Raw genomic sequence first — 57,671 nt, 5'->3', positions numbered from 1 at the left:
AGAAGCATTACAAGGTTTTGAATTTGCTTTATATGACATAGATGAGCAACGATTGCATGATTCAGAAATGATGTTAAATAATTTAAAGAAAACTTTACATTCAAACGTTTCTGTGAGAGCATACCATAATCGTAAAGAGGCATTATCAGGAGCAAAATATATCATAAATGCAATACAAGTGGGCGGATATGATCCTGCTACGATTACTGATTTTGAAATACCAAAAAAATATGGATTAAGACAAACTATTGCTGATACATTAGGTATTGGTGGTATTTTCCGTAATTTAAGAACAATACCAGTAATGCAAGCCTTTGCCAATGATATAAAAGAAGTATGCCCAAATGCTTGGTTTTTAAATTATACAAATCCAATGGCAGTTTTAACTAATATAATGCTAAAAGAAGGTATTAAAACGGTTGGCCTTTGCCATAGTGTACAAGTATGTACAAATGACTTATTAGATTCATTAGATTTGTCGCAAGATAACATACAATCTAAGATTGCTGGAATTAATCATATGGCTTGGTTGCTTGAAATCAAACAAAATGGCAAAGACTTATATCCAGAAATCAAAAAACGTGCCAAAGCAAAACAAAAATCAAAACATGACGATATGGTTCGTTTTGAAATTTTAGATAAATTTGGATTTTATGTTACAGAGTCATCTGAACATAACGCAGAATACCATCCTTACTTCATTAAAAATCTATACCCAGAATTAATCGATGATTATAATATTCCATTAGATGAATACCCTCGTCGTTGCATAAAACAAATAGAAGAATGGTCCCAAATGCGTGATGATATAGTCAATGATCAAAACCTGAATCATCAACGTTCCAACGAATATGGTTCTTATATTATTGAAGCAATGGAAACAAATATACCATTTAAAATTGGCGGCAATGTATTGAACACAGGTGGCTTAATAAGCAATCTACCTGAAAATGCAGTTGTTGAAGTTCCATGTTTAGTTGATGCAAGTGGTGTAGCTCCTACTTATATAGGGGATTTACCAGAACAGCTAGCAGCCTTGAACAGAACAAATATAAACACTCAATTATTAACAATAGAGGCTGCATTAACTAACGATAAATCAAAAATTTATCAAGCTGCTATGTTAGATCCACATACAGCTTCTGAACTATCTATCAACGATATTATCTCACTTTGTGATGATTTAATTGAAGCCCACGGTGATTGGCTGCCACCATATAAATAAACTCATACCAGACCTGTGATTATTCAATTAGATGAGCAGTGTCTGGTTTTTTAAAAATATTTTACTACTAAAATTAAAAAGTTATATATCTAAAAACTTAGGTACTTTGTTCATATAACGACTTAAGTTTTCCTATGAGGTGATTTATTTGGAGCGACAAATAACACGTAAAGAAAAGTATTCATTTGGCATTGGTGCTTTTGGTAAGGATTTAGTTGTTAATCTAATTGGCATATATCTTATGTATTATTTAACAGACATCTTAGGCATTACAGCTGGTTTTGTAGGGACATTATATTTTGCAGCTCGAATTTGGGACGCTATCAATGATCCTATTATGGGTATGATTGTAGATAAAACAAAAACAAAGTGGGGAAAATTTAGACCATGGTTAGTTATTGGTACTATTATCAATTCTTTTGTAACCATTATCTTATTCACAAATTTTGATTTATCTGGCACTAGTCTATATGTATTTGTCACAATAATGTATATTCTTTGGGGCATGACTTACACTATGATGGATGTTCCTTATTGGTCATGGTTACCAAATTTAACTAATAACCCAACCGAACGCGAAGAGGTGTCAGTGATTCCAAGAATCTTTGCGAGCCTAGCTAATTTAATTCTGGGTGCTATCGGTTTAAGCATTGTACTATTCTTGGACAATTTATTTGGAAATGGTGATCAGTCCATTGGCTTTTTAATAGTCACAATCATTATAATTATCTTCTTTATCACAACAATGGGAATTACTGTTCGCAATGTAAAAGAAGCCCCTACAAATATAGACACAGGTATTACATTACGTTTCAAAGACATATGGAGAATATTATTTGCCAACAAAGAACTCTTGAATTATATTGGTATCTTAATCACCTTTTTCTTATGTACACAAATCATTGGAAATGTTCTCATTTATTATTTTAGCTATGTAGCTGAATCCAAGTTCTTATTTGCACTCTATAACGGTATGGGGTTTGTTGAAATTCTTGCTTTGATTATTTTCCCAAGAATTGCAAAATGGATTACAAGGGAACGCATATTTCCTATTGCAACCTGCAGTGTAATATTCGGACTATTGATTTTGCTAGCTGCAAGTTACATTTCACCACAAGCCATATTACCTGTTGTATTAGGTACTACCTTTATCAAAATTGGTACTGGATTCATTATGGGAATAATAACCGTTTCAATAGCAGACGTCATTGATTATAGTGAAATGAAGTTCGGGCAAAGAAATGAAAGTGTTATCACTTCTACTCAGACATTCTTAATGAAAACAGCTATGGCCATTTCCGGTTTAATTACTGGATGGAGTTTAACGCTTTTAGGTTATCAACCGGGCGTTCAACAAAGCGAATTCACAAAAAATGGATTACGTTTCATTATGGTCATACTCCCAATAATTTGTATAATAGCTAGTTTTATCATTTATAAATGGAGTTATAAATTAAAAGGCGCATATATAAAAGATGTGGTAAATGTATTAAACCTGAGAAAAAGTAAAAAAGGATAATCTAATTATCCACTGCGAAATTGATAAACAAAAATTACTGGTCTATAGTACTATATTTAGTGCTTTAGCCACTAATATTCAAAAATCCCCCTTACTATTCAAAATAGTAAGGGGGTTGTGTTGCTAATAATACAATTAACTCGCTACAACTGTAACATTAAATTTGTTGAAAATTTTAAATAACTACACTTTATTATAAAATTTATTTGATCCCTTTAAATCTATACTTATTAAACAACAATATCTAAAATCAAAATAAATCCTAATCCTAATACGGATAATACTGATTCCAGCAACGTCCAGGTTAAAAATGTTTCTTTCATAGTTAAGCCAAAGTATTCTTTAAACATCCAAAATCCTGCGTCATTAACATGTGAAAAGAAGACACTCCCAGCTCCAATTGCAAGTACAATAAGAGAAATATTCACATCCATAGATTGTATTAATGGCAATACAATACCTACTGATGATAGCGCGGAAACGGTCGATGATCCTAAAGCTAATCTCAAAATTGCTGTCGCCAACCATGCCAATATAATTGGAGACATCTCAGTACCGTGGAAAATTTTAGATATGGTGTCACCTACGCCACCATCTATAATAACTTGTTTGAAAACACCGCCTCCACCAATGATCAGCAATAACATAGCAATCGGTGTAATAGCATTTGAAATAGTCGCCATAATTTGGTCAGTAGATTTTTTTCTTCTTATTCCCATCGTATAAACCGCTATAAGAACAGCAATTAACATCGCAGTTGTTGATGAACCAATGAAATAAATAAAGCCTTCAAAACCACCGGCTTTAGCATCCTCATGGCCTGTAATTAATTGAATAATTGTCGCCAACAACATTAAAATAATAGGACTGAGTGCCGTTAATAAACTCAAACCAAAACTAGGTCTATCTTTTACTGCTACTGGTTTCTCTTCGTCAACGCTCATCTGTTTACCTTCCCTAGCAAAAGCTGATGGCACGACTTTATATACAAGTTTGGTAAAAAAAGCGCCCACAATCAATGCCAAAGGTAAACCTATGATAATACCATACATTAATACATGCCCAATATTAGCATTCAATGCTTGTGCTACCGCTACTGGTCCAGGGTGCGGTGGTAAAAAACCATGTGTAATGGCTATCGAAATAGTCATTGGGAGACCAACTTTAAGATTAGAAATATTCATTCGTTTGGCTAATGTAAACACAAGAGGAATAAGTAACACAAACGCTACTTCTAAAAATAGTGAAATGCCTATAATAAATGATGCAATTAACATCGCCCAATTCACATACTTTTCGCCAAAAGTTTCAATTAATTTATCAGCTATTCGAGTTGCGCCACCACCATCTGATAGTAACTTACCTAAAATCGAACCCAAACCAAAAATGATTGCAATACTACCAAGAGTATCCCCCATGCCTTTTTCTACTGTTTCAACGATGTTATCAATTGGAATACCTAAGATGACCCCCGTAAACATAGAAGTCACTATGAGTGATATAAAAGTATTCAATTTGAACCCAATAATTAATATAAGTAAAACTATAACGCCTATAACCACACCAATAAGTGGCCAAATTTCTCCAAACATCCTTATCCCCCACTCTCTTTCACTAAATTTATATTTTATGCTGTAAAACGGCGCCCTAAAGTAAGCGCTTACATATATAGGTGTGATTTTAATATAGTTATTTTATATTTTCAATTAATTTCATTTATTTATTTTTATTTTCGTTTGTTTTCACATTATTATTGACAAAAGTATTATAAATGATAGGGTTGAAATATATTGTTAGCGTTTTCAAAAATTATTTTATTTAACAAAAAACATATTTATATTCAATATACAGTGACTTGTTAGGAGGAAAATAATGACGGTTAATTTTGGATGCCAAGGCTCTACTTGGGTTTTAGACTACGATGAAAAAGCAGATAAAATGGATCAGGTGATACACGATATAGCAAATGCAGGACTTACTGGGGTAGACGTACAAATCAATTTGTTAGGAAAATATGAGAAATCACCACAACTTTTAAAAGAAGCTCTCGACAAAAATAATTTAAAGTTAGCAGCATTAACGGTACCACATGCTTTTGTAGGCGGTCATGCATCTGATAGTGAAAAAGAGATAGATGATTACTTTTTCAATTATCTCAAGCATTTTCCTGGAGCAATTATGAATGTCCCATCAAGAAGTGGAAAAAATAGGGATAATTTATTGCAAAGACAAAAAGAAATTATTACAGGTGCAAATGAACTCGCTAAACATGCTTACGAAGAATATGGTATTACAACTTCATTACACCCAATATCATATGAAACATCTTATTGGAAATTTGAAGAAGATTATAAAGTACTATTTGACGGTCTAGACGGCGGTTATATGGGTTATACACCTGATGCCGGACATATTGCTATGGGTGGTATGAACCCAACAAAAGTATTTGAAGATGCAATTTCACTTATTAAGCATGTGCATTATAAAGATGTTGCAAATCAATCAGAATGGAAAAACATGGGCGCAGGAGATATAAATTTTTCAAAATGTACACAAATTTTGAAAGATAATGACTACAACGGCTGGATAATACTCGAAGATGAAATAGGAGAAGCACATGCAAACACTACCCAAGTGATTAAAGATCTTGGTAACTATGTTCAGAACCATCTTCAACCTATAATCGACGATAAATAGTAGAAGAAATTTTTAATAATGATAATGTTCAGCACGCTATTATCAGTTAGATTAATTGCTAAAATTTATGTATATGGAGGTAATACTTATGAAAGTTGGATTTATTGGCTTAGGTATTATGGGAAAACCTATGGCACTTCACGTTATTAAAAGTGGCTATGAAACATATATTTTTGATTTAAATACAAATGCAGTTGATGAGTTAAAAGCATTAGGTGGCAATCCCTGTAGCTCAAATAGTGAAGTAGCTAAAAATTGCGATGTTATTATAACGATGCTTCCTACATCTAAACATGTTACACAAGTTTTATTTTCTGAGGAAGGCCTTGCGAATAATTGTAAACCAGGAACAATTGTGATAGACATGAGTTCTGTATCAACTGAAGATTCCAGAGCATTCTCAGCTAAGTTGAAACCATTTAATATTCAATTTATGGATGCTCCTGTTAGTGGTGGAGAACCAATGGCACTTGAAGGAAGACTGTCCATTATGGTTGGTGGAGAAGAACATGATTTCGAAAAAGTTCTTCCTTTATTTCAAACAATGGGAGAAAATATAGTTCATTTTGGAGAAAGCGGTACTGGTTCAGCAGCTAAATTGGCAAATCAAATTATTGTCAGTATTAATTTAGCAGGTTTATCAGAAGCTTGTGTTTATGCTAGTAAATCAGGAATAGATTTAAACAAACTCTTTGAAGCAATTAGTGGTGGATTAGCTGGCAGTGCTGTAATGGATGCTAAGATGCCATCTATTATAGAAAGAAATTTTGAACCTGGTGGAAAAATTGAAACAAATTTTAAAGACTTAGGTAATATTCAGCACTCTGCCAATGCTTTAGGAGTGCCACTTCCTGTTACAAATATTGTTAAAGAAATTTTCAGTTCAGAAGTAGCTAATGGTAATAGCAAAAAAGACCACTCTTATATTATTGATTTTTTCGAAAAAATGGCCAACCATCGCGTATAGAATAGCATAACCTAAATTTTTGGAAAGAGGCTTTAAATTTCAATCAAGTCAACTACTCCCCATATAATGATTAATGTTGAGACAATTAATTTGTCTCAACGTTTTTTTATCACTACTTTATATAACTACAAATATTCAACCGTATCAACGTATAATTTATACTTTACTTTTTAGATTATTACTTCAACACAGTGTCCACACATTAATGCACCATCTTAACTAAAAAACCCTACAAAGTTCTCAATGTAAACTGACTACTTTGTAGGGACATATCCATAATTCAAGTTAGGTTTCTTAGCAAATCAATTGTTCTTTATTGATTTTAAGTATAAATACCCACTCTTAAAAATTACTATTTAAGAGAAAATAAATAATCTAAGATCTTTTCCAATAAGTCTGATGCAGTATCTGTATCTGGCATGAAAATCACTCCCAACTATTGTAACGTTATGTTAGCGTTTACTTAAACGCTTATAAGTTAGTATAATAGTAAATTTTAACTTATACAAATTTTTTATATAAAAATTACTTAATACTTATAATTATATAAGCAATTCGACATATTATATAATTATAATTTTCATGCAATCTATAACTTATATGTATAATAATAGCCACCTATTTCAGAACTCTGTCTAAAACAAGCAGCTACTATAATATACTTTTAAATTACTTAAAGTACGTTAGATATCCATTAATTGCAAGTTAATTACATTGTGCTTGTATCGATAACAAAGCGATATTTAACATCAGATGCTAAAACTCTTTCATAAGCTTCATCTATTTGATCAGCTGAAATCATTTCAATTTGAGGTTTGATATTATGTTCAGAGCAGAAGTCTAACATCTCTTGTGTTTCGCGTATACCTCCTATAGCTGATCCAGCAAATGATCTACGGTGACCAATTAAATTTGCAACTCTTAATGAGATTGGTTCCGCTGGTGCCCCAACGTTAACAATTGTACCGTCTAATGTAAGCAATTTAAGATAATCATCTAATTGCAAGTTTGCACTTACTGTATTGATAATTAAGTCAAAAGTTTTTGGCAGTTGCTCAAATGTAGATTCATCACTTGTTGCATAGTAATGTGTTGCACCTAATTTTAAACCATCTTCTTTTTTATTTAACGTTTGTGATAATACAGTAACTTCTGCCCCCATAGCATTTGCAATTTGAACAGCCATGTGTCCTAAACCGCCCATACCGATGATTGCTACTTTTTTACCTTCACTTGCTTTCCAATGATTTAAAGGTGAATAAGTAGTAATACCCGCACAAAGTAATGGAGCTGCAGCATCTAAACCGATATTATCAGGAATACGTAATACAAAATCTTCATGTACTACAATATGTGTTGAATAACCGCCTTGTGTCGGTTCACCATATCTATCCGTACCTGCGTACGTGCCAACCATTCCTTTTAGACAATATTGTTCTTCGCCGTTTTGACAATTTTCGCATTCGCCACAAGAATCAACCATGCAACCAACACCGACACGATCATCTACTTCGTACTTACTCACTTCTGACCCAACTTCTTTAACAATACCTGCAATTTCATGACCTGGCACTAGTGGATAGTAAACTGGCCCCCACTCACCATGTGCAGTATGAATATCAGAATGACATATACCTGCGTATTTAATCTCAATTAATACATCATGTGTATCAAGATCACGTCTTTTAATTTCTGTAGCATGAAAATTCGAATCCGGCCCGTTAACCGCTCTAGCTTTAGCATTAACCATAAAATAATTCCTCCAGTACTTATCCTATTTGAAGACTTTCCACCAACTTCTTCACCTAATATCATAGCGCTTAGAGTTAACTCTAGTCTAAAAAACAGCCTATACATTAAGAAGTAATCATTCACACTATATAACTAGGAATTTCAACTTATTTGCATATGTACTTAAATTCAAAAGCTTTTAAAAATTATTAAAGTTTATCAACCTATATTTATCACTATACATCTATACCAAAAAACACATTAAAAAGAGTAGAATGAGAATCATATTACTCAAATACGATTCTCATTCTACTCAATAAAACAATCAAATAATTAATCTACACTTACTAAATAACGAAAATAATTTCAGTTTAGATTCATAGTTTTAACCCATCTATTTCCAAATTATATTTTTAATTTTGCTTTTTTAAATCCTTTTATAATCAGTGGATAGAACAATGCTAAAATTGTCATTAATAATAATACAATACTTATCGGTGACCCTATAAATATATCTAATATATTATTATTACTTACTATTAAACTTTTACGAAAGTTTTGTTCCATATCTGACCCAATTATGGAAGATAAGATTAAAGGCGCGATTGGTAAATCTAATAATTTCCTTACTAAGCCAATAACACCCAAGATAATTAAAATATAAAAATCAATTACGCTGTAACCTAATGTATATGTACTGATAAATGCAAGTACTAAAATAATTGGATATAGAACTTTAGGTGGTGTACGTAAAATGTTTAATATAACTAAAAAATATTACCGATAAACATACTATTAACAAGGGTCCATATCATTTCAGGTTCATTTTCAAATAATAATGGTCCTGGCTGTAAGCCTAACATCACCACAGCTCCTAATATAACAGCTGTGGTTCCAGATCCTGGTACCCCCCATTGTTAATAAGGGAATCAAAGCACCGACTGATGCAGAGTTATTGTTATTTTTACAATGTATTACTACACTGTGTTATAATAGAAATAAGCAAAATAAATGAAATGCGTACTAATGAAATAAATTAAAAAGATAATGAGAAATTAATTGACTTATTAATACTAAACGCTCGGGAAAATACCAACTCAAAAGGTAATCATGCTTTGATTATTATAAAAAAGAAATGTTAAGCCGAATTAAATAAAAAAATGAGACACCTAAATCATTAGGTGTCTTTGCTATTCTAATAATAAGGAGCAAAAATTTATGAAAGCAAAAAACCAACAACCCTATATCTTAGGTGATGATCTAGAATCAAGAGAAGAAGTCGAAGTACACGAGCAAAGAATTAAAGAATTAGAAGAATATAATGGACAAGAGGATAAAAGTTATAATAGTAAAATCATTATTTTCACAAGTATATTGCTATTTACATTAACAATCATTTTCTATGTTGTTAGACAGGCAAATAAAAATAATACTTTAAGATAAACAACGATTAAAAACAAACTAATTTTATTTTTAAAAGAATTTGGATCTTATTGTAGTCATAACACAAAATTTTATGTACCAAACAATTGTAATAATCAAAGAATTTGTTGCTGAAATTATTAAGGGACTTCTTATTGAATAGGAAGTCTCTTTTAATATATTTTCTTTACTATTAAAAGAAGTCACTAATATTCCTTGTTTATTTCCTACTCTTAAAGGGAAAAATAATTAAAATTGTTAAGTGAAGTTTTGAAAGATGGATTTTTGCTATATTAGCACTTAATAATTTTTCTAGAAAGGTAAATATAACAAGGATAAATAACAAAGTTGAAAATATATTGATAACAAACCATTCTTAACTTTAACAGTAAAGCATACAATAGATTAATCGCGTTGTACTTATCGCAAGTAAATAAGAGAAAGGAAAGGAATTTATGGAAAAAGAAAAAAAGAATTTATTAAAAACAGTAAAGCCTTTTGCAGGCTCAAATTCCCAAAAAAGCACAATTCAAATTATAGGCACTTTGCCTCCGCTATTTGTTCTTCTTACTATAGCCGTGTTTTTATTTTACGTTCATTGGTCTTTAGCAATATTATGCAGCGTCGTTGCTTCTTGCTTTTTGATTAGGACATTTATTATATTTCATGATTGTTGTCACGGGTCTTATTTGAAAAAGAAAAAGCATAACGATTTGCTTGGAAATATTACCGGACTAATGACATTTTTCCCGTATACAAAATGGCGCCGTGAACATATGGCGCATCACGCTGGGAGTGGCAATTTAGAAAAACGTGGTATCGGAGATATTTGGGTGATGACAGTTGAAGAATATCGAGAGTCTTCACGTATAGACCGTTTAGCATATCGTGTTTATCGGAATCCTTTTGTTATGTTCGTTTTAGGTCCTTTTTTCTTAGTCTTCATTTCAAATCGTTTTAACTCAAAAAAGGCTAAACAGAAAGAACGTCTTAACACTTGGGCGCATAATATACTATTAGTTGTATTACATGGATCGTTAATCTATCTCTTGGGCCCGGCTGCATATTTTGCCGTGTTTGTACCTATGGTTTTTATTTCAGGTATGGCAGGGATATGGCTATTTTATATCCAGCACACTTTTGAAGATTCTTATTTCGAGGAACCCTCAGAATGGGATTTTGTCAAAGCGTCTATCGATGGTAGCTCATTTTATAAGTTACCTAAGATCTTGCAATGGGTTACAGGCAACATTGGTTATCACCATGTACACCATTTAAATCCAGGAATCCCAAATTATTCTTTAGAAACAACACATAATAATGTTACTCCTTTACACCATGCGACTTCAATAACATTTAAAGAGAGTTTGGCATCGCTAAAATATAAACTATATGATGAAAAACGTAAGCGTTTTATTACGTTTAGAGAATTTTCCCAAAAGTATAATTTTTCGGGATAAATATTGGTATTATAAAAAAGCGTTGGAGAATAGCGATGAGAATTTTGCAAAGCAAATTCCGTCAATATTATTGAGTGATATTGACGGAAGCCATTTAAAAACACATTATTAAAAAGTAACATTATTAAGACGAAATTTGATTTTAAAATGATTAAGACACTTACAAACGTTTGTAAGTGTCTTAATTATAGTCGTAGTTAAAAAAACTAATTGTAAAATATAATGAAAAACTACAGGGAAGTGAATTGAGTAATTACACATCATTAATTAATGACTATTTAAAAATAAAATGGAAAAATTAAAGCGAGAAAATTATACAATAAAAATGTGTTATAAAAAGTGTAAAAACAACCCTTTTCCTTCTAAATTCTTATAAATTACTATTATGTTAACTTTTTAATCTCTTTCTTTTACATGAGAAAATATATAAAACACTTCACAAATAAATGTGAAGTGTTTTTCTTAATCTTTTTAACTTTTTAAAGAAAAAATAAAAAACTAACTGTATTGAATAGCTTATACTAAAATATAATTATTTTGTAGTATAACTTTTGCTTGTAATTTGGCCACCGCCAACAATAACATCTTTATCTTGAAATGCTTCATTATTAAAGAATCGAGATAAAATATCTTTCACTCCTTCTTCGATACGCTCTTGTGCTTCTAATATTTTAATGTCTAAAAATTAATTGGCTCATCTAAAATTAACATATTCGCTTTAGTTGAAAATGATACCGCTAACGATAATTTCGTTCTTTCGCCGCCGCTCAAAACTTTACAAGAAGGCTCAAGAGCTTCATTTAAACCCAAGTAAACCCAAGTTATTTAATATAGCTCTACCGAATGATTCGGATGAATCAGTTTCGTCCATTAAATATTGTAATAAAGTAACATCACGCATTTCTTCATAAGCAAGCTGACGATAATAAGCCATTTGTACTTTAGGAGAACAATCAATACCTCTATTTGGTGGTAAATCGTTTCCAATAAAGTTGTCTTACCTACTCCATTAGCACCTACTAGTGCTATATTTTTTCCATATGCTTAGCTTGTTTTTGGGCGGCTTTTCAACCAATCCTTTTTGTTTTGATGATACTTGTGCCATCTGTTGTGCCTGATTTCGTTTAGCTTTACTAGCTTGGGACAACCTTTATTTTTCATTTATATAGTATAGAAAAGTAGTCCTTAATAAATGAAAAAGGTAAGCACAATTTAATTATTGTGCTTCTCTTTTTGTTTCTCATAAATTATTTAGTTTAATCGACGAATATTATAATAGTGAATCATATTTTTTACTGGTTCGAGATTTTGATTATCTGTTGCCACTGAAATGTAACCATCTGGACGAATTAAAAAAACTGAATTAGATTTAATCCCTTTCGCTTGTATTGAACGAGACCAAGCCACGTTATATAAAGGGATACCTGTTTTAAACGCTAAAGTTTCAACCTTGTGATTAGCTTCACCATACACATGAATTTGCCAATCTAACGACTTTAAGGGGGCAAAATTATCAAACTTATCAGTGTGAACCCATGGTAAACGATCACCACCTTTTATCTTCCTACACGTCCCGTCACTTAAATTGCTTTCGTGGTAATTAATTCTAATTTGAGAAACCGTTTTAAATAATAAATTTTTGAAGGTTCTAAAATGTAACAAGCGTGGTGCAAAGAAAGGAATTACTAAATTTTTAACATAACGATTATTGGTCATTAGTTGAAAAGCTTTGTCTGTAGTATGCACTAAAGTTTGAGCAAATTTTATGCGCTCAGGCTCATACGTGTCTAATAATGTTGACGAGGCTTTGTTTTTCATAACTGCGGCTATTTTCCAAGATAAATTTAAAGCATCACTGATTCCTGTATTCATACCTTGTCCCCCAGCTGGACTATGGATATGTGCAGCATCTCCACATATAAAAACACGACCTTCTCTAAATTTATCAGCAACACGATGATGTACACGATATAAAGAGTACCAATTTACTTTATTTATTTTCACTGATAATATACTTTGTGCATATGGGATAAGCGGAGTGAAATTTTTGGGGCTATGACCGTCAATTTTATATTGCTCAGGCACTACACCAATAAGTCTGACTTGTCCTGTTGTTCTGACCGGAAATCCTACACAAAAATAATCATCATGAAAACCGATAGCGCCGCCTTTAAAGGGAACATCATTCTCTACGTCAGCAACAAAGAATGTTTGTGGGTATGTCCCGCCTGGGAAACTAATACCTAAAGATTCCCTAACTATACTACTTGCGCCATCACATCCACAAACGTATGCAAACGTTTCAGTTAATTTGCCATCTAATGTATTAATAGTGGATTCTACAACATCTTCACCATCACTGAAGTCTACTAATTCTTGCCCCCAATAAACTTTATGACCTAACTTATTGAGTTCCTCAACTAAGATTTTCTCGTGGACATCCTGAGGTAACGTCAATATATATGGAAACGGACTCATACCCTTACCAATTTCACCAACGGGTGCTTCAGCCACGTTGCGTTTATTTTTATATATATTAAAAGTATTGACTGTTATACCTTTTTCAGTAACTTTATCTGCAAAACCAAACTGTTGATAGAACTCTAGTACCCTTGCTTGAATAACCATTGCTCTTGACTCAGTACCAGGGCCGTCGTTTTTATCTATAATTCTAAATGGGATTCTTTGGTTACTTAATGAAATAGCTAAAGCTAAACCACTAGGACCAGCGCCAACTATTAATACTTCATTATTCATAACTATCACTCCTATAATAAAATATATATTCTCTAACACCATTTCTTTAATTTCTTAAATGATTTCATAACGGCCGTCTAGGTTAGCGGGGTTCACAGCTACAGCTTAAATTTTAATAAAGTTTTCATTTTCTTTTTAGGTATTGGTTTTTAGCCTGAGCTAATTGTAGCTCTCACTCCTAATTTTAATTACATAACTAATTTCATTAAGACATGTATCCACCAAATATGTTTAATTAACCTATGATAGTATACTGGTTGATAAATAATTTTAAATGGGCATGTTGGTATTTGGTTTATCAATGTGCTTGAGACCCCATTTTGATAACTCTAATAAAACAGGTTCTAATGTTCTACCATAATTGGTCAATGAATAAACAACCTTAGGTGGGACCTGGTTATATACTTTTCGATCTATTATACCTTCGGCTAATAATTCATGAAGTTGGTTAGTCAACATTTGTCTATTTATAGAAGGTATATTTTTTAAAAACTCATTAAACCTTCTATCATTTTCCAACAATTCTAATATAATAATTGTTTTCCATTTCCCTACAATAAGGTTAATAGTTGTTAGTGCTTGGCATGTATAACCTGGATTATCTTCATCTGTTATTATTTTATGTTTATTAGGCGATATATGTTTTTTTCCCCAACTATTCATATGATCTAAAACAGGTCCCAATAAAGCCCCATACTCAGTTATCGAGTATTCAACCTTAGGTGGAATTTGTTCATAAACTTTCCGATTAATAATACCATCTTCTTCAAGTTCTCTTAAACGTAACGTCAACATTCTTTTATTAATATCTGGTATGAGCTTTTGCAATTCACTGTATCTTAAAGTTCCTTTATCTAATAATTGATAAATGATAATAGGCTTCCATTTTGCTACAAAGATTTCTAAAGTTTTTTGCAATTCCTTATATTCCATATTGTCACCATCCTATTAAACCTTTGTATATATAATAGTCTAATAATTGTTCCTATGTAAAATAATTATCCCTACTTACATTATTTCAATGTTTGATTAATAATATGGTTAGTTAAACAAAGTAGGAGGTACAGTAATATGAATAATTTATGGAATAGTATACAAATCGGTGAAATGACTTTAAATCATCGTTTAGCTTTATCACCGATGACTAGAAGTAGAGCTTATAATGATGGTGTACCAAATAAATCTGCAGCTAAATATTATAGTCAACGTGCTTCGTTAGGTTTATTAATTACAGAAGGGACACAACCTTCTGATGATGGTCAAGGATACATGAACTCACCAGGAATTTATAATCAAGCACATATAGATGGTTGGAAAAAAGTTACAGATGCTGTGCATAAAGAAAATGCTTATTTATTTATACAGTTGATGCATACTGGACGTATTGCACATCCAGATAATTCAATACACCATCGCCAACCTGTAGCACCTTCAGCTGTGAAACCTGATGTTGAAATGCATACCGCAGAAGGTAAAAAACCGATTCCAACTCCAAGAGAACTTAGTAATTCAGAAATTAAGGCAATTGTTGATGAATTTAGACATGCAGCAGCCTCTGCTATAGCAGCTGGAGCTGATGGTATCGAGATACATGGTGCTAACGGTTATCTTGTTCATCAATTTCTTGGTGATAATACAAATTTGAGAAAAGACGAATATGGTGGTTCTATTGAAAATCGGGCTCGTTTTGCGATTGAAGTAACAAAAGCGATTGTTGATGAGATTGGAGCTTCTAAAACGGGATTTCGTATATCACCTAATGTTCCATTAGGCGATATTGATGAAGGTGATAATGGAGAAGATCTATATCGTTATTTTGTTAAAGAACTAGATAAAATGGGATTGGCATACCTGCATGTGATGCATACAGGTAATGAAAGTCTATTAAAAGATATTAGAAAAATATGGTCAAATCCATTACTTGTAAATCGAGGTGGTAGATCAGTAAATGAAATTAGTAGAGATATTGATGAAGGGTTAGCGGATGTTGCTCCTTTAGGTACTTTTGCACTTGCAAATCCAGATATTGTTAAACGCTTGCAAAAAGGTTTACCTTTAAATGATCCAAACCCACAAAAATTTTATGGTGGTAATGAAGAAGGTTACACTGATTATCCTTTTATTGAAGAATAACTTTTGAAAGGTTGGTTTAATATGAATATATTAAAAAAAGAACAAGTTTTCCCTCAAGGCAATCAAATGTTTTCTATAAAACTTATTAGACCGGCGTTAATATGGCAAAACCCAGAATTGGATGACTTTGCCTTTGGTCCTTTGAGTAGAATTGATCATGCAAATTTAGCAGAAGGCGCACTGGTTCGTATGCACGAACACGTTAATGATGAAATATTAAGCTATATATGGAAAGGAAATATGTTGCATGAAGATTCAACAGGAGAAAAAGTGATAATTTCACCTGCCAAACATATGATGATGGGCGCAGGTAAAAGTTTTTTTCATGAAGAATCAACACCAAAAGGTTCAATAGAGATGCTTCAAATATTCATTAGACCGAGAGAAAAAGACCTAGAACCAGAAGTTCAATTTTCAAATGTTGAAATAAATAGTAATAACGATTGGAATTTAGTTGCTGGTCCAGAAAAAATTAATCCCCCTTTAATAATTAGACAAAATGTAATTGTAATGGATTATCATGGTAAAAAAATGATGTTATTGAAGTGCCTCAATATGAAGGTATGACACCATGATTGTATGTGATGGATGGTAATATTGATATTTCTAATAATATTCTCGAAAAAGGAGAAGCTATTACAACTGAAAATAATAATTTTTCAGAGATTAAGTTATTAAAAGACACGTCATTGGTATTATTCTTAGTAGATTTAAATGCACCTATGACACTTGCTGGGAATTTTAGTGGTGTAACAAGATAAAGAAGAATCGATATTAATAAATTACAATAATAGAAAAATTGGTTATATGAGTCTTCATTAGTGGATGTAAACTGGGCGTTCCAAAATGAATTGATTTAAAACAATTTACCAGCACACTGGAGGAATAATAAATGTTTGAGATTGTACGCTTAGTTAATGTAACTTTGAATACAAATGATATTGAAAAGATGCAGGATTATTATACTCGTGTTATCGGTATGTATCATATAGAAACTGATAAAGATATGAATCGTTATCTTAGTTTTGGAGTAGATCATCACAATTTAACTTTGAAACCCACTAAAAGTAATTTTGGGTTCCAAAGCTTATCTTTTGAAATAGCAACGGATAATAGCTTTAAAACTATTATTCAATATTTTCATGATAACAATATTGCAGCACATATTAAATATAATGAAGAATACAATGTACCTGAACTTATAGAATTATCAGACCTTGATGGTCATTTAATTCATCTTTTTTTAGAAAGTCCTAAAACAAACATTGATTATAAAAATGAAGGTATTAGCCCTGATAAACTAGGTCATATCGCATTTACTGTCGATGACGTTGAACAAACGGTTGAATTTTATGAAACGTTTTTAGGGTTTAAAGTCTCAGATTGGATGGATGATTTCTTTTGTTTCATGAGATGTAATCAAGACCATCATACAGTGAATTTTATTGAATCTAAAAAAACACAAAAAATGCATCATTTGGCATTTGAACTTAAAGATGCAGCACATATTATTACTAGTAATGATTTACTTTATAAAAATAATAAATCTTTAATTTGGGGTCCAGTAAGACATGGTATAGGGCATAATATATCTACTTACCATAATGATCCAGAAGGAAATAAAATCGAACTATTTACAGAATTAGATATTATTAATGAAAAACAAGGCGCTTTTGAGCCACGTTTAGTGCATGACAGCAACCCACAAAAACCCAAAGTTTGGAAAAATACGGATGATGCAGCAAATTTATGGGGCACACCGCCACCAGAAGGATTTATGGATTAATATTTTAAAATGAAAAATTTGTGGAAAGAAGTCTTTTATAAGGCTTCTTTCTAATTTTTAGAGAAAAACATCCTATTGATGGATATAATACCAAAAATTTTTTTGATAACATTGTTTTTAAGGTTTAATTTGAAAATTTCACCTCAAAAAAGAAAGGATGATTCAATATGAAAAAATTTTTTCTAGGGTTAGAAGATGAATTATTAATGGTAACAGAAACAAGAAATGACCATGATTCAACTAGCCATTTAAAAGGTACACAACCCACTGATCTAGTCGTGAATCATCAAAATAGAAACCAAATTTTTTGTGGAACATATGGAAATGGTTTATGGAAAAGTGAAGACGGCGGGGAAAGCTGGTTTGCTATAGGTCAAGTTAATAATTATCATGAACCAAATAAAGGAAAGGGAATCAAATCTGCATATATCACATCACTAGCCATTGACGATACAGATGGAACTCTATACGTTGGTACAGAACCAAGTGAACTTTATTATTCTCAAGATGGCGGACTTACGTTTACAGAATTTAAAGCGATTCAAAACTTACCGTCTAAACCATTTTGGCAATTTCCACCACGTCCATACACTAATCACGTTCAAAGTATTGCTCCTAGTTATTCAAATAACAAGGGGTTAAATGTAGCTATTGAATTTGGCGCCTTTATCTATACTACAGATTTTGGTCAAACATGGAATGACAGACCATTTTTAAGCCCTAAAGACACACACACGTTACTTGCTCATTCACTTGCACCCGGAAGATTATATGCAGCATGTGGTGATGGCTTTTTGGATTCTAGTAGTGCGTATGCAGAAAGTGAAAATGATGGCAAAGTATGGAAATATATGAGTAAAGGATTAGAAGCTCATCCCTACCTTTATAGCATGGCTATTGATCCCGAAAATCCTGATGATCGGTTTGTTTCAGCTTCAGAAAGTCCTATGAAGGCACACTTTAAAGATGACGAAAAGCACAAGCGTTATTCCACAATCTATAGAAAAATTGATGAAGAACCATGGAAAGAAATATCAGAAAATCTTCCAGTAAATGGGAGTTTTATCTATGAACTTGCAACAGACATAACAGAAAGTGGTGTTGTTTACGCTTTTAATAATCATGGTTTATTCAGGTTAAAGATTGAAAATTATAAATGGGAACGTATAGAAATTGAATGGAAAGAAAAATATATGACACAACATCCATCCTTTTTAGTAGTAACTTCTGTGTGATTATTAGATTATTTAAAACAATAGTTATTAAGACGATATTAGATTTGAAACGATTAAGAGACTTCTTTCTTAAAGAAGTCTCTTTTATTGTATCTTCTGATAACCACTACATAGTATCCATCAAAATGTAAAAAATTTTCAGAGTTTTCTTTATCTTTTTAATTTATAAGAGAGAATTTGTTACGCATTGAGGTAAGTACATTTTTATCGCAATAATTTACTATATATTTCTATTCATTTGTATTATTCTTTCTAATTATGAATCATAAAAGAAAGGTTGTATAACAATGAATATTTTGTCCTTTTTGTTTTATACGTTTCTAGTCACTGCAACGCCAGGACCAACAAATATTGATATATTAAATACAATAAAAAGTAAAGGGAGACCTGCAAGTGTAAAATATACGTATGGAGCTATAATAGCTTTTATAGTTTTACTGATTATTTCTACAATTTTAAACACTCTATTATCTCAAATTATGCCTAGTATATTATTTATTATGAAATTTATTGGTAGCCTATACATGTTATATTTAGTCTACACATTATTCAAAATCCATAATAATAATGAATCAAATAAAAACATAGGGTCATTCAAATCAGGGTTTACCTTACAGTTTTTAAACCCCAAAGTTATTACTTTTACAATGACTGTTATACCTACTTTTGTCTTAAAAAATTATAATTCTATCTTTACTATCTCTATTTTTGTAATTATCATTTCAATCATAGCACTATTTTCATTTAGTCTTTGGGTCTTATTTGGATTACTATTACAAAGTTTTTTACAGAGATATGAATTACTCGTTAATATGATTATGGCTATATTCTTAATATACGCAGCAGTTATGGTATGGATTTAAAATATTTGATTTGGAGGTGCGTTTTGATGAACGAATTTACATTTAAAAATGCTATTAATATTACTGCACTACATGCAAAAATGGACGATTTTATTTACCAAAAACATTCACATCAAGAGTACGCGATAGGCGTAACGCTAAAAGGTTATCAATCCTACCACTTAAATGGGCAAAAACAATTATCTCGTCCTAGTGGCATTATGTTTTTTAATCCAGAAGAAGAGCATGATGGTATGTCATATAATGACCAAACCTTAGAATATGTCATGCTCTACATTAAGCCAGATCAACTACTAGAAGCCACGACTTTAAAACAATTAGTCCACTTCCAAGATTCTATTATTTATAATAAAAAGATTGAACAAAATGTGCTTCATTTAACTCATGCTATTTTCAACGGACAAACAGATAATATATGCTATGAATACTTTCAAAATTTAACTGATAGCATATATGTAGATACAAATTATCAGCATTTAAAAAATGATAATAGTAAATTAAAAATAGCTAAACAAGTCATCAAAAGTAGTCTAGTTCAAAATTTTAATTTAGAAAAAATTAGCAAAGAATTAAACATGTCTAAATATCAATTTATACGCTTTTTTAAAAAATATATGAGAATCACACCTTATCAGTACTATATGAATTATAAGGTGGAATTAGCCAAGCATATTATTGAATCACATAAAGATATATATTGGGCGGTCTCAGAATGTGGCTTTGTAGATTTAACGCATCTAAATAAGTGCTTTAAACACCGTTATGGAGTGACTGCATATCAGTTTATGTCCAAATTAAAATAAATTACTAAAAATGACCTTATTCAAAGGTCTTAAATAGAACAGAATTTTAATTTAGAATAATTAAGAGATTCCGTATTAAATTTGATAGTACTTTACAATTTCATGTTGCCGTTTAGACGGCTTTCTTTGTGTTAGAACCACGATAAATTCATCAAGAGAGGATGGCAATTATTGAATAACCCATGGCAAGATATAAATTTTGAAACATATGAAAAGCATATAAAGTCTGACAATGTACATCAGTTGCAAACTTTAAATCAAATAACAAAAGAGCAATTAGATCTTTATAACAGTGATGTAGTGGGTATCCTTGGAATCGCTGGAGGTAATGGCCTAGAACAAATAGATTTATCAACAACAACAAAAGTATATGGGTTTGATATTAATAAAAACTACTTAGAAATTTGTGCAAATAGGTTTTCGTATATGAAAGAGAAACTAACTTTGATTGAAAGCGACTTTAATGATAAATCTTTCGATTTACCTAAGATTAATTTACTAATCTCAAACCTAATCATTGAATATGTTGGAGTTAACCAATTTGTTAACTTAATCGATAGAAATGAAAATGCTCTAGATGTAATTACTTGTACGATACAAGGCAAAGAAGCAGATGATTTTGTAAGCGAATCAGAGTACACTTCAGATTTTGATTCTTTAGAGCTAATTTTACATAAGATAGAACCTAATGAATTACTTGAAGCATTCTCAAATATAAATTATGAATTTATTGATCAAAAAGAATATAATTTGCCTAATGGTAAAAAATTCTTAAGACTAGATTTCGCTAAACAAGAAATATATAAGAAAATATCGATAAATAATAAAGTATAAGATTGAAAAGGAAAGTCGTGCAATGCTACCGCCTACTATATATATTGTAGGCTATTCCAATCATTTAAAACGATCGAATATTTTTAATACGTTTTTTCTTATTATCAAATTTTTAATTACTTAAATAAATATTTACTAATCCGATAAAATCAGTCGCGAAAACAAATAGATATATATCGATTTTCAGTATTGTTAGAAGGAAAATAATTATAATTTTTCACTAAAATAATAATTATTGTTAATATTGGATTTTATATTCATCTAAGTAATGTAAATATAAAATCTTGTATTCTGTTTATGCATTCTCAGTAATATCTTGTTGGGAACGCAAAAGCAATACAAATCAGTCTAATTCATATAACTTTAATTAACCATTAGTATTTTAGTTAATATATTTTCAAGAACATGTTGAGGAGATGTAACATTTGTATCTTTTCGCCAACAAACAAAATGGTCTGGTCTAACGAGTAAAACAGTAGATGAATTTGCTTGATATACATTCTCCCAATCTCTTTTATCTACGGATAAATTACCATTTCTTCCAATAGTATATATATTTATATTAATTTGGAATTGTTTCTTTATTTTCTCTATTGCATCTACCCATTGGTCGTCATATTCTCCTAGTATTAAAGTAAATTCCCCTTTTGGTAAATCTATGAAAGAGAGACTCTTATTTTCATATACAGCTCTTATATGAGGCAAACGTGTACCTACTTTTCCATTTAATTCAAAATTTTGAGTAGTATTTTGTTCGTTTTGTTGGGTTATTATAGCATTAGATAAATAATGATAACCTACTGTAGCAATTAAATGATCACTCATTGAAGTAGATTGATGATTTTTTCTTTTAATAGCTGAGACCTTCCCTGATTCTGCTATACGTCTAGCTTGTTGAATGGTGAATTCAGCTATAGGTTTTCGTTCTTCTTCGTAACTGGTTAATAAATCATCCCCAGCTTGTTTTTTTATAACCATTGCTAACTTCCATGCTAAATTGTGTGCGTCTTGTATACCAGTATTAGCACCAAAACCACCAGTAGGGGGCATTTCATGAGCTGCGTCTCCAGCTAAAAATACACGTTCACTTTGAAAATGTTCAGTAATACGTTCTTTAGGTATCCATGGAAGTATACTTATAATATTAATATCAATGTTGGGTAGACCAAGTGCTTTTTTTAGTAATTTGTAACAGTATTCCCAATCAAAATCATCAATCGTTTCTCCTAATTCAGGATTATAGGAGACATGAAAGCACCACAAATCCTTGTTATTAACTGGAAATAGTGTGCCTGAAGCTTCTTCATGAGTAATGTTACAACCGAAAAATTCGTGCCCCTTGATATACATACTAAGATCAGCTTTAAAATATACGTTAATAATATGGCCGTAGACATTCTCGGTTTTAGTTGGTATATCAAGTGATTTGCGTATTGGACTCTTAACTCCATCTGCTGCAACCATATATTGTGCTTTAATTTTTTCTTCAGTTCCATTCAAACGGTTACGGATAGTAGCTAAGACATAATTTTTATGTTGTTCAAAATTAATTAATTCTTTATAAAAATTTAAGTCTCCCCCTCGAGAATTAGCTTCTTCAAGTAAAATTGGTTCTGCTTGATTTTGAGAACAACTAGTAAATTTTTCTGGGCTAATTGTATTAGTTAAAGCTTTTGACATTCGCGCTTTTGGATCTTTTGTATTATCTATATTCTCGTCAGAAAAATTGGCTTCAGCTAGCGTATGAACTGTATACCATCCGTGACTTTTAGCCAAATCTTTACCTTGGTTTTGGATCAAGTCTTTAATACCTAATTCTCGGTATAATTCCATTGTGCGTAAATTAAAACCACTGGCTTTTGGGTGGATGGAGGTATTTTCGTGACGTTCTATTAATTTATAGCGTATATTTTGCTGTGATAAAAACAAAGCCATAGATAAGCCTACAAGCCCACCACCAACGATTAAAACAGGAATATCAGTTTCTTTCATTTTCATTTAAAAACTCCTTTTAATAGTTAATATTGTTTCCTTAACAATAATATTAACTATTTTTTGTTGAATATTCAACAAAAATAGTATAGGAACTTAATAAGCGTTTAAACCATTTTTTTAATTTCCTCATCCAAATGCTTTAAATATTTTTCCTGAAAGTCGAGCACATAATTGAATTGAACTTCGGTTAGTTGTTCAAAAACGATATTATCTCTTTCACGAAACTCTTCATTGAGTTTTTCATGAATTTCATAAATTTCTTTTCCTCTAGAAGTTAATTTAAAATAAACTTCTTTTTTATTATTTCTCTCTTTATAACTCTCAATCAATTCCTTTTCAATTAATTTTTTGGTTAGTTTACTAATTGCTCCTCTAGTTAAATAAAGTGATGAAGCTAGTTTAATTACATTAGGGTTTTTAGTTTTTTCTATTGCTTCAATACAATGCACTTCTGAAGGGGTATAACCTTTAAGCGCAGCTTGGAGTTTAAATTTTTCTAACCACTCTATTTTATTAAGCAGTTCTTTTGAATTTACATTAAATTGTTCTATTTTATCCATAAATATAACCGCCTCCTATTACAATAAGTCATCTGACTATCCTTCATTCTATCATGCGTTCAATAATAACCTATTTAATACTTGGTTGTTTCTTGAATTTTGGTTAACTAATAGATCGTATTCCCAATTGCTTCATTCATCATGGGCAAGCTTGTAATCATTAATTGGGCTTCTTTTCTTTTAAATAGTTAACCGTTTGAATAATCTCATCATAATTTCTTCCTAATCGATCAATAGATTCTACAACTAAACGATCTCCCATACGAATAAAATCCGAAAAACAAACAGTAGACTTCTTACAAAAGAATGTTTCATTTGAAGTACCGAAGTGGAAAATACACGCAAAAGACCTTATCGCTTACTCAAAACTTACAGGAAAACCCGCAGCAACAATAGATACAGAAATACAAAATTATGTATGGGAAATTGAGCACAAACCAGTACCAGAAAACTTTATTAACACATTAGCTGAAACACTCGTAGATTTACACAACATACCCCCAAAAAAATTGTCGCCCAGCATATAAATACTAAAACCATACAATAAATTAAAAATGACTTTCAGAGAAGAATGAATAAAGTTAAAAAACTTATGGCGTAGTAGATAAATTATGGAACAGATGGAAACACTGGTTAGAAAACGACGAACTATGGCCTCGACATGCGACCATGATACATGGAAACTTACATCCAGGACATATAATGATAGATAGTCACAGGTCTCATAGACTGGACTGAAGCAAGCCACTCCGATTCATCAATGGATTTCATTGGACACCATCGTGTATTCGATGACGAAGGATTAGAGCAACTCATAACAGCATACGGTAAAGCTGGAGGAGAAACGTGGCCACGAATGAAAGAGCATATAATAGAACTCAATGCCGTATTTCCAATGTTTATCGCTGAGTTCGCTATGGGATCAGGAGGAGCTGAGTATGAGAAAATGGCGTTGCAAGAGTTAGGTATAAAAGAGTAGAAGTTATAAAATAATATTCTTCATTATGTTAAAAAGAAGTTCTTTAATTCTTTCAAAATGAAACATTGTATCAATATGGAACGTTATAGTTAGAAAGAGGATATATTTCAATGAATTCAATATGGTTTGTATTAAAAGAACAATTGAAAAACTTATATTTAATAAGAAGATTAGCGGAATTTCTATTAAGAATTTCTAACAAAAAGAATTATCTAGGAATGGCGTAGGAATTAATTAATCCTACTATGCAAATTGCAGTTTTTTGGTTTGTGTTTGGTTTAGCTCTAAGAAGTAATAAGGTTATGGAGGGCGTTCCATTTATATATTGGCTCATTGTTGGGATCAGTACGTGGTTTTTCGTAAATGAAGGTGTTCTAGAAGGTAGTAAGTCTATTACTTCAAAATTTAATCAAGTAGCTAAAATGAATTTCCTGCTTTCTATTATTCCTAGTTATGTCGTTTTTAGTAAGTTCTATGGTCATATTTTTCTACTAGTAATTATTATCGGCGTTCGTTTTATTGGAGGATACAAGCCCTCTATATATACTTTACAATTATTTATATACTTGTTTTATGCGTTAGTTTTAACCAACGCTATAGCATTATTAGCTTCAACATTAAGTATGTTAATTAGAGACATACATTTAATTTTACAAGCTTTAATGAGAATGATATTTTTCGTCTCTTCTATACTCTATTTACCAAATAATCAAATAGTTGGAACAGTTATGCAATTTAATCCGATATACTTTCTAGCTGGAGGATATAGGGCAGCTATATTACACCACGAATGGTATTTTATTACTCATTGGGAACTGGCACTGTATAATATCTTCCTTTGTCTTTTAATCTTTAGTTTGGGATCAATTTTACATATGCGATTTAGAGATAGATTTGCCGATTATGTGTAATAAAAGGACTGTGCTAATTCGATTATTATTGAGACACGTTTTGATTTTAAAACGATTAGAAGGCTTCTTATTCAATAAGGGGTCTTTTTTAATGTGTGTTTTTGATAATCATCAATTAGATAAATGGAAAATATATAATTAAGATGTAATAATTATATATTAACAGTATAATCGATTATTTTTATATAGATATTGTCGAGTCATTCTTTTAGTGATCAATTATTATAAGGTGGAAAGGTGATGGATATGATTTTAAAACAACTAAATAATTCTATAGATTATATAGATGAAAATTTAATTACAAATTTAAACTTACTTGATTTATCAAACTTTGTTGGGTTACCTGAACAGCATTATAGAAATTTATTTATATTTCTTCTGGTATGAGTTTATCTGAATATATCAAAAAGAGAAAATTATATTTTGCCTAATGGTAAAAAATTCATAAGACTAGATTTCGCTAAATAAGAAATATATAAGAAAATATCGACAAATAATAAAGTATAAGATTGAAAATGAAAGCCGTGCAATGCTACCGCCCAATATATATTGTAGGCTATTCCAATAATTTAAAACGTTCGTTATTAAGACAAAATTTATTTTTGAAATAATAAAGAGATTCCCTTTTAAAAGGGAGTCTCTTTTGATGTATCTTCTTATAATAAAATATGATAAACAAACTATTTAAAAGTCATATTTTCTGTCTTCTTGTGCTGAGAATTAGTTAGTTCAATTTAAAATTTTAAAAAGCGGCCATCTCCTATGTCATTCTTTTTTATTTACACATTATTTACGTTTCAATAATTCACGTACATATTTTGCTAGTCCGCTTGGGCCTTCTAACTCATAAACCTTTGTGATTTCACTGCCAATCCCTATAGCATAACTACCTACAGCTAACCATTCTTGTGCATTAGCTATCCCAATACCACCTGTTGGGATAAATTCTAATTGCGGTAAAGGTCCTTGAAAGTCTTTAATCGCTTTAGAGCTAAATTGATTGGCAGGAAACAATTTAATGATATTGCAGCCATAGTGGCTAGCGTAAATCATTTCTGTTACAGTCATACACCCTGGAATATACAGTGTTCCATAAGTATTTGATAATTTGGCTGAATCCTTATCAAATCCAGGGCTTACAATAAATTTTGCACCTGCTTCTATGGCGGCCTTTGTTGATGCACTGTCTAGTATGGTCCCAGCACCAATGACTACATCTTTATATTGCGATAGCTCTCTAATAATTTCATTTGCTTGCGGGGTTGTTGCTGTCACTTCTATTGTCTTTAACTCATTTTCAATTAATATATGAGCGATATCAATAAACTTTTGTTTATCTGTGGTTCTATAAACTGCGATAAATTGGTTGTCTTTTATTTCATTTAAGATTTTTTGATATTTCAATTTATAGCACCTACTATCATTAATTTTATTTTTCATAGATATCTTATTCCAAGTTTGTATGTTGTGCATTAGCGCTCTGATTCGTTGTCTTATCACGTTTCGCTAATTTTTGGTTTAATATATCTAACGTGATGTGTACGGTTTGATCAAATAAAGATGATAATAATTGTGTCGATTTCACACCTGTATTCACTTTAGTGGCACCAGGAACGATAATTGTTTTGTCCGCAATTTGAGCTAATTTTGATTTTGCATCACTCGTTAATGCAATTACACTGAGTCCTAGATTTTTCACTTTTTCTGTCTGTGTCAAAATACTTTCAGTTGTTCCAGAACCTGATATTGCTAACCAAACATCACCAGCTTGAACTGATGGAGTAATCGTTTCTCCTACAACATAGCTTTGATAACCAATATGCATCAGTCTCATCGCGAACCCTTTTCCTTGGAAACCACTCCTTCCTGCACCTACAACAAATATTCTTTTTTCTTTCGTTAACGTTGTTACAACATCATCAATTTCCTTTTCATCTACTAAATTCATTACTTCTCTAATTTCATTTAAAACTGTATTTATCGTACTCATACGTTTAATACCTCCATAAATTTTTCTGCTGTATCACTTACGCTTTTCGACTTAGTGATTTTAGATCCAACGACCACGATTTCAATAATATCTTGGTGAGTTAAGTCTTCTGTTGATTCATAATCGATTCCGCCAGCAATTGCTATACGTTCAATATGTGCATGGGATTTTTTGAATTCTGATATTATATTTGCTACCTGTACTTCCTCATTTGCATCCACTGAGTGATGCAACAAATAGATGGCTTTTGAAAAATCATCTATTTCTAAAATTTGTTCATAGTTTAAATTAAGTAAATCAATCATCATTGTTCCACCACATTGCTTAGTCACTTCATAACATGCTGATAAAGTTTGATAACTCGCTGCACCCATCACAGTTACAATGTCTGCACCATGTTTAAAAGCTTGTTTAAACTCATACGCACCTTCATCAATAGTTTTACTGTCAACTAGTATTTGATTTTTTGTTGTCACCGCGCTTATTTTTTCAATTGCTAAGTTTCCATAATCTTTTATCAGTGATGTCCCAATTTCTATAATATCGACGTTTCCATTTAATTTAGAGGCTAAATTAATTGCTTCATCTAATGAAATTCGATCTAATGCAACTTGTAATTTCATGATTAGTATCCCTTCTCTATAACATCTAACTTCGCTTTATCCGGATAGCCATCATTATCACCTGTCGATTGTACAGCAAGTGCACCAATCGTATTACCTCTTTGAACTGCTGAGTTGATATCTATACCCTCCAATAATCCAGTAATAACACCTACCGCAAAGCCATCACCAGCGCCTACTGTATCTACCACTTGTTCTACCTGTTGACCATCAATCATCGTCCCAATTGTTTCTCCTTTTTGCTTTATATAAGCACCTGCCTCACCTAATTTCACAATCACGATACTTGTTTTTTCGCTTTGATTTAAATAGAAATCTGCAATTATCTTTGGATCTTCACTACCAACAAGAATTTTTCCTTCATTAATTCCTGGCAAAATAATATCTGCATGTTTAGCCAAGTTATTGATTTTTTCTCTCATTTCCGTTTCAGACTTCCATAACTGAGGTCGTAAATTCGGGTCAAATGTAGAAGTTATCTGATTTCGATTAATCATTTCGATTAACATATTAAATGCTGATAGCGACTCTGGTGAAATAGCTGGAAAAATACCGGATAGATGCACAAGTTCTATGTCTGTCCAATCAATTTTTTTTAATATTTCCTCATTAAAATGCGCTGCGGCAGATCCTTTTCTAAAATAATGAATATCTGGATCTCCTTTACTTACACGATTTTTCAATTGATATGCCGTCCAAAATTCATCTGTCTTTTCAATATAATCTGTGCCTATATTATTTTTGACTAAAGCTTTCTCAATAAAACCACCGAAGGGATCATCGCCAAGTCTTGTAACATATTGTGTACTATGACCTAATCGTGACACTCCAACTGCTACATTAACCTCTGCACCTGCTAAATATTTAGTGAATTTTTGAGCATCTTCTAAACTTTTATCTATCTCATCTGAACCAAATAATGCGATTGGTTCTCCTATGGTTAAAAATTTACTCATCTGCTATCTCTCCTTATAGAATAAAGTATGCTAAGAACAAGTTGACTGCCGTTGCTATCCAAATCCATGGCAGACCTGTAATTAAAAACGTTTTAGTATCTAACTCATTATATTGAACTGCCCATAAATTCCAGGATTGTGTAATACAAGCTGAAATACCTACCATGGATGGCACAACGAGTAAGCCATATAAAAAGTATTGATCAAACAATCCCGTACTGACAAAGATACTTGCAGTTGCTGCACCTGCACCATACAAGAATAACGGACCTCTAAAGTAAGCTAATGGCGCTAAGAAAATCATAATCACAGTTAATAACAACGTATTGTCAGGAATAATATGCTTGAATAAATCATTGAAGTCAGCCATTGCATGAACTGCAGCAGCTTGGAACATATTTAAAACAAATAGCATAATTATCAAACCTGCAATATCACTTATTGCGTTATATGTTGTATTGTTTATCATTTTTATCAAACCAGTATACGTTCGCATATTTCCAGTTGCGAGTAATGCTATTAATATTGATAAGAATAATGCCGGTACTGCATCCCATCCTAAAAGGATATTTAATACTACGGGTAAAATAGGAAGTATGTAAGTCCATGGAGAAACCTCTTTGATTTCTTTATTTTCGTCTTCTACAACAACCAATTTCGATTTACCATTTTGAATTTTTTTGCGATTAAATAATATAAAGGCAATTGTAATTACCATTTGTACTAACATCGCCGTAAAACCAAACTTTTGATATCTTAACCCCCACTCAATTTTCGGGAAAAATACTTGGAACTGCACGAACAATACATTATTGATATACATAGCTGCACCAATTGATAATGTAAACACTAAAACAGCTATATGCTTAGGGACACCTATTGAATACATAATTGGAAAAATAATTACACCGATTGCAATAGCTGAACCAACTCCATAAGAACTTGAGAAAATCAAAGCAAGTACGCATGCTATAAGAATTGTAGCTACCACAGGAAATCGATTACCTACTGTTTGCGTTCGTTTACTAATACTACCAGCTATGCCCGTATCAACTAATACACGACCAAACCAAGAACCAAATATAATATTTACAATTGTACTTCCATACTTAAGTACAGGTTCTGTATATATTTCTTTAATTGCTACATCTAACGGCACCAATCCAATAATTGTCCACAGAATAGCCATTATTAAGAATCCTAAAGTTAAATTTCCACCACGCATGACAAAAATTACAAATAAAATGAACGTTAATAATAGTAATATGCCAGTGACTGCTGCACCCATATACTCACCACCTAGTATTTGTTTAACTCACTTAATATTCTTTGATATGTTGAAACGTTTTTTTCTTCTCTTCATAAAAAAAGAATTTTCAAGGTTGTTGAAATCTAATGCAACATAATAAGCTGTTAAATAGGACGCTAATGCTTCTTTTGCTGACTTTTTTATATCTTCAGAATTGTTAATATCACGCTGTATCGATTCCATAAATTTATAAGCAAATTTTTCTGCATTTACATTTATTTTTTTAACTTCCATAACCTAACGCCTCGATAGATTGTTTATCTGTTAAAATTTCTTCTTTATCATCTGAAGGATACTCTAGTGCAATAGGAACATCTTTCGGTAAACAAGAAATTGCTTTGCGCCAATCAATATCTCCCTGTTCAAGAGAAGTAGCAAATAACGTATCTGAAGATTGGGTCACGTTTTTTAAATGAATATAACTAACGTAATCTCTTAACTTCTCTGCTCCAGTAATTTCATCCTCACCAACATATCTAAAGTTTCCTGAATCGTATGTGTAACCAATATTAATTTCCTCATATTTTGCTTCAGTTAAGAATTTTAAAATATTTTGAATTGTTCCTGATTGCTTAGTCTGATCATTTTCAATCGTAAAGATAAATGGTTGGTTGTTGATTAAGTTCAAATTCTGTAATTGCACCTTATTCTGATAATTTCCAATAGTCATTTTCACATGTGTTGCCTTAAGATTAATTGCTTCTTCAAAGTAACGCTTGATGTCCGGATTAACCTCTCCATTTTCTAAGAAAATCACTTCTGGAATACTGTATAGAATAGTTATATTTTTCTCTAAAGAAAATTGGGAAATTGATTCGATTTCTCCATTAACATCTTTAAAGTATTCTCTTCTTACTTCTATACTGTTAAATCCCAAATCAATTATATAATCGAATAATTCCAGTTGCGTTAAACCTGAATTAACCTTCTCTTGAGCAATTAACGTATTATAAACCAAATCAGTGTTTCTCATATCATCAGCCCTTTATTTATATTTTGATAAACCGGTTTACCAAACTTGTATCATATAGTAAACCGGTTTACTATAAATGTCAACGCTTACATTTAGGTTTTTATAAATAACAATGTTAAACTTTGATATGATTAGAAGATATTCCATTGGAAGGATTGAACGCAAAATGGAGAAAAAAACAACAATTTCTGATGTCGCAAAATATGTTAGCGTATCGAAATCAACTGTGTCGCAGTACATTAATGGCAATCACCAAAAAATGTCCGTCGATACACGTAAAAAGATTAAAAATGCTATTGAAGAATTAAACTATAGACCAAGTAGACAAGCTCAATTTTTAACAACACGAAGAAGCAATTTAATTGGCGTTGTTGTCGCTGATATATCAAATATGTATTCTTCATTACTGCTAAAAGGTATTAGTCAATATTTTGAACATACGAATTACCAGCTAATCATTGTTGAAGCAGCTAATTCAGAAATTAAAGAACAAAAAATATTACAGAAACTTGTCGATCAAAATGTCGAAGGCATTATCATTCAACCTTCGAATGATAACTCGTCAAACTATCAATTTATCGCAAACAATCAAATACCTATGATCTTAGTAGACCGAGAAATTGAAGACAGCCCTTGGTTATCAGTTACAACAGATAACGAAGCCATTGTGACAAAGGTTATGCACTCAATCGTTGAAAAGCATTACCAAAATATCATAGTCGTTTCTCAACCTATACATCGTGTGAATACAAGAGAAAAACGTTACGACACGATTGTTGATATTGGGAATTCAAACAATTTGAATATTAAATTAATTGAGATTGATGAGGCTCATTATACAGACGTTCAACAAGTTTTAGAAATAGCTCAAACAGGAAAAACTGCAATATTTGCCCTTAATGGTACTGTCCTTCTAGACATGATTAAATTAATGAATGATAATAATTTAAATATACCTGAAGATATAGGCATAACAGGGTTTGATGACTTTAATGTGACAGAAATTATTGCGCCAGGCATTACGAGTATCAATCAACCATCTAAATTAATTGGGGAAACCGTAGCAAAATCTCTTGATCAAATTTTAAAGGGTACACCCGCTAACAAAATTGATATTCCAACTATTATTAAATCTGAAATTCACTGGAGGAACTCTTTATAAAAGTAAAAAATAGTCCTAATTATTCTCTAGGAAACCTAATGATATATATCATAATATAAACGATAAAATATCTAAGTTAGGGACTAAAGTATAATAGTTCACCCCCAATTTTTAAACGTTCATTATTGAGACACGTTTTGATTTTGAAACGTTTAAGCCACTTCTTTTAAAAGAAGTGGCTTTTATTATTGTTTCTTATTAGGAAACTTTGTTTACCTGGTTCAATGTTATACCTATTAGTCTTTTGTTGAAAGTTTTCATTTTTATAACTTCCTATTTATTCTTTCACTTTTTTAAACACATCTGATCCTTTTTCACCTTCTTGCGTTACTTTCAACTTATCATTTTCTGTATCTACTTTAGCTTTAAACGTTACACGTTTTTTATCACCATCATAAGAAAATTTAAATGTATCATCTTTAGGATTTTCTATTTTAGTAGCAGGTAATTCATCACCTTTTATATCTAATATTAGGTTATCATCTTTAATAGTTATATTATCTGAGTGATTTGTATATTTTGTTGCTTTATAAGTATGTTTCCATCCCCCCTGTGCCTTATCCTGTGCATTCCCGCAACCTGTTAATATAATTGCTGCACCTAACAACGACACCCCTAATAACATTAATTTTTCATCTGTCACACTCCGATTTTTTGTCTTTTATTATAACGTTAAATTTCCTATCATCTAAAGAACTTATTACCTATTTTAACAGAAACAGCATTTAAAAAAATGACCAAATAATATAAACTCTTCTTTAACTTATCAAAGAGTTTTTACCAATTTAGAGTCTACCCTAAACGAACAATAAAAAACCCTTGTAAAATGCTGTTTCTGTTTGTATGATTAGGGTGTATGAAAAGAGGGAGGATAAAAATGATTGTTGGTTATGCAAGAGTTTCAACTATTGATCAAAATTTAGACAGACAAATTGAAAATCTACAGTCCTTTGGTGCTGAAAAAATATTTACTGAAAAACAATCAGGTAAATCTATAGAAAATAGGCCTACTTTTCAAGAAACGCTAAGTTTTGTACGTATGGGAGATCGTTTAATTGTAGAGTCTATTGATCGTCTAGGCCGGAATTATGATGAGATTATTCAAACTGTTAACTATTTAAAAGAAAAAGAAGTCCAATTGATGATTACAAGCTTGCCTATGATGAATGAAGCAATTGGAAATCCATTGTTAGATAAGTTCATGAAAGATTTAATCATTCAAATTTTAGCAATGATTTCAGAACAAGAAAGAGATGAAAGTAAGCGTAGGCAAGCACAGGGTATTAAAGTGGCTAAAGAAAAAGGCATCTATAAAGGCAGACCTGTACTTTATTCACCAAATGCAAAAGATCCTCAAAAACGTTTGGTCTATTACCGAGTTATAGAAATGTTAAATCAAGGAATTTCTATTAGTAAGATTGCGAAAGAAGTTAATATTGCCAGACAAACTGTATACAGAATTAAAAGTAAAGAAATATAAACTATTATTTATACTTTTTGATATTTTTAAAGTCAAAAAATATTCCCTTCTAAGGTGAAATATTTTTACTTAGAAGGGAGTATTATATTAAAAATTTTCAAGATTTATTTAGAGCATTTTATCAATTAATTTTTGTTTTATTTGATGAAATTCATTCTTTTTTATAGCTTCATAGTATATGGAAACTATTTTATTATGTTGTACTTTTGCTTCTTTTAAATAATTAGAAGCTTTAGAAGCAGATAATTCCCATTTTTTGGTTCCTTCTTTAATTTCTTTTTTATATTTTTCATCTGCATTAGTATCAATAATAGATTGGTAAGTATCTACTATCTTATCTCCACTTTTTTGAGGCATATAATTGTGAGGATCAGTACTATCAAATGCACACACACTTAATTCTGGAATGATAATTAAATCTAAACTTTCTGGGTCAAAATCACAATGATATAACTCAACATTAAATCCTCGTTGAACTGCAAATTCAACAATTTGCTTAAGCAAAGTAGATTTACCTGACCCTGGGCGTCCCTTGATAAAATATCGATTTTGTAAAGAAGAGGTTAAATTATCAATAAAATCAAAATTTCCTTTTTCTGTAATCGAGTCAAAAAAACGATCTTTTACTATTGATTCTTTGCTTAAGAACTCGATATTATTAAAAATTTCCTTTAAAACTCGGTTATTTAATTGTTGTGCCTTTTCTATATTTATTGAGTTACTAAAATATTTTTCTAAATCGTCATGGAGTTTTCTTGCTTGTATAATACTATTAGAATATTTTTCTAAATAATTTTCTTTTTGCGTTTGAATAGAAGAAATATTTTCTGATTTTTCCTTTATTATGCTATTATCTAATATTTTAGATAAATCTATTATTTCTCCTGTTATTTTAGGTAGTATATTATCAAAACTGTGAGGAAAACTTGAATCAAAAATCCCGACATTTTTATCTAAGTTAACTACTCCATCTAAAGTATTGATATTGAATGAACTATAAATTAGTTCAATATTTATATGACAGTCATTTAGTGTACTAGCAATATTTTGAATTAGTTCGGATTTACCATTACCGGGCGCTCCTTTCAGTAAATAAACATAGTCTAAATTTATAATTTCTTTGTCAAAAAAACTGTAATTTCCTCTACCACTATTACTAGCTAAAAAGTATGATTTATTATTTGTCATTTCTATTCCTCCTTAAAAATTATTTTAGGTTATTAGAAACATAATTAACAATATATATTTATTTATGATATTATATATTAAAATATATGAATTGATGGGTGATTATTTGGAGTTATTACATTTGAAATACTTTCAAAATGTTGCTAATACAGAACATTTAACAAAGTCATCTGAAAAATTACATGTGGCTCAGCCTGCATTAAGTAAAATCATTAAAAATTTAGAGGAAGAATTGGGTGCAGAACTTTTCGATAGAATTGGAAGAAATATAAAATTAAATACATATGGAAAAATATTTTTAAAACACGTCGATCAACTTTTTTATGAAATTGAAGTTGGTGTTCAAAAAATTGAAGATTTAAAAGAAAAAAATAGAGGAAGCATCTTTTTTACAGCTTCTTCAATCGATAAAAATTTTAGTGAAGTTATTAAAAACTTTTCTAAAACGTTTCCTCATATAAATCTATTTATAAAACAAAAAAGATTTGACTCTGAAAAAATTAATTTATTGCTAAATAACAAAGTAGATTTTGCTTTTGTTAATAAAGAAATAAATAATTCACAAATAATAACAGAAGTTTTAATGAAAGAACGTGTATATCTAGCAGTAGCAACAAAACATCATTTAGCAAGAAAAAAAAAGGTTTCTATTAATGAATTAGAAAAAGAATTTTTTGTTAAATTAAATTATGATTCTAATTCGGCATATTTATATGACGAATTAGAAAAATTATTTCTTCCAAACATAACTTGCCAATGTGATGATGAATCATCATTGATAAATTTAGTTGAGCAGGGATTAGGAATAGCTTTTATATCACATAATCTTATCAATAATAGCTTACTACCCGTAAAATTAATTGAAATAGAAGAAGCAAAATATACATCTTTTTTACGTTTAGCATGGAAAAAAGAAAATTATATGTCCAAAGCTAAAGAAAATTTTTATAATTATATAATAAATAATATAAATCAATAGTTAAAAATATTATTAAAAGAAAGAGCAACAATATATAGAATATTAAAGAAATAAGTACGAAAGGACGTATTAATACGTCCTTTTTGCAATTTAATAAGGGGAATTACTGCAATATAAAAAGGAAAGTGACAATTTAGACATAGAATTGTATGTTCAAAAACCCAACAAAAAATCTATGTTCACAAAAGGCCTTGTAATTAAGTTATGATACACTGGATATGTATATAGGAGATTTGTATTTTGAAAATAGGTTATGCAAGAGTTTCAACTGGATTACAAAATTTGAATTTACAGGAGAATCGATTAAACGCATATGGTTGTGAAAAGATATTTAACGACCATATGAGTGGTTCAAAAAGTAAAAGGCCTGGTTTAGATAAAGCAATTGAATTTGCGAGATCAGGAGATACGGTTGTTGTTTGGAGACTAGATAGACTAGGACGTAACATGGAGTATTTAATCACATTAGTTAATGAACTTAACGAACGAGGCGTGAGTTTTCATAGTTTAGAAGAAAATATAACGATGGATAAATCAAGTTCTACTGGACAATTGTTATTTCATTTATTCGCAGCATTTGCTGAATTTGAACGTAATTTAATTTTAGAGCGTTCTTCAGCTGGTAGAATTGCAGCTCGTGCTAGAGGACGCTATGGTGGAAGACCTGAAAAATTGAATAAGCAAGATTTAAATTTACTCAAAACACTTTATGATAATGGAACACCAATCAAAAAAATTGCAGAACAATGGCAAGTTTCCCGTACAACTATGTATTGTTATCTCAATAAATTAGAGAGAATAGAGAATATAAAAAAGTAGAGCAACTATTCAATTTTACTAAAATGAATCTACTAAATAATTTTATATATCATTAACGCATAAAATACCTGATTTAAAATTGCTCGATGCAAATGAAGGCTTCTCACAGCGTCTCAAAACTCATAATGTATTATTGAGTTGGAATTTTAATAAAACACAAGAAAAAAGAATGCTAATTCGCACTCTTTTGCATACTGCTAAACCATACAAATAGAAGCAGTACTTTACAAGTATCTTTAAATGTTTATCCAAGGTAGGCCCTAAATATGCGAAATCAAGGTATTTATATATTGGTCTTTAATCGGTTTAACAGGATTCGACAGAGAGATAGCATATCCAATTATGATTGTACTTAGAATCTTTGAATTAGTAGTAATGAGCAATAACCAAAAAATAACCATTCCCAACTTTTTTGATCGATTAGGTAGAATGGTTATTTTTGATTTACTGAAAGGCTTCCGTCTTTCGAACAGAATCATTAGGGCAAAGTGATAGAGCATATTGCCCTTTCTATAATAACTTCATTGTAGCTTAAATTATTACTTTGTTCTAATAACTCTTAATTAGCCATTGTATCGGCTACTTTTAGATTTATTTATTGACTTATCCTTTTTTTATAATTCTATACACTGTAGAACGACTCACTCCAGTATGTTTCGCAATTTCTTCTCCAGTAAGTTTTTGTTCATCGTATAAGAATTTAATCTCTCTTTTCTTATGATCAGGTAATGAAGGTCTTCCGCCTTTTAGCCCTCTTGCTCGTGCTGCTTCTAAACCTTTCTTCGTACGTTTACTTAATAAGTTAGCTTCAAGTTCCGCAAATGCACTCATCCAAATTTTTAGCATGGTGCTCAAATCAATAAAATACAAAAAATATCTATAAGCTAGGATAATTTATAACTCTAGTTATATCTATCACATCATTAGCACTATGCTCATCATCACTTCTTTTACTCATCTGTTCTAAAATAGCATTTCTTTTTTTTATTTCTTCATCATCTTTGAGCGCTACAATTGAAAAACTATCCTCTTGTACTACCTCTTGATTTGCCTCTACAAATGGCTTCATGGCTCTTTCATAGGCTTCAAAAGCGTCATCTAACGTTTCATTTATTTTTAACTCATTTGCTAAAATATACGACCCTATCATCGCTAAACTTGATCCTTGACCTGTTAAAAAAGAGGGTGCATGTGCTGCATCTCCGACTAATACTATATTATTTTTGGACCAAGTATCCATGATAATTTGAGTTGTCGTGTCGAAAAATATACTTTCTTCTTCATCTAAACTCTTTAACATGTTAGGAGTAATACCTTCCAAATCTTTAAATTTTTCTTTTACAATTTCTCGTTGTTTTTCTTCATCTCTATGATTAACTAACAATTCATTGGGTTCATAAAAAACTAAAAAGGCATGTATAAAACTTTCGTCTTTAGTAGCGTACATAACTGATGTTTTCGCATTTTCTGAATAAATCCATCCTTCTTTGTACATATTCAAATTATTGGCCATGGAAAATCCAGTGAAATTATAGCCTAAATATTTTGTGTAGTTTTCTTCGTGACCAAATGTTAATTTTCTTGTATTAGAATGAATGCCATCCGCACCAATAATTAAATCATAAATTTCTTTATTACCACTTTCAAATTCTACACTTGCGAAAGTGGTATTTTGAATAACACTTTTTATGGAATCACCATACAAAATATTAATGTTTTCTTCTTTTACAAGTTTATATAACTCATTTGTTAAATACCCTCTAGGTATTTCAATATCATCATGTTCTTTCATTGACGTATCTGGTAATTGCCCTACCAAGTTGTTTTTTCTATCTAAAAACTTGATTTTCATATTATCTAAACTTTTTGTTTTTAGAGAGTCATATATCCCCATCATCTTGGATATATTTATTGCACTTCCTCTTACATCTATAGGATAACCTCCTCCTCTAATTTCTTTGGCTTTTTCAACAATTGTTACTTCAAAGCCATTATTATTTAACCAATATGCAGAAGTAAGTCCTGCAATGCTAGCTCCTGATATTAAAACTCTTTTATTTTCCATATATATCATCCTCAAATATTTTTGGCACTAAGTGCCACGCGTTTAATATACTCTATTTGGCACTTAGTGTCAAATAGAAACCATTATGCTATAATATTATTAAATCAATTTGGAGGTAAAATAATGTCAATAGATACTAGAAATCATATACTTAAAGTTGCAAACAACCTCTTTAAAGAACATGGATATAGCCATACCAGTATGGATAAAATTGCAAATGAATCTGAAATCTCACGACGTACACTTTTTAGACTTTTTAATTCTAAAAGTGAGATTTTATACTTAAGTAATGAAGACGTATTAAAAGATACTATTGAAAGATTGTTAGGTAAAACATTCACATTGCAATCCTTCATTCAAAAATTAATAAAAATATTAGATAATGCGTCATATTCAGATAAAGTAAATTATATGGAAACAATGAAACAACTTAAATACGAACCTGATTTTCAGTCTCAGACACTGTATAAAATATTAAAGCTGATACCTTCTCTTTCATTTAGTGATGAAGATCATCATGACATATTGAAAGGCGCTTTCTTTGGGAATATATTCATTGCTTGGGCAAAAATAATAGAAAACCCAAACATTGATTCTTTAGATATTCTTAAAAACCAACTTATTGAATTTGAAAAAACTTTGTGAATAAATTTTCAGTTACTGATATACATTTTTGTTTACATCAAGAAATAACTTGCATTAATCAGATATATATACTGTATATAGAATTAAAAAGGAACAAGCATAATTACACTATTATGCTTGTTCCTTTTTAATTCTATATAAGATATTTGAAATGATAAATCTATGAAACGTATTATTTATTTTTTAATATTAAGTGATAGAACATAAACACTATTCTTGATCACTTAATAATTTTCCTCCAGAACCCACGTTATCTAAGTTGTTTTCTTTTAAAATAACATAATATCCTTCTTTAGGGATTCCAGTAATACGTGAAGCAGTTTCTGTTAATTCCTCAACTAATTGTTTTTTTTGATTTTTTGTTAAATTTAGTGTTTCTAATTTTAAAATTGGCATAATGGTCATCCTCTTTTCTATATAAGCTCTTTTTTGATGTTTTCTTTACTTACCATTCTTGGTTCGTAGGTCTAACGATAAGTTCATTAACAGCGACGTTAGAAGGCTCATTTATTGCAAATGCTATAGCTCTAGCCATATCATTAGGTTCTATTGTGGTTTCATATACAGAAGATACATTACCTTCTACATCCGAATCAGTAATCGTTTGAGTTAAATTAGTATTAGTAGCTCCAGGACAAATAATAGTAGCTCTAATATTACTATTTTGAGATGATTCCTCCATACGTAATCCCTCTGTAATAGCTCTTACAGCAAATTTTGTTCCACTATATACTGCACTACCAGGAGTAACTAAGTGTCCAGCTACAGAAGATATATTTATGATATGACCAGAATTTTGATTTCTCATTCTAGAAATAACTGAATAAATACCGTTTAAAACACCTTTAATATTTACATCAATCATTGAGTTCCATTCATCTATCTTCTTATTATGCATTAAAGATAATGGCATAACTCCAGCATTATTAATTAAGACGTCTATTCTTCCATAATTATCAATGGCAAACTGTGCTAATTCATTTACTTCTTTAATATTTGTCACATCTGTTTGTTTATATTTAACTTCATTACTATCTTGTGACAATTCCTTTGAAATTTCTTTTAACTTTTCATTGTTTCTTGCTGCTAATACTAATTTTGCGCCCTGTTGTGCTAATGATGTGGCGGTTGCTTTTCCTATACCACTTGATGCGCCCGTTATAAGGATTACTTTATCTTTTATATTATTCATATTATTCATATTATACGCCTCCACTAATTAAATATATAATTAATGGTAAACCTTGAACTACACTTTAGGTCAAATAAGGCAATCCTTGTTTATAATATCTGTAATAACATTACGTGATAATTCATCATAAACACCTAATTTATAGTTAATCTGATCTAGACAATCTAACTTGCTTTTAATTTCATTTTTTATACTTTCCTTGTGTTCACTTAAAATTTCACGTCTTTTTTCTATCGTAGAATGCCCTTGCTTAAATAAAAAAACATAATGCTTTATATCCTCAATCCCCATATCTGTTGCTCTTAACAATTTAATAAATTTCAACCATTCTATATTTTCATCGGTATACGTACGATTTCCATTCTTGTCTCTTTTCACAATAGGTAATATACCTTCCTTTTCATAATACCTCATTGCTGAACTATTAATTCCCACTATTTTTTCAACATCTTGAGTATAGTACATTAATCATCACCCTCTTTAAAGTTACTTTAACAAAAACATTCGAAATATTACAATATTAATATATGAAATTAATTTTAATATGAAGCTGAAAAGGACAGTTAAAGTGAAAAAGAAATAAAGTTGAACTTATTTCATTTTTGACACAAATCTTCTTAACCATAAATTAAGAGGATTTTCTTGAACATTTAAGTATATAAACTTGTGTTATAATCAATGTATCATAAATATCGAAAGTCATGAGTTTTTAGACGATGAGAGACGCGTTTATTTGCATCGAGAATTATATTTCGTTAATAAATACTCATAAAACGATTACAGAGGTGTATGTGATTTACCCATATATCACATGTTATTTTAGAATATAGTTTAAAGCCTCCATCAATGGAAGGCTTTTTTAACGCTATCATCACTTTAAAATACATTGTTATTTTCTGAAAATTTTGTTAAAATTCATAATTAAACACTAGTATTTCTTATCCTAGTGTTTGTCTATTGTTTGTAATCCTTACTGCTTAAGAGGATTATTTAATAATGGGAGGCTTTTTAATCACTTCTTTACTAAAGCTCATTGTATTGTAGTTGTCTCAGCCTTCCATCACCTTTAGTTTTAGAATAAATAATTACGAGCAAGTGAGGGTTTTAAGATACCCTTGCTTGTTTTTTGCCCAAATTTAAGCCGAACCCTAATAATACAAGAAAAAACACTTATAAAATACTGCATTCATTTGCATGATTAGAGCATACCTTAAACACTCAGTCGTTTCATTCTAAAATGTTTCATATATACAGATTTAGTGTTGAATTTTTTGGACATATAAAGTTATATAATTTATTAGTATTTTTGTCTTTTCAATTATATTTTCTTAATTATTTTCTGATACCACAGTAAAACGTTCATTTTTATGCTGGGGATTTTCTATCTCATCCACTAGTGCAAATGCAAAATCTGCATAACTAACATAACTATTGCCTTTAGAGTTAATTAATAAATTGTCTTTGCCTGCTTGATAGTTTTCAGTTTTAGGACCATCAGCATCAAAATTTGCAGATGGACTAAGAAATGTCCAAGTAATATCTTTAGAAGTTTTTAAATCTTCTAAATTTCTACCTTGTCCTTTTGCAGTTGGCACAAATATTTCAGGAAATTCAGGTGTATCTATTAACTTAGTTGTTTGTGCTTCATCAACGTATAAACTACCTGCACCACCAACGATAATTGCTCTTGTATCAGATCCTTTTAATGCTTCAATAAGTGCACGGCCTGCTTTCACATGTGCTTCTTCTTCACCAAGAGGCGCACCAAATGCATTAATAACTACATCTAAATCTTTCAAGTCTTCCGAAGTAATATCATATATTTCTTTTTCTAAAACATTTATATTACTATTTGATAATTTTGAAGCATTTCTAACAATTGCTGTTGCATCATGACCTCTTTTAATTGACTCTTCTAATACAAGGCTTCCAACTTTTCCACTTGCCCCAATAATTCCAATTTTCATAATAAATTCCTCCTAATTTTAATTATTAAAATATATTTAATAAAAATAATAATAGAGCTAAAGCACCTATTATGAGTGATAAACAAACATCTTTAATACGTTCACCTGATTTCATTCTTACTGTCAGAGTGATAATTTGTATGAGTCATTAACAGAATGTAATTGCGTTAATGGTTTTTGGATATCAGCTCAAATGTTTGTCATTCTATAGATACATTACCATCTGTTTCTTTTATTGCTTTTTCAAGTTGGTCCTTACCTATAAAACAAAAAGGACAACTATAATCAGAATAAATACTCGCTTTCAATGAAAAAGTAATTTCTCCTTTCAATAATGTTTATTGAGGTGATTAATACAGTTTTATCTAATTTAAGCAAACCCTACTTGTAACTGTAAGTATTACAGTTACAAGTAGGGGTGGATATATTTATCCATTGTTTACTAGAATTTTGTTCATTATATTTTCTAATGTTACACTTTTTAATACTGTCTCCATTGCATCCTGTGCACTTTCCAAAATAACTTCCAATACAATTTGTATGTTTGCACCAACTGTACAGTTAATATTGGTATCTTCATGTATTTGGAATAAATTGCCTTGTTCAACAACTTCTACAGATCTATAAACATCAAATAATGTAATCTCGTCTAATGATTTTAAAAGCTTAACTCCTGCACTTCCATGAGACACTTCAATAAAGCCAGCCTTTTTAAGTTTTCCCATCAATCTTCGAATAACAACAGGGTTCGTATTCACACTTTCTGCAATTTGATTCGATGTTAAAGTATAATTTTTTTCGATTTTTATTAAAGTCAGTATATGAATAGCGACCGTAAAACGACTACTTATTTTCATATCAATCACCTCTTGTAACCATTGTAGTTACAAGATAACGCATTGTCAACTCCTTTTTATTTTATTTATTAAAATTAAATGCAATCGATTTATAAAATTCCATGATGTTTATAATTATCCTAAAGGTCTTTTTAGCTATTCAGATACAACATCTAGTTAAAAACAAAATATTTTAAAATAAAAAGGAGTATCTCTAAACTAAAGAGGCTCCTTTTTATATTTTTTATAATTTAACGAGAATTTTTGCTTGTGATTTATCATTTACAAGTTGTTCAAAGCCTGACTTTACAATATCATTTAACTCAATCTCATCAGTAACTACATCTTTCACTTTTAAATTGCCTTCGTTGATTAAGTCTATTGTTTGCTGAAATGTAGTAGGTGTATAAGCAATTGTAGAAGTAAGTTTTACTCCTGTATTAGTTAACTGCATTGGATTCCACTCGATGGGATGTCCGAATATAGAAACTATAACAACTGTGCCTCTTGCTTTAGTAACGTCTATGGCAGATTTAAGGGTTGGTGCTACACCAGCTACTTCAAATGCTACATCAACGCCATTATCAGTGTATTCACTAATAATATCACTTGGGTTTGATTCACCAGAGTTTATCGTATAAGTAGCACCTACTGCTTTAGCTTTATTAAGTCGCTCCTCCGATAAATCGAAAACAAATATTTTGCTAGCACCAGCTGCTTTGGCTGCTATAGTTGTTAATAAACCGATTGGCCCTGCACCAAAAATAGCAACAGTATCGCCAAATAGAACTTCGCCTTCTTTAATTGCTTGAACTGCAACAGCCGTTGGTTCTACAAGGGCACCTTCTTTATCAGAAACATTATCTGGTAATTTATAAACATTCTCTTCTGGGGCGTTTGTAAATTCTGCAAATCCGCCATCAGAACCTAATCCTATAAATGAATAACCATCATAAAGGTCAATATTTTCTTCTTTTTCACGATTTGAAACTGTAGGATTAATGACAACACGATCGCCTTTATTAAATTTTGTAACCTTAGAACCAATATCTTCTACTACGCCTGCAAATTCGTGTCCTAATGTAACGGGTGCTTTTTGGCCAAGGAACGGGTCTGGTTTATCTGTTGAAATAAATATAGGGCCTTCTAAGTATTCATGTAAATCTGTACCACAAATGCCAGCCCAAGATACTTTAACTTTAACCTCATTATCTTGTAACTCTTTAGATTTTCGATCTTCAACTCGTACATCCTTTTGACCATACCAAACTGCTGCTTTCATTGATAGAACCTCCTTTATTATTTGTTTTAATGATATGCTTTTTCAAAGATCCTTTCAAATCAACTGAATTAAATAATAAAATATATTATATATTAATGTTTTAGTGTAACTCTTATAGTGAAGTAGAGAAGTAAATAAAAAATTCAGAAATTGTTGTTAAAGTATTGCTTTATATCGCACTCTAAGGTTTATGATAAGAAATATATTCAAAGGAGGTTATATATATGGGTAAATTTAATAGTTTGAAAGACAAAGTTATAGTTATTACAGGTGGGGCAAAAAATCTAGGTGGACTATTAAGTACGGAATATGCGAAAGATGGGGCAAAATTAGTTATTCATCATCATGACGAGAAGTCTTTAGATGATGCAAGAGAAACACTTTCAAAAGTAGAAGAATTAGGTGGAGAAGCTACATTATTTTCTGGAGATTTAACTAAAGTAAGTAATATTGAAGCCTTATTTCAACATGCGGAGAAGACATTTGGAAAAGTCGATATTGCAATTAATACCGTAGGAAAAGTTCTTAAGAAACCCATAGCAGAAACGACTGAAGAAGAGTTTGACAGTATGGCAGACATTAATTCAAAATCAGCGTATTTCTTTATCAAATATGCGGAAAAGTCTATGAACAATGATGGAAAAATCATTACACTTGCGACTTCGTTACTTGCAGCTTACACTGGCTTATATTCAACATATGCAGGCGAAAAAGCACCAGTTGAGCATTATACACGTGCAGCGTCAAAAGAGTTTATGGACAGAGGGATATCTGTTAATGCTGTAGCGCCAGGTCCAATGGATACGCCATTCTTCTATCCTCAAGAGGGGGAAGATGCTGTTGAATTCCACAAATCTCAAGCACTCCATAATCAACTTACAAAAATTGAAGATATTGCACCAATTATTACTTTCTTAACTTTAGATGGTTGGTGGATAAATGGACAAACATTATTCGCTAATGGTGGATATACGACACGTTAATCTACTTAAATTTATAAGGTGGTTATTAATATGTATTATTTTTTAGCAATATTTAAAGAAAATGAAACAGATATAAAGATTATTACAGAACACAGAGTCGTAGATGATAAGCATGTATCTCTCCCAACTAATAATTACGTTAAATCTTTAGCAGAAGAGATTATTGATCTTTCTCATCAAAACAACTTATTTCATAATGACATTAAACGAATTGGTTTGAAAATAGATGATCCTGAATTTATCGGTTATGATACTATCACAACATTAAAAAATGACATGGAATCCACATTTGGATTTGAAGCTATTATCCATAATGGATATGAAGAACTATTAGTACAACTGATTAAATAGGCAAAAAGGTGACTTTATAAAGTCACCTTTTTTAGGAGGGTTAGTATGCAAGTTAAACAAGTAGCTGAAAATTTAGGTTTAAGTGAACATACGATTCGATATTACGATAAAGCTGGGCTATTTCCATTTGTTTCAAGAGATAAAAATGGTTATAGAGATTTTTCAAAAGAAGATTTATATTGGATTGAATTTATAAAGTGTATGAGACAAACACATATGCCTGTATCAAAGTTAAAAGAAATTGCTGAATTATATCATCAAGGTAGTTCAACTAAAATGAAACGTAAAGATATATTTTTAGAGCATCAAAAAAATTTAATAGACCAAAAAGGATTAATAAACAAAGGTCTCCAAACATTGGAAGAGAAGTTCAAACTATTAGATGAAGAATAAATAAAAATATAATTTCAGGAGTGGAAAATGGAAAAGAAAGAAGTCAGTATGACAGAATTATTTTTTGATTTAATATTTGTTTATATCTTATCAACAATTAACCAAACAGCAGAAGGTATTTCACATAACTTAATGTCTTTAGAAGAACTGGGAAAAAGCTTTATGCTTTTTCTTGTATTCTTCTCCATATGGGTTTATCGTACACTTTTAGTTAATAGATTTTTTAATCAAAAATGGTATCAATATATTTTTGTATTTATAGATATGTATCTAATAGTTATATTATCTAAAGCGATAAATGGTGATTTCCAACAAACATTTATACCGTTTGTCTTAATGTCAGCCTTGATATATTTAAGTATTTTCATACAATATTTCTTAAATTATAAATTTGGCAATGCGCAAGTAGATAAGAAATTGGTTTTAGCCTATACGACTGGCTTATTGTTATCAATTACTTTTTCTATAATATCTATAATATTACCATCCACGGTTAATTTTTGGGTATATTTTATAGGGATTCTTATTGTAGCTGTATTTCCACTACTCTTTTATAAAATTTCATATCAAAACCCTATATTTTTTAATCATTTGACTGAACGATTAAGCTTATTAGTAATATTATTATTTGGCGAAGGACTCGTTTTATTAATACAAAATATTGAGTTAACACAATTGAATATTTTGTATATGTTGTGTTTTGCCTTTATTACATGCTTGTTTATTGTATACGTTTACCACTATAAAACGACTGACAAAAACACAACAAATAAAACTGGTTTCACAACAATTTATGTACATTTGTTATTAATATTCTCATTAGATATGTTGTTTCTGATAATGAATAAGCTATTATCTCATGAACACTTAAACATATTTGAAATATATGGTTTTATACTATTTTTGATTCTATTTATAGCTAGTTTATTAACTAATATATACACTCATAAGAAAGAAGAAGCATAACATATGTTATGCTTCTTCTTTCTTATGCATGTATATTGTTACAAACAACCACTGGGAACAGGCCTTCTATCCTAAACTTATTATTAAGAATATCAAGTACTATTACTATTTCAATGAATTTAAAATTGCATTATTAAACTCATTGAGATCATCTGGCGTTCTACTAGTAATTAAATTTCCATCAATCACTACTGGCTGTTCTAAAATTTTTGCCCCCGCATTTTCTAAATCCTTCCTAACCGAAATAAAACTTGTAAGTTCTTTCCCTTTAATTAAATCAGTATCTATTAGTAGCTGCGGACCATGACAAATAGCAAAAGAAGGTTTGTCTTCTTCTAAAAAGTGTTTAGTAAATAAACCGAATTTACCTTTTTCATCAGAACGTAATAAATCTGGAGAAAATCCTCCAGGTAACAGTATGCCGTCAAATTCTGAAGGAATCGCGTCTTCAATACTTTGATCAACTTTATATTCCGTACCATGCTTACCTGTTATAATTTGTTTGTTATCCTCACTGATAATTGTTAAAGTATGCCCTTCATTTTTCAAAGCTTCTTCAGGACTAGTTAATTCAATATCCTCAAATTGATCAGTAACCAATACAGCTATATTCGCCATAATATCTCTCCTTTATCTTGTTTATATACATAATTTTACAGTTACTAGAGTATAAAATAAATAACGCACAATTTTGTGCGCTATTCTTGTTTTTCTGAAATATTATATTTAGGTGTTAATTTTAACTCTTCTATTCGACGCTCTCCCCAATCATACATTGTATCGATAATAAACATTAAGCTTTCACCTATTGAAGTCAAAGCATAAAAGGTATATTGGCGGTGGTTTATTGTTTCATTATACCTATAAATAACTCCATCTTCCTCCAATTCTCTCAACTGCTTAGTCAATATACGATGTGTAATCTTAGGTAATAAACGCATTAACTCATTGAAATGATAAGCACCTTCATGTCCTAAATGGTATAAAATAACTATTTTCCATTTTCCACTGATAATTGAAAGTGTATATTCTTTTGAACAACTATAATCTCCATTTTCTAGCCTTTGTTTTACATCCTCTCTTATATTCATATCTCTCATTGTTTATCCTTCTTTTCTCCATGATTATATAAATAAATGCCCCAGTTATATAATTCTTCTACTAATGGTTTTAGAGATTTTCCTAATTCAGTTAGTCTATAATCTACTTTAGGTGGCATAACTGGATAAATGGTACGTGTAATAAGTCCATCTTTTTCCAATTCTTTTAGCTGATTGATTAATACACGTTGATGTGCGTTTGGAATAGCTTTTTCAATTTGGTTTAAGCGTAATGGTTCTTCTCGTAATAACTCCCATACAATCATAAGTTTCCATTTCCCACCAATAATATTTAATGCAAGTTCTTTTTCGCAATTAAAACTTTGATTTTTAAATTCTATCAATTTATTCAACCCTTTCACAATTTATACTGTTAAATTAATCAGTATATCAATTTGCACTCTGTATTTACTTAATGTTACGTAAAGATTATATTATAACAAAAGGAGGTCATTATATGAATAAATTATTTATAAATGGTCAATTTGTAGAAAGTAATTCTACAAATCAATTAGAAGTTATTAACCCAGTTACAGAGGAAATAATCAATACAGTTACTTTAGCAAATGAAAATGATACTAAAAAAGCAATCAATGGTGCTAAAGAGGCACAATTGAAATGGGAACAGGTTAATATTGTAAAAAGAGCTAAAATTGTTCAAGATTTAGCTGAGCAATTAGAAAAAAATAAGAATGAATTGGCTGAAATTTATGTTGAAGAACAAGGTAAACCACTATATGCAGCCATAGGTGAAATAGAGAAATCTATTGAGTATATTAATTACATGTGTAGTTTAGCTAGAAAAAATAATGGAGAAGTTTTACAAAGTGAAGTAGAAAACGAGACAATTATATTAACTAAAAAACCTGTAGGTAATACTGCTGGTATCATTCCTTGGAATGCACCTATTTTTGTTTTAATGCGAAAACTTATTCCAGCTTTAGTTACTGGTTGTTCTATTGTTATAAAACCAAGTGAGGAGACACCATTTGGCGCGTTTAAAATTGCTGAATATATCCAAAAGACTCACATTCCAAATGGTTTAGTCCAAATCATAACAGGAACAGGTTCAGAAGTTGGTAACTTATTATCACAAAGTGAAGACATTGAGCTCATCTCAATTACAGGTAGTACTGGTGCCGGTAAATCAGTTATGGCAAGTGCAGCAAATAATGTAAAAGGCGTGAACTTGGAACTTGGCGGTAAAGCGCCTGCGATTGTTACAAAGAATGCCGATATTGAAAAAGCAGCTAGTTATATTGTACAAGCAAGAATTAATAACAGCGGCCAAGTATGTACATGCCCGGAACGTATCTATGTAGCAAAAGATATCTTTGATGAATTTATAACACTCGTTAAAGACAAAATGAATAAAGTTCAGCCTGGAGATCCCTATGATAAAGATACGACAATGGGTCCTATTATTAATCACAAACAATTAGACTCAATAAACGAAAAAGTACAAATTGCAGTAGCTGAAGGTGCCACGATAGAATTAGGTGGACACATCTTAGATAGAAAAGGATTTTTCTACGAACCAACAATTTTAACCAACCTTTCCAAAGATTCTATAGTTATGAAAGAAGAAATTTTTGGCCCTGTACTTCCAATCGTAAGTTTTGAAAACTTTGAAGAAATATTAGATGAAGCAAACAATTCTGATTATGGCCTTTCTTCTTATATTTTTACAGAAAATCTAAAAGAAGCGATGTTAGCAAGTGAAAGACTAAAATTCGGCGAAGTTTATGTTAACTGTGAAGCCGAAGAAGCTATTGTTGGTTATCATGCAGGATGGCGTCAATCAGGACTTGGTGGTGCAGATGGTGTGAATGGTTTTGAAGAATATTTAAATACAACCGTAACCTATATTCGTTATGAGTAGGTTAGGAGATTCATTAGTATGATAACTACAGTTATAGATCAATGTTTAATACTATTAATATTCCTCGTCATTGGTTTTCTATGTAGCAGAAAAAATTGGATTCATAAAAAACATATGAGCAGTTTATCGAATTTATTAACTAATATTGTATTACCAGCAGCTATATTAACTAGCTTTAACGTTAATATAGCTGCTTATAATTTGAATTTCTTTGTTACAATCATTTGTATCAGCTTATTCTTAGTAGCTTTTCCCTTTCTTCTTTCTAAATTGCTTGTTTCCTTCACGCACATGGAACTAGCACTGAAAAAGGTATGGATCGGTTGTTCCACATACTCAAATATACTATTTATAGGGATTCCTATTATAGGTACACTATATGATGAAAAAGGCTTATTTATACTTGTCATTTACAATACAATATCTAATTTATTTTTATTTACATTAGGTATAAGATTATATAAAAATGATGTTAACTTTAAATCTATAGGCCCATCACTATTAAGCCCTGCACTTTTAGCTTCTTTTTTAGGCATCTTACTATTGATATTAAATGTTTCATTACCTAAAACATTAACTACTGCACTGGATGAATTGGGGAGTATGACTGCTCCTTTATCTATGATTATTACAGGTGCTTTGTTTGGGTTAATCAATATTAAGAAATTTATGGTCTCCAAAAATATCTATATTTTTTGTTTTGTACGTCTTATCGTGATACCTGGGCTTGTATTTGTAATTTTAAATACGTTTATAACAGATAAAGTTATTTTAGGTGTAATGGTGCTTTCTGCAGGGATGCCTGCCGGGGCTACCAATACATCCTTAGCAACGATATATTCTGATAAGGGGCCTGAAACTTCTCAATATGTGGTTATGTCTTCGATACTATGCATCATAACATTACCTATTTTAATGTATGTACTGTCATTGTAAATTTCTCACTTTGCATTCCTCTATACTATGATGTTATAATGCAATTAACAAAGATTATCAGGCATGTATGCACCAAACCCCCTTACTATGGCCGTAGTAAGGGGGTTTTTTGGTGTGGCTAGTCGCCTATTCGTCATTACGCTTGAGTAGCCAATGCGCAAATAGCGCAACGAGACAACCACTTGCTGCTGTGGTCATGATGTTTACAAAGATTTCAGACATCGCGTATGCACCTCCTCTCTACGTCAACTTGACGCCTGAGAGATAGGCGACTCCACTATTATACCATCTGTATCTTTTGAAGCATATCTACTTCCGATAAGTTAAATTATGATAATAATGAAAAAATTTTGGAATTAAAATAGGATGAAGATAAAAAAATCATTAACTACTTTTTTTATCTTCATCTTGAATAATAACTTTATAAAAATAAGTTAAAAGTCTATTTGGAATACTGTATTGTTGCTATTAAAGATAAGTTATTTTCACTTTCATTTATATAAGTATGTTGCACATCAGACTTAAAATGTATCGCTTGTTCTTGTTCAACTTTATGTCTAATCCCATTTATATCAATTTTCAAAGTTCCTTCTGTTACTATGATGTACTCATCTGAATTATTAAAATGGCCTTCTGAATACATATAACTTTTAGGTTTTATCGTCATTTTAAACATTTCAAAATCACTTTCTGAATTAAATGGAAAATAAGGATAAATTGCCACTGACTGATCATCATTATATATAGGTACTAATTCTTCTTCTTCAATTTTATTAATATCCCCTATGTTATAAGCAACTAATTGAGATAATGATATATGCAAACCATTAGCTATTTTAGATAAAGTCATAATGCTAGGGTTTGACTGTCCCTTTTCAATTTGACTTAACATATTCTTACTTACACCTGTTAAATTAGATATTTTATCTAAGCTCATATTATATTTATTACGATAATCTAAAAAATTTTTAGCTACTACCATATTGATGTTGTTCATTTTTTCCTCCTCTTTACATTATAACGAACATATTGTACCATATAAATATGCTTTATTACATTTATTATAACAATAGGAGGAAAAAATGCACAATGGTTTAACAAACGATAAACATAATAATATAAATTGGATGCTTTTTATTGGTATTTTGCTCATAGGAGCTAACCTTCGCGCACCTATAACATCAGTTGGGGTGGCGTTACCCAGTATAAAATCTGATTTAAATTTAACAAATATTTCGGTTAGTTTTATAACAATTATCCCTCTCCTTGCATTTTCAGTTGTTTCTTTATTAGCCGCAAGAACTAGCAATAAATTTGGAATAGAAAAAACAATTTTTTATGCTTTAATAGTGATTTTTATTGGTATTATTTTAAGATCACTGCCGCATGCAAGTTGGTTGTATATAGGAACTATCTTAATAGGTATTGGTATCGCTTTTGGTAACGTGCTTGCTCCAGCAATTATTAAAGCGCGGTTTCCATTACGTATTGGGATAATGACAGGGTATTATACGGTTGTAATGAATATATTTGGTAGTTTATCTTCATATGCTACTGGCCCCTTAGTAAAAACATTCAATTACAACATCGCCTTAATAACGATAGGTATTATTACTTTGTTCACTATCATTATTTGGGCTTCTCAAAAAAATGTGAAACAAGATTCTACGCACTCAATAAGTAATACTAAAGTTAATATATGGAAATCTTCAACAGCTTGGAAAATCACAATATTAATGGGAGGACAATCGTTAATATTTTATTCTTTAATTAATTGGTTACCTGAATACTTGTCAGATTATGGTGTTTCTATTAATTCATCTGGAATTTATCTCTCAATATTACAAATAGCTATTATTCCTCTTACTTTTATAACACCCATATGGGCTTCTAAAATGAAGTCTCAAGTACTACTTACATTTACTACAGGTGTTATTTTTATTATAGGGACAATTACTATGATGATGTTTCCTAAAATAGCCATCATTTCTATTATCTTACTGGGTATAGCTAATGGATTATCTTTTGGATTAGTTAATACTTTTTTCAGTTTAAAAACAGAAGAAAGTGTGACTGCTGCTAAGTTATCAGGAATGTCACAATCAATAGGTTATCTATTAGCAGCTATAGGTCCTCTACTTTTTGGTAGTTTACATGATGCTACACATAGCTGGATTCCTTCACTTTTAATTCTTTTGATTACTTCATTAGCAATAACCATTTTTAGCTCTAGCGCAGGTCGTAATGAGACAATTGAACAACAATTAGAAAGAAAGGCGGTAAACAATGATAAATAAATCATTTTTCTTATCAAGTAATAGTGGGAAAGGGGTATATGATTATTTTAATCAAGAAGCTCAATCATTAGAATATATATATGTTTTAAAAGGTGTACCTGGAAACGGTAAGTCCGGAATACTAAAAAATATTGCCAACTATCTTGAAGAACAACATAGACCGATAGAATTAGTTTATAGCTCTTTTGATTTCAAGACTTTAGATGGGCTTATTATCCTAGATAAAAGCATAGGTATTTTTGATGGCAGCTATCCATATGCTATTGAACCAGCACTACCATATATTTCTGGTGAAGTTATAGATTTAACAAGTGCGATAGATACATCAAAACTTAATAATAAACAAGAAGATATAAGTGCGTTATTTAAACAAAAAAAGCAGTTATTAAAAAACTATTCTACTCACATTATCAAATCAAGACAATTACATGATGATGTAGAATCCTATTTCAGTACTTCCATTGATATTGAAAAAGCGCAAACACTTAATAATCAAATTCTACAAAATATCTTCCAAGATGCTTATCAAGAAAAAGAAGCTATTGTGAAGCATAGATTTTTCGATACTATAACTGAAAATGGTAATTATGATTTCGTAAAAAATCTAACGAATGATATAGAAAAACGTTTCTTTATTAAAGGACGTCCAGGTTCAGGTAAATCCACATTACTTAAACAAATTGTATCTCAAGCTATCGAAAAAGGTTTCGATATAGAACTATATCATTGTGATTTTGACCCTGATAGTTTAGATATGATTATTATACCTGAATTAAGTGTTGCTGCTTTTGATAGTACATCACCACATAATTATGATCCTGAGCGTTCAGGAGACGAAGTTATAGACACTTATCAATCAATTATAGATAATCAAGCAGATGAAAAATATGAGAATGAAATTGCTAAAGGTACAAAACAATGGCAAGATGCATGGGAAAAAGCAGTTCGTTTTTTAGAAGAAGCTAAAGAAAAACATCAAGCAATTGCTGAAATTTATAAGCAGACTCTCAATTATAAAGAAATTAAGAACAAAGAAAAACAAATTATTGAAAATTTATAAATATATGAGAAAACGACTAAGTAGTAATATCTACAACGTACATTTATCATATAAAATTTATACATTCATCTGTTTAAATAATTCATAAGTGAAGTTTTGCATTCCTACCAACTATGATGTTATAATGCACTTAACAAAGTTATTAAGCATAATACACCAATCCCCTCACTACTTCCGATAGTGAGGGGATTTTTTAGGTGTTGGCTAAAGGTCGCCTATTTTTTCTTATCGTTGCGATTGCGTAGCCAATGCGCAAATAACGCTACGATACAACCACTCGCTGCCGTGGTCGTGATGTGAACAAAGTTATCAAGCATAATTACACCTCCTCTCTACGCCAACTTGACGCCTGAGAGATAGGCGACTTCATTATTATATCATCTGTAAACACCTAAGCGTATGCACTTCCGCCAAGTTGAATTATGTTAATTTGTCATAATCCTAGAATTTATTTAATAATATCAATTAACTCTTTTTTAGCTGCTGCTCGAGCTGGAATCCAACCGAAGACAATACCGATCAACATAGACACACCTACCGCAATGACTACAGAACTGATACTAACAACACTCTTAATATAATCTGGTGTGACCGCATCAACTAGACTAGCGATTAAAATACCTAGAATCAATCCAATGAGACCACCGAGTACACATAGGACAACACTTTCCACTAAGAATTGTAGCTCAATGTCACGACTTTTCGCACCAAATGCGCGTCGAATCGCTATTTCTTCAGTACGTTCAGTAACTGAGATGTACATTACATTCATAACACCAATACCTGCAATAAATAACGAAATTCCTGCTACTGCTGCCACAAAGTAAGTAATACCATCAAATACTTTGTTAATACCTTTCATCATTTCTTCAGTATCATTATAACTATAGCTACCGTCACCCATGCCCGAACCTTTTTTATTCAATTTATCCGCAACTTTGTTAGCTACTTCTTTTTTATTCGCATTATCGGCAATTGTTAATTGCAATGACGGAAAATCTTGTTGTAAATTGCCCATATATTGATTAAATGTTTGAGACGGCATGCTAACAGCTTTTGGGTTCATCATATCATTAACGATACCTACAACTTCAAAGCCTTGGCCATCAATATACAACGTCTTACCTATCGCATCTTTATTAAAGACATCTTTGGCAATTTTATCATCAACCGTTACGACCTTTTTTCGTAATTCATTATCTTCTGAATTAAAGCCTTTTCCTTCTTCAGGACTCGTTACTTCGTCCTTTTTCAGAATACTAATGTCGCCTTTTTTCTGTGGATTTGTCATTTTTGCTGAATAACCTTGATCCTCAGTTTCTTTAATTTCGGCATCTGACACGCCATCAATTTGTTTAACAATACCTATATCTTGCTGACTAAAAGGGTTATTTTTCGCACTTTCTCCATTGCTTGTCATAAAGCTAATAATTGCGGAGTTTTTACCAGCACCTGAATCTGAAAATTCATCTGCCGCAGTCTTTTTAAAACCATTACCTAATGACATAATCGTTATAACCGCCGCAATACCAATAATAATTCCAATCATAGTAAAGATATTACGTCGTTTGTTTTTTAAAATAGATTTGAACGAGATGGCGATGATATTCGATAAATTCTTCATTCTACCACCTCTTCCTGCTGAACACGTCCATCTAAAATATGAATAATACGGTCGGCTTTATCAGCCACTTTACGATCATGTGTGACCATAATCATCGTCGTATTATACTCTTTATTTAACTTCATAAATAATTCCATAATATCCTTTGAAGTCTTCGAATCTAACGCTCCGGTTGGTTCATCGGCAATAATAAATTTAGGCTGATTAATAATGGCACGTGCAATTGCCACACGTTGTTGTTGCCCACCTGATAATTTATTAGGCACAAGATGCTCTTTATCGTATAATCCAACGTCATGTAACGTATTGATTACCCTTTCTTTACGCGCTTGTGGTCTTAAACCAGCATACACCAAAGGAATACTTACATTCTCTAAAATGGTATTATTTTGAATTAGTTTAAAGTTTTGGAATACGAAACCTACGGTCTTATTTCTAATATCTGAGAGCTGATTATCTGAAGTTTTTTTATAATTTTCTCCATTAAAAAGGTAATCTCCTTCATATCCGCGGTCAATAAACCCTAATATATTGATTAATGTACTCTTACCAGAACCTGAAGGGCCCATAATTGCAATGAATTCACCTTCGTTAATGTTGATATTAATGTCTTTCAAAATATGGTTCTCTTTATCCCCATTTTTGAAGTGGCGATTGATATCTACAAGTTCTATCATGATGACACCTCAACTTTGTCTCCATCATTTAATGTGTTTTTAGGATTTTTGAGGACTTT

General features: G+C 30.9%; 59 protein-coding genes and 8 pseudogenes (2 of these 67 cut by a window edge). 30 read left to right on the top strand and 37 right to left on the bottom strand.

Annotated features, from left to right (window positions below):
- Positions 1 to 1,225 carry the 3' portion of an alpha-glucosidase/alpha-galactosidase gene (locus tag ACSUE0_RS02150; RefSeq protein WP_436955869.1) on the top strand. 74 nt of this gene lie to the left of the window's left edge, so 1,225 of the gene's 1,299 nt are visible here — the last part of the coding sequence; its start codon lies off the left edge, out of view; it ends in the stop codon at positions 1,223 to 1,225.
- Positions 1,226 to 1,373: 148 nt separating this feature from the next.
- Entirely contained in the window at positions 1,374 to 2,744 is a 1,371-nt protein-coding gene (melB, locus tag ACSUE0_RS02145) for a melibiose:sodium transporter MelB (RefSeq protein WP_436955867.1), read from the top strand.
- 230 nt (positions 2,745 to 2,974) lie between these two features.
- On the opposite strand, the gene ACSUE0_RS02140 is transcribed toward melB, so the two are convergent.
- Complete coding sequence (locus ACSUE0_RS02140) at positions 2,975 to 4,336, bottom strand: gluconate:H+ symporter (RefSeq protein WP_436955865.1); 1,362 nt, start codon at positions 4,334 to 4,336, stop codon at positions 2,975 to 2,977.
- A 280-nt stretch (positions 4,337 to 4,616) separates the two neighbouring features.
- Between ACSUE0_RS02140 and ACSUE0_RS02135 the strand changes: the two genes are divergently transcribed.
- Positions 4,617 to 5,441, top strand: coding sequence for a sugar phosphate isomerase/epimerase family protein (locus ACSUE0_RS02135; RefSeq protein WP_119614424.1), 825 nt, complete (start codon positions 4,617 to 4,619; stop codon positions 5,439 to 5,441).
- Positions 5,442 to 5,514: 73 nt separating this feature from the next.
- A complete protein-coding gene (locus ACSUE0_RS02130) occupies positions 5,515 to 6,408 on the top strand; it encodes a 2-hydroxy-3-oxopropionate reductase (RefSeq protein WP_436955996.1) in 894 nt (297 codons plus the stop codon).
- 709 nt (positions 6,409 to 7,117) lie between these two features.
- On the opposite strand, the gene ACSUE0_RS02125 is transcribed toward ACSUE0_RS02130, so the two are convergent.
- The gene (locus ACSUE0_RS02125; RefSeq protein ID WP_119614423.1) at positions 7,118 to 8,158 is read right to left on the bottom strand and encodes an NAD(P)-dependent alcohol dehydrogenase; all 1,041 of its coding nucleotides are present in this window, start codon (positions 8,156 to 8,158) and stop codon (positions 7,118 to 7,120) included.
- 386 nt (positions 8,159 to 8,544) lie between these two features.
- A pseudogene (locus ACSUE0_RS02120) lies at positions 8,545 to 9,099 on the bottom strand (tripartite tricarboxylate transporter permease); the annotation flags it as partial.
- A gap of 258 nt (positions 9,100 to 9,357) precedes the next feature.
- Between ACSUE0_RS02120 and ACSUE0_RS02115 the strand changes: the two are divergent.
- Entirely contained in the window at positions 9,358 to 9,582 is a 225-nt protein-coding gene (locus ACSUE0_RS02115; protein ID WP_119614422.1) for a hypothetical protein, read from the top strand.
- 434 nt (positions 9,583 to 10,016) lie between these two features.
- Positions 10,017 to 11,021 carry a fatty acid desaturase gene (locus ACSUE0_RS02110; protein WP_119614421.1) on the top strand — a complete coding sequence of 335 codons (1,005 nt, stop codon included), beginning with the start codon at positions 10,017 to 10,019 and terminating at the stop codon, positions 11,019 to 11,021.
- Positions 11,022 to 11,673: 652 nt separating this feature from the next.
- On the opposite strand, the pseudogene ACSUE0_RS02105 reads toward ACSUE0_RS02110, so the two are convergent.
- The 4 genes and pseudogenes from ACSUE0_RS02105 to ACSUE0_RS02090 form a co-directional block, all read right to left on the bottom strand.
- A pseudogene (locus ACSUE0_RS02105) lies at positions 11,674 to 12,171 on the bottom strand (ATP-binding cassette domain-containing protein); the annotation flags it as partial.
- A gap of 101 nt (positions 12,172 to 12,272) precedes the next feature.
- Positions 12,273 to 13,778, bottom strand: coding sequence for an FAD-dependent monooxygenase (locus tag ACSUE0_RS02100; protein ID WP_119614915.1), 1,506 nt, complete (start codon positions 13,776 to 13,778; stop codon positions 12,273 to 12,275).
- A 270-nt stretch (positions 13,779 to 14,048) separates the two neighbouring features.
- Positions 14,049 to 14,327, bottom strand: a pseudogene (locus tag ACSUE0_RS02095) (winged helix-turn-helix transcriptional regulator); the annotation flags it as partial.
- A gap of 90 nt (positions 14,328 to 14,417) precedes the next feature.
- A pseudogene (locus tag ACSUE0_RS02090) lies at positions 14,418 to 14,711 on the bottom strand (winged helix-turn-helix transcriptional regulator); the annotation flags it as partial.
- Between the two features lie 138 nt (positions 14,712 to 14,849).
- Between ACSUE0_RS02090 and ACSUE0_RS02085 the strand changes: the two are divergent.
- The 8 genes from ACSUE0_RS02085 (at position 14,850) to ACSUE0_RS02050 (ending at position 21,432) form a co-directional block, all read left to right on the top strand.
- Positions 14,850 to 15,911 (top strand): alkene reductase, encoded by a 1,062-nt coding sequence (locus tag ACSUE0_RS02085; protein WP_436955861.1) that lies wholly within the window; start codon positions 14,850 to 14,852, stop codon positions 15,909 to 15,911.
- 21 nt (positions 15,912 to 15,932) lie between these two features.
- Positions 15,933 to 16,478, top strand: a complete 546-nt coding sequence (locus ACSUE0_RS02080) for a pirin family protein (RefSeq protein WP_436955859.1) — start codon at positions 15,933 to 15,935, stop codon at positions 16,476 to 16,478.
- A gap of 17 nt (positions 16,479 to 16,495) precedes the next feature.
- Positions 16,496 to 16,672: a hypothetical protein gene (locus tag ACSUE0_RS02075; RefSeq protein WP_436955858.1), complete on the top strand. Its 177-nt coding sequence runs from the start codon at positions 16,496 to 16,498 to the stop codon at positions 16,670 to 16,672.
- 131 nt (positions 16,673 to 16,803) lie between these two features.
- On the top strand, positions 16,804 to 17,697 hold the full coding sequence (locus ACSUE0_RS02070; protein ID WP_436955857.1) for a VOC family protein: 894 nt from the start codon (positions 16,804 to 16,806) through the stop codon (positions 17,695 to 17,697).
- 167 nt (positions 17,698 to 17,864) lie between these two features.
- A complete protein-coding gene (locus ACSUE0_RS02065; RefSeq protein ID WP_119614912.1) occupies positions 17,865 to 18,932 on the top strand; it encodes a sialidase family protein in 1,068 nt (355 codons plus the stop codon).
- A 305-nt stretch (positions 18,933 to 19,237) separates the two neighbouring features.
- On the top strand, positions 19,238 to 19,795 hold the full coding sequence (locus ACSUE0_RS02060) for a LysE family translocator (protein ID WP_436955855.1): 558 nt from the start codon (positions 19,238 to 19,240) through the stop codon (positions 19,793 to 19,795).
- 26 nt (positions 19,796 to 19,821) lie between these two features.
- Positions 19,822 to 20,598 (top strand): AraC family transcriptional regulator, encoded by a 777-nt coding sequence (locus ACSUE0_RS02055; protein ID WP_119614910.1) that lies wholly within the window; start codon positions 19,822 to 19,824, stop codon positions 20,596 to 20,598.
- Between the two features lie 171 nt (positions 20,599 to 20,769).
- Positions 20,770 to 21,432, top strand: coding sequence for a hypothetical protein (locus ACSUE0_RS02050; protein WP_436955852.1), 663 nt, complete (start codon positions 20,770 to 20,772; stop codon positions 21,430 to 21,432).
- A 363-nt stretch (positions 21,433 to 21,795) separates the two neighbouring features.
- Here the strand turns inward: ACSUE0_RS02050 and ACSUE0_RS02045 are convergent, their stop codons facing one another.
- The 3 genes and pseudogenes from ACSUE0_RS02045 to ACSUE0_RS02035 all read right to left on the bottom strand — a co-directional run.
- Positions 21,796 to 23,430 (bottom strand): FAD-dependent monooxygenase, encoded by a 1,635-nt coding sequence (locus ACSUE0_RS02045; RefSeq protein WP_436955850.1) that lies wholly within the window; start codon positions 23,428 to 23,430, stop codon positions 21,796 to 21,798.
- Between the two features lie 101 nt (positions 23,431 to 23,531).
- Positions 23,532 to 23,987 carry a MarR family transcriptional regulator gene (locus ACSUE0_RS02040; RefSeq protein WP_436955848.1) on the bottom strand — a complete coding sequence of 152 codons (456 nt, stop codon included), beginning with the start codon at positions 23,985 to 23,987 and terminating at the stop codon, positions 23,532 to 23,534.
- 113 nt (positions 23,988 to 24,100) lie between these two features.
- A pseudogene (locus ACSUE0_RS02035) lies at positions 24,101 to 24,261 on the bottom strand (recombinase family protein); the annotation flags it as partial.
- On the opposite strand from ACSUE0_RS02035, the pseudogene ACSUE0_RS02030 reads away from it, so the two are divergent.
- The 3 genes and pseudogenes from ACSUE0_RS02030 to ACSUE0_RS02020 all read left to right on the top strand — a co-directional run.
- Positions 24,251 to 24,966: pseudogene (locus tag ACSUE0_RS02030) on the top strand (macrolide 2'-phosphotransferase); the annotation flags it as partial. The pseudogenes ACSUE0_RS02035 and ACSUE0_RS02030 overlap by 11 nt on opposite strands.
- 110 nt (positions 24,967 to 25,076) lie before the next feature.
- Positions 25,077 to 25,877: pseudogene (locus ACSUE0_RS02025) on the top strand (ABC transporter permease).
- 240 nt (positions 25,878 to 26,117) lie between these two features.
- Positions 26,118 to 26,264: a hypothetical protein gene (locus ACSUE0_RS02020; RefSeq protein ID WP_436955846.1), complete on the top strand. Its 147-nt coding sequence runs from the start codon at positions 26,118 to 26,120 to the stop codon at positions 26,262 to 26,264.
- Positions 26,265 to 26,663: 399 nt separating this feature from the next.
- Here the strand turns inward: ACSUE0_RS02020 and eda are convergent, their stop codons facing one another.
- From eda to ACSUE0_RS01985, 7 genes are read right to left on the bottom strand one after another with little or no spacing between them, the layout of a single operon-like run.
- Positions 26,664 to 27,281 (bottom strand): bifunctional 4-hydroxy-2-oxoglutarate aldolase/2-dehydro-3-deoxy-phosphogluconate aldolase, encoded by a 618-nt coding sequence (gene eda / locus ACSUE0_RS02015; protein ID WP_259338049.1) that lies wholly within the window; start codon positions 27,279 to 27,281, stop codon positions 26,664 to 26,666.
- Between the two features lie 43 nt (positions 27,282 to 27,324).
- Positions 27,325 to 27,867 (bottom strand): 6-phospho-3-hexuloisomerase, encoded by a 543-nt coding sequence (gene hxlB, locus ACSUE0_RS02010; protein ID WP_119614048.1) that lies wholly within the window; start codon positions 27,865 to 27,867, stop codon positions 27,325 to 27,327.
- Complete coding sequence (locus ACSUE0_RS02005) at positions 27,864 to 28,490, bottom strand: orotidine 5'-phosphate decarboxylase / HUMPS family protein (protein ID WP_119614047.1); 627 nt, start codon at positions 28,488 to 28,490, stop codon at positions 27,864 to 27,866. The genes hxlB and ACSUE0_RS02005 overlap by 4 nt, the downstream gene beginning before the upstream one ends.
- Positions 28,491 to 28,492: 2 nt before the next feature.
- On the bottom strand, positions 28,493 to 29,446 hold the full coding sequence (locus ACSUE0_RS02000; RefSeq protein ID WP_119614046.1) for a sugar kinase: 954 nt from the start codon (positions 29,444 to 29,446) through the stop codon (positions 28,493 to 28,495).
- A gap of 13 nt (positions 29,447 to 29,459) precedes the next feature.
- A complete protein-coding gene (locus ACSUE0_RS01995; protein WP_436955843.1) occupies positions 29,460 to 30,734 on the bottom strand; it encodes a gluconate:proton symporter in 1,275 nt (424 codons plus the stop codon).
- A 27-nt stretch (positions 30,735 to 30,761) separates the two neighbouring features.
- The gene (locus ACSUE0_RS01990) at positions 30,762 to 30,989 is read right to left on the bottom strand and encodes a hypothetical protein (RefSeq protein ID WP_259338048.1); all 228 of its coding nucleotides are present in this window, start codon (positions 30,987 to 30,989) and stop codon (positions 30,762 to 30,764) included.
- The gene (locus tag ACSUE0_RS01985; protein WP_119614044.1) at positions 30,979 to 31,728 is read right to left on the bottom strand and encodes a sugar phosphate isomerase/epimerase family protein; all 750 of its coding nucleotides are present in this window, start codon (positions 31,726 to 31,728) and stop codon (positions 30,979 to 30,981) included. Before ACSUE0_RS01985 ends, ACSUE0_RS01990 begins: the two co-directional genes overlap by 11 nt.
- 166 nt (positions 31,729 to 31,894) lie before the next feature.
- On the opposite strand from ACSUE0_RS01985, the gene ACSUE0_RS01980 reads away from it, so the two are divergent.
- Entirely contained in the window at positions 31,895 to 32,890 is a 996-nt protein-coding gene (locus ACSUE0_RS01980; RefSeq protein ID WP_436955840.1) for a LacI family DNA-binding transcriptional regulator, read from the top strand.
- Positions 32,891 to 33,167: 277 nt separating this feature from the next.
- On the opposite strand, the gene ACSUE0_RS01975 is transcribed toward ACSUE0_RS01980, so the two are convergent.
- Complete coding sequence (locus ACSUE0_RS01975; RefSeq protein WP_436955838.1) at positions 33,168 to 33,533, bottom strand: hypothetical protein; 366 nt, start codon at positions 33,531 to 33,533, stop codon at positions 33,168 to 33,170.
- A gap of 234 nt (positions 33,534 to 33,767) precedes the next feature.
- Here ACSUE0_RS01975 and ACSUE0_RS01970 point away from each other — a divergent pair, with 234 nt between their 5' ends.
- Positions 33,768 to 34,370, top strand: coding sequence for a recombinase family protein (locus ACSUE0_RS01970; protein ID WP_069792600.1), 603 nt, complete (start codon positions 33,768 to 33,770; stop codon positions 34,368 to 34,370).
- A 108-nt stretch (positions 34,371 to 34,478) separates the two neighbouring features.
- Here the strand turns inward: ACSUE0_RS01970 and ACSUE0_RS01965 are convergent, their stop codons facing one another.
- Complete coding sequence (locus ACSUE0_RS01965) at positions 34,479 to 35,558, bottom strand: hypothetical protein (protein ID WP_069792601.1); 1,080 nt, start codon at positions 35,556 to 35,558, stop codon at positions 34,479 to 34,481.
- Positions 35,559 to 35,679: 121 nt separating this feature from the next.
- Here ACSUE0_RS01965 and ACSUE0_RS01960 point away from each other — a divergent pair, with 121 nt between their 5' ends.
- Entirely contained in the window at positions 35,680 to 36,537 is an 858-nt protein-coding gene (locus ACSUE0_RS01960; protein ID WP_069792602.1) for a LysR family transcriptional regulator, read from the top strand.
- A 240-nt stretch (positions 36,538 to 36,777) separates the two neighbouring features.
- Complete coding sequence (locus ACSUE0_RS01955) at positions 36,778 to 37,356, top strand: recombinase family protein (RefSeq protein WP_069792603.1); 579 nt, start codon at positions 36,778 to 36,780, stop codon at positions 37,354 to 37,356.
- A 603-nt stretch (positions 37,357 to 37,959) separates the two neighbouring features.
- Here ACSUE0_RS01955 and ACSUE0_RS01950 read toward each other — a convergent pair.
- Positions 37,960 to 38,193, bottom strand: a pseudogene (locus ACSUE0_RS01950) (HTH domain-containing protein); the annotation flags it as partial.
- 40 nt (positions 38,194 to 38,233) lie between these two features.
- On the bottom strand, positions 38,234 to 39,421 hold the full coding sequence (locus tag ACSUE0_RS01945) for an FAD-dependent monooxygenase (RefSeq protein ID WP_069792604.1): 1,188 nt from the start codon (positions 39,419 to 39,421) through the stop codon (positions 38,234 to 38,236).
- Between the two features lie 123 nt (positions 39,422 to 39,544).
- Between ACSUE0_RS01945 and ACSUE0_RS01940 the strand changes: the two genes are divergently transcribed.
- Complete coding sequence (locus ACSUE0_RS01940) at positions 39,545 to 40,066, top strand: TetR/AcrR family transcriptional regulator (protein WP_069792605.1); 522 nt, start codon at positions 39,545 to 39,547, stop codon at positions 40,064 to 40,066.
- A gap of 210 nt (positions 40,067 to 40,276) precedes the next feature.
- On the opposite strand, the gene dmpI is transcribed toward ACSUE0_RS01940, so the two are convergent.
- The 7 genes from dmpI to ACSUE0_RS01905 form a co-directional block, all read right to left on the bottom strand.
- The gene (dmpI, locus tag ACSUE0_RS01935) at positions 40,277 to 40,462 is read right to left on the bottom strand and encodes a 4-oxalocrotonate tautomerase DmpI (RefSeq protein WP_119604117.1); all 186 of its coding nucleotides are present in this window, start codon (positions 40,460 to 40,462) and stop codon (positions 40,277 to 40,279) included.
- A gap of 49 nt (positions 40,463 to 40,511) precedes the next feature.
- Positions 40,512 to 41,258 (bottom strand): SDR family oxidoreductase, encoded by a 747-nt coding sequence (locus ACSUE0_RS01930; protein ID WP_069792559.1) that lies wholly within the window; start codon positions 41,256 to 41,258, stop codon positions 40,512 to 40,514.
- Between the two features lie 69 nt (positions 41,259 to 41,327).
- Complete coding sequence (locus ACSUE0_RS01925) at positions 41,328 to 41,723, bottom strand: MerR family transcriptional regulator (RefSeq protein ID WP_119604118.1); 396 nt, start codon at positions 41,721 to 41,723, stop codon at positions 41,328 to 41,330.
- A gap of 863 nt (positions 41,724 to 42,586) precedes the next feature.
- Positions 42,587 to 43,225 carry an NAD(P)-dependent oxidoreductase gene (locus tag ACSUE0_RS01920; protein ID WP_069792561.1) on the bottom strand — a complete coding sequence of 213 codons (639 nt, stop codon included), beginning with the start codon at positions 43,223 to 43,225 and terminating at the stop codon, positions 42,587 to 42,589.
- A 200-nt stretch (positions 43,226 to 43,425) separates the two neighbouring features.
- A complete protein-coding gene (locus ACSUE0_RS01915; protein ID WP_119604119.1) occupies positions 43,426 to 43,557 on the bottom strand; it encodes a DsbA family protein in 132 nt (43 codons plus the stop codon).
- 96 nt (positions 43,558 to 43,653) lie between these two features.
- On the bottom strand, positions 43,654 to 44,082 hold the full coding sequence (locus ACSUE0_RS01910; RefSeq protein WP_069792562.1) for an Rrf2 family transcriptional regulator: 429 nt from the start codon (positions 44,080 to 44,082) through the stop codon (positions 43,654 to 43,656).
- A 223-nt stretch (positions 44,083 to 44,305) separates the two neighbouring features.
- Entirely contained in the window at positions 44,306 to 45,343 is a 1,038-nt protein-coding gene (locus tag ACSUE0_RS01905) for a 2,3-butanediol dehydrogenase (RefSeq protein WP_069792563.1), read from the bottom strand.
- A gap of 224 nt (positions 45,344 to 45,567) precedes the next feature.
- On the opposite strand from ACSUE0_RS01905, the gene ACSUE0_RS01900 reads away from it, so the two are divergent.
- The 4 genes from ACSUE0_RS01900 to ACSUE0_RS01885 are packed head-to-tail and all read left to right on the top strand — an operon-like array spanning position 45,568 to position 48,036.
- Positions 45,568 to 46,326 (top strand): SDR family oxidoreductase, encoded by a 759-nt coding sequence (locus ACSUE0_RS01900; RefSeq protein WP_069792564.1) that lies wholly within the window; start codon positions 45,568 to 45,570, stop codon positions 46,324 to 46,326.
- Between the two features lie 30 nt (positions 46,327 to 46,356).
- Positions 46,357 to 46,677, top strand: a complete 321-nt coding sequence (locus ACSUE0_RS01895) for a hypothetical protein (protein ID WP_031884069.1) — start codon at positions 46,357 to 46,359, stop codon at positions 46,675 to 46,677.
- Between the two features lie 45 nt (positions 46,678 to 46,722).
- The gene (locus tag ACSUE0_RS01890) at positions 46,723 to 47,070 is read left to right on the top strand and encodes a MerR family transcriptional regulator (protein WP_069792565.1); all 348 of its coding nucleotides are present in this window, start codon (positions 46,723 to 46,725) and stop codon (positions 47,068 to 47,070) included.
- Positions 47,071 to 47,097: 27 nt separating this feature from the next.
- A complete protein-coding gene (locus tag ACSUE0_RS01885; RefSeq protein ID WP_069792566.1) occupies positions 47,098 to 48,036 on the top strand; it encodes a low temperature requirement protein A in 939 nt (312 codons plus the stop codon).
- A 105-nt stretch (positions 48,037 to 48,141) separates the two neighbouring features.
- Here the strand turns inward: ACSUE0_RS01885 and ACSUE0_RS01880 are convergent, their stop codons facing one another.
- The 3 genes from ACSUE0_RS01880 to ACSUE0_RS01870 all read right to left on the bottom strand — a co-directional run bounded on the left by ACSUE0_RS01880 (position 48,142) and on the right by ACSUE0_RS01870 (position 49,480).
- Entirely contained in the window at positions 48,142 to 48,657 is a 516-nt protein-coding gene (locus ACSUE0_RS01880) for a type 1 glutamine amidotransferase domain-containing protein (RefSeq protein WP_436955994.1), read from the bottom strand.
- 77 nt (positions 48,658 to 48,734) lie between these two features.
- Positions 48,735 to 49,136: a winged helix-turn-helix transcriptional regulator gene (locus ACSUE0_RS01875; RefSeq protein ID WP_069814782.1), complete on the bottom strand. Its 402-nt coding sequence runs from the start codon at positions 49,134 to 49,136 to the stop codon at positions 48,735 to 48,737.
- Entirely contained in the window at positions 49,133 to 49,480 is a 348-nt protein-coding gene (locus ACSUE0_RS01870; protein ID WP_436955835.1) for a winged helix-turn-helix transcriptional regulator, read from the bottom strand. Before ACSUE0_RS01870 ends, ACSUE0_RS01875 begins: the two co-directional genes overlap by 4 nt.
- Before the next feature lie 113 nt (positions 49,481 to 49,593).
- On the opposite strand from ACSUE0_RS01870, the gene aldA reads away from it, so the two are divergent.
- The gene (aldA, locus tag ACSUE0_RS01865; protein ID WP_069814786.1) at positions 49,594 to 51,018 is read left to right on the top strand and encodes an aldehyde dehydrogenase; all 1,425 of its coding nucleotides are present in this window, start codon (positions 49,594 to 49,596) and stop codon (positions 51,016 to 51,018) included.
- An 18-nt stretch (positions 51,019 to 51,036) separates the two neighbouring features.
- Complete coding sequence (locus tag ACSUE0_RS01860) at positions 51,037 to 51,954, top strand: AEC family transporter (protein WP_069792571.1); 918 nt, start codon at positions 51,037 to 51,039, stop codon at positions 51,952 to 51,954.
- A 126-nt stretch (positions 51,955 to 52,080) separates the two neighbouring features.
- Here the strand turns inward: ACSUE0_RS01860 and ACSUE0_RS01855 are convergent, their stop codons facing one another.
- Complete coding sequence (locus tag ACSUE0_RS01855) at positions 52,081 to 52,176, bottom strand: type I toxin-antitoxin system Fst family toxin (RefSeq protein WP_119614036.1); 96 nt, start codon at positions 52,174 to 52,176, stop codon at positions 52,081 to 52,083.
- 220 nt (positions 52,177 to 52,396) lie between these two features.
- Positions 52,397 to 52,951 (bottom strand): helix-turn-helix domain-containing protein, encoded by a 555-nt coding sequence (locus ACSUE0_RS01850; protein ID WP_119614035.1) that lies wholly within the window; start codon positions 52,949 to 52,951, stop codon positions 52,397 to 52,399.
- 85 nt (positions 52,952 to 53,036) lie between these two features.
- Here ACSUE0_RS01850 and ACSUE0_RS01845 point away from each other — a divergent pair, with 85 nt between their 5' ends.
- Complete coding sequence (locus ACSUE0_RS01845) at positions 53,037 to 54,251, top strand: CynX/NimT family MFS transporter (protein ID WP_259338047.1); 1,215 nt, start codon at positions 53,037 to 53,039, stop codon at positions 54,249 to 54,251.
- The gene (locus ACSUE0_RS01840) at positions 54,241 to 55,311 is read left to right on the top strand and encodes a hypothetical protein (RefSeq protein WP_119614034.1); all 1,071 of its coding nucleotides are present in this window, start codon (positions 54,241 to 54,243) and stop codon (positions 55,309 to 55,311) included. Before ACSUE0_RS01845 ends, ACSUE0_RS01840 begins: the two co-directional genes overlap by 11 nt.
- Before the next feature lie 215 nt (positions 55,312 to 55,526).
- Here ACSUE0_RS01840 and ACSUE0_RS01835 read toward each other — a convergent pair whose 3' ends face one another.
- From ACSUE0_RS01835 to ACSUE0_RS01820, 4 genes are all read right to left on the bottom strand, one after another.
- Positions 55,527 to 55,628: a type I toxin-antitoxin system Fst family toxin gene (locus ACSUE0_RS01835; protein WP_002495781.1), complete on the bottom strand. Its 102-nt coding sequence runs from the start codon at positions 55,626 to 55,628 to the stop codon at positions 55,527 to 55,529.
- 131 nt (positions 55,629 to 55,759) lie between these two features.
- The gene (locus ACSUE0_RS01830) at positions 55,760 to 56,935 is read right to left on the bottom strand and encodes an ABC transporter permease (RefSeq protein ID WP_436955831.1); all 1,176 of its coding nucleotides are present in this window, start codon (positions 56,933 to 56,935) and stop codon (positions 55,760 to 55,762) included.
- Entirely contained in the window at positions 56,932 to 57,612 is a 681-nt protein-coding gene (locus tag ACSUE0_RS01825) for an ABC transporter ATP-binding protein (RefSeq protein WP_119614032.1), read from the bottom strand. Before ACSUE0_RS01825 ends, ACSUE0_RS01830 begins: the two co-directional genes overlap by 4 nt.
- Positions 57,609 to 57,671, bottom strand: the final stretch of a protein-coding gene (locus tag ACSUE0_RS01820) for an efflux RND transporter periplasmic adaptor subunit (RefSeq protein WP_436955829.1). Its footprint extends 1,053 nt past the window's final position; 63 of the gene's 1,116 nt are visible here — the last part of the coding sequence; the start codon falls outside the window, past its right edge; it ends in the stop codon at positions 57,609 to 57,611. The genes ACSUE0_RS01825 and ACSUE0_RS01820 overlap by 4 nt, the downstream gene beginning before the upstream one ends.

It is taken from the genome of Staphylococcus sp. AS1337, assembly GCF_051408735.1.
In the GTDB taxonomy this organism is placed as follows: domain Bacteria; phylum Bacillota; class Bacilli; order Staphylococcales; family Staphylococcaceae; genus Staphylococcus; species Staphylococcus xylosus_B.
Note: the sequence above shows the minus strand (reverse complement) of the source record. Positions and strands in the feature narration are given on the sequence as shown.

Excerpts from the sequence above, each read along its gene's own strand:
- ACSUE0_RS02140 (WP_436955865.1), bottom strand. The coding sequence starts at position 4,336 with ATGTTTGGAGAAATTTGGCCACTTATTGGTGTGGTTATAGGCGTTATA.
- ACSUE0_RS02135 (WP_119614424.1), top strand. The coding sequence starts at position 4,617 with ATGACGGTTAATTTTGGATGCCAAGGCTCTACTTGGGTTTTAGACTAC.
- ACSUE0_RS02130 (WP_436955996.1), top strand. The coding sequence starts at position 5,515 with ATGGAGGTAATACTTATGAAAGTTGGATTTATTGGCTTAGGTATTATG.
- ACSUE0_RS02125 (WP_119614423.1), bottom strand. The coding sequence starts at position 8,158 with ATGGTTAATGCTAAAGCTAGAGCGGTTAACGGGCCGGATTCGAATTTT.
- ACSUE0_RS02115 (WP_119614422.1), top strand. The coding sequence starts at position 9,358 with ATGAAAGCAAAAAACCAACAACCCTATATCTTAGGTGATGATCTAGAA.
- ACSUE0_RS02110 (WP_119614421.1), top strand. The coding sequence starts at position 10,017 with ATGGAAAAAGAAAAAAAGAATTTATTAAAAACAGTAAAGCCTTTTGCA.
- ACSUE0_RS02100 (WP_119614915.1), bottom strand. The coding sequence starts at position 13,778 with ATGAATAATGAAGTATTAATAGTTGGCGCTGGTCCTAGTGGTTTAGCT.
- ACSUE0_RS02085 (WP_436955861.1), top strand. The coding sequence starts at position 14,850 with ATGAATAATTTATGGAATAGTATACAAATCGGTGAAATGACTTTAAAT.
- ACSUE0_RS02080 (WP_436955859.1), top strand. The coding sequence starts at position 15,933 with ATGAATATATTAAAAAAAGAACAAGTTTTCCCTCAAGGCAATCAAATG.
- ACSUE0_RS02075 (WP_436955858.1), top strand. The coding sequence starts at position 16,496 with ATGGATGGTAATATTGATATTTCTAATAATATTCTCGAAAAAGGAGAA.
- ACSUE0_RS02070 (WP_436955857.1), top strand. The coding sequence starts at position 16,804 with ATGTTTGAGATTGTACGCTTAGTTAATGTAACTTTGAATACAAATGAT.
- ACSUE0_RS02065 (WP_119614912.1), top strand. The coding sequence starts at position 17,865 with ATGAAAAAATTTTTTCTAGGGTTAGAAGATGAATTATTAATGGTAACA.
- ACSUE0_RS02055 (WP_119614910.1), top strand. The coding sequence starts at position 19,822 with ATGAACGAATTTACATTTAAAAATGCTATTAATATTACTGCACTACAT.
- ACSUE0_RS02045 (WP_436955850.1), bottom strand. The coding sequence starts at position 23,430 with ATGAAAATGAAAGAAACTGATATTCCTGTTTTAATCGTTGGTGGTGGG.
- ACSUE0_RS02040 (WP_436955848.1), bottom strand. The coding sequence starts at position 23,987 with ATGGATAAAATAGAACAATTTAATGTAAATTCAAAAGAACTGCTTAAT.
- ACSUE0_RS02020 (WP_436955846.1), top strand. The coding sequence starts at position 26,118 with ATGGATATGATTTTAAAACAACTAAATAATTCTATAGATTATATAGAT.
- hxlB (WP_119614048.1), bottom strand. The coding sequence starts at position 27,867 with ATGAGTACGATAAATACAGTTTTAAATGAAATTAGAGAAGTAATGAAT.
- ACSUE0_RS02005 (WP_119614047.1), bottom strand. The coding sequence starts at position 28,490 with ATGAAATTACAAGTTGCATTAGATCGAATTTCATTAGATGAAGCAATT.
- ACSUE0_RS02000 (WP_119614046.1), bottom strand. The coding sequence starts at position 29,446 with ATGAGTAAATTTTTAACCATAGGAGAACCAATCGCATTATTTGGTTCA.
- ACSUE0_RS01995 (WP_436955843.1), bottom strand. The coding sequence starts at position 30,734 with ATGGGTGCAGCAGTCACTGGCATATTACTATTATTAACGTTCATTTTA.
- ACSUE0_RS01990 (WP_259338048.1), bottom strand. The coding sequence starts at position 30,989 with ATGGAAGTTAAAAAAATAAATGTAAATGCAGAAAAATTTGCTTATAAA.
- ACSUE0_RS01985 (WP_119614044.1), bottom strand. The coding sequence starts at position 31,728 with ATGAGAAACACTGATTTGGTTTATAATACGTTAATTGCTCAAGAGAAG.
- ACSUE0_RS01980 (WP_436955840.1), top strand. The coding sequence starts at position 31,895 with ATGGAGAAAAAAACAACAATTTCTGATGTCGCAAAATATGTTAGCGTA.
- ACSUE0_RS01970 (WP_069792600.1), top strand. The coding sequence starts at position 33,768 with ATGATTGTTGGTTATGCAAGAGTTTCAACTATTGATCAAAATTTAGAC.
- ACSUE0_RS01965 (WP_069792601.1), bottom strand. The coding sequence starts at position 35,558 with ATGACAAATAATAAATCATACTTTTTAGCTAGTAATAGTGGTAGAGGA.
- ACSUE0_RS01945 (WP_069792604.1), bottom strand. The coding sequence starts at position 39,421 with ATGGAAAATAAAAGAGTTTTAATATCAGGAGCTAGCATTGCAGGACTT.
- ACSUE0_RS01940 (WP_069792605.1), top strand. The coding sequence starts at position 39,545 with ATGTCAATAGATACTAGAAATCATATACTTAAAGTTGCAAACAACCTC.
- dmpI (WP_119604117.1), bottom strand. The coding sequence starts at position 40,462 with ATGCCAATTTTAAAATTAGAAACACTAAATTTAACAAAAAATCAAAAA.
- ACSUE0_RS01930 (WP_069792559.1), bottom strand. The coding sequence starts at position 41,258 with ATGAATAATATAAAAGATAAAGTAATCCTTATAACGGGCGCATCAAGT.
- ACSUE0_RS01925 (WP_119604118.1), bottom strand. The coding sequence starts at position 41,723 with ATGTACTATACTCAAGATGTTGAAAAAATAGTGGGAATTAATAGTTCA.
- ACSUE0_RS01920 (WP_069792561.1), bottom strand. The coding sequence starts at position 43,225 with ATGAAAATTGGAATTATTGGGGCAAGTGGAAAAGTTGGAAGCCTTGTA.
- ACSUE0_RS01910 (WP_069792562.1), bottom strand. The coding sequence starts at position 44,082 with ATGAAAATAAGTAGTCGTTTTACGGTCGCTATTCATATACTGACTTTA.
- ACSUE0_RS01905 (WP_069792563.1), bottom strand. The coding sequence starts at position 45,343 with ATGAAAGCAGCAGTTTGGTATGGTCAAAAGGATGTACGAGTTGAAGAT.
- ACSUE0_RS01900 (WP_069792564.1), top strand. The coding sequence starts at position 45,568 with ATGGGTAAATTTAATAGTTTGAAAGACAAAGTTATAGTTATTACAGGT.
- ACSUE0_RS01895 (WP_031884069.1), top strand. The coding sequence starts at position 46,357 with ATGTATTATTTTTTAGCAATATTTAAAGAAAATGAAACAGATATAAAG.
- ACSUE0_RS01890 (WP_069792565.1), top strand. The coding sequence starts at position 46,723 with ATGCAAGTTAAACAAGTAGCTGAAAATTTAGGTTTAAGTGAACATACG.
- ACSUE0_RS01885 (WP_069792566.1), top strand. The coding sequence starts at position 47,098 with ATGGAAAAGAAAGAAGTCAGTATGACAGAATTATTTTTTGATTTAATA.
- ACSUE0_RS01875 (WP_069814782.1), bottom strand. The coding sequence starts at position 49,136 with ATGAGAGATATGAATATAAGAGAGGATGTAAAACAAAGGCTAGAAAAT.
- aldA (WP_069814786.1), top strand. The coding sequence starts at position 49,594 with ATGAATAAATTATTTATAAATGGTCAATTTGTAGAAAGTAATTCTACA.
- ACSUE0_RS01860 (WP_069792571.1), top strand. The coding sequence starts at position 51,037 with ATGATAACTACAGTTATAGATCAATGTTTAATACTATTAATATTCCTC.
- ACSUE0_RS01855 (WP_119614036.1), bottom strand. The coding sequence starts at position 52,176 with ATGTCTGAAATCTTTGTAAACATCATGACCACAGCAGCAAGTGGTTGT.
- ACSUE0_RS01850 (WP_119614035.1), bottom strand. The coding sequence starts at position 52,951 with ATGAACAACATCAATATGGTAGTAGCTAAAAATTTTTTAGATTATCGT.
- ACSUE0_RS01845 (WP_259338047.1), top strand. The coding sequence starts at position 53,037 with ATGCACAATGGTTTAACAAACGATAAACATAATAATATAAATTGGATG.
- ACSUE0_RS01840 (WP_119614034.1), top strand. The coding sequence starts at position 54,241 with ATGATAAATAAATCATTTTTCTTATCAAGTAATAGTGGGAAAGGGGTA.
- ACSUE0_RS01835 (WP_002495781.1), bottom strand. The coding sequence starts at position 55,628 with ATGCTTGATAACTTTGTTCACATCACGACCACGGCAGCGAGTGGTTGT.
- ACSUE0_RS01830 (WP_436955831.1), bottom strand. The coding sequence starts at position 56,935 with ATGAAGAATTTATCGAATATCATCGCCATCTCGTTCAAATCTATTTTA.
- ACSUE0_RS01825 (WP_119614032.1), bottom strand. The coding sequence starts at position 57,612 with ATGATAGAACTTGTAGATATCAATCGCCACTTCAAAAATGGGGATAAA.